This is a genomic window from Pleomorphomonas oryzae DSM 16300, from assembly GCF_000422965.1.
In the GTDB taxonomy this organism is placed as follows: domain Bacteria; phylum Pseudomonadota; class Alphaproteobacteria; order Rhizobiales; family Pleomorphomonadaceae; genus Pleomorphomonas; species Pleomorphomonas oryzae.
In genome coordinates, this window is sequence record NZ_AUHB01000009.1 from 115344 (window position 1) to 173014 (window position 57671).

Consider the following 57671-nt stretch of genomic DNA (forward strand, 5'->3'; position numbering starts at 1 on the left):
GACTCAGGCCAGACGAGACCGATCCCGCGCACAAGCCGGCCGTCAAACCTGCCTGGACGGCGCTCCGTCGAGGATGAGCTCACTTCCGTAAAAAGCCGAAGCCAGCTCTGGACAAGCCCCGGCCACCTCGCCATAGTCCGCGCAACTACGTGGATGGCGAGCTCCAATGCGCGCCGGTGCGATGGGTTCGAGGATCATGACCTTCAAGGAACTGCTGACCGAAATCTTCACCTGGTGGAATGGGCAGACCCTGGGCACCCGCTTCTACACATGGAGAATGGGCCAGCGCGTCGGCGAGGACGAGTTCGGCAACGTCTACTACCAGACCAAGGATGGCGTGCGCCGCTGGGTGATCTATAAGGGCGAGGCGGACGCTTCGAAGATCACGCCGGACTGGCATGGCTGGATCCATCACCGCACCGACACGCCGCCCACCATCGAGAGTTATCGTCGACGCGATTGGCAGAAGCCGCATCAGCCCAACATGACCGGTACGGTCGCCGCCTATCGTCCCAAGGGGTCACTCGCTTCAGCCAAAGGGCGCCCGGCCGTCACGGGCGACTACGATGCCTGGACGCCCGGTTCCTGACTTAAGGCGCCCCAACAGAACGTACACCGACAGACGACGGGACGGATCGCACCGTCCCGTTTTTCGTTGGCGGCGAAAAAGCCGAGAGGCGCGGTTTGCAGCGTTGGACTCGCTTTAGGGAAGCGGATAAGGTCACGATTCAAATAGGTTAGAATATCCGCCCACAACTATGGGGCGGCGAAGGAGGAATTGTTCCGATGTCTCCACGTTCGATCATCATCGACACAGATCCCGGTCAGGACGACGCCGTCGCCTTCATGCTGGCGCTCGCCTTTCCGGAGGCGATCGACGTGCTGGGTATTACTACGGTGGCCGGCAACGTCGGCCTGTCCAAGACATCGACCAACGCGCTGAAGCTTCTGGAGCTCGTCGGCCGTACCGACGTTCCGGTGTTTGCCGGTGCGTCGGCGCCCTTCGCCGTCAAGCTGGAGACTGCCGAATACGTCCATGGCGAAACCGGCCTCAACGGCTGGACCTTCCCGGACCCGGTAACGCCGCTTCGCCCCGAGTTCGCACCAGACTTCATCGTCGAGACGATCATGAGCCGGCCGGAGAAGTCGGTCACGCTGGTGCCGCTCGGCCCGCTCACCAACGTCGCCATGGCGATCGCGCGGGAGCCGCGTATCGCCACGCGACTCGACAAGATCGTGCTGATGGGCGGCGCCAACATCGAAGGCGGCAATTCCACGCCGGCCGCCGAGTTCAATATCTGGGTCGACCCGCACGCCGCTCAGCGCGTGTTCCGGTCCGGCGCCGAAATCGTGGTGATGTCGCTCGACGCGACCCACCAGGCCCTGATCCGCAAATCGTGGCTGGCCGATCTCGCCGCGCTGAAGCGGAAGGCGTCCGAGGCTTTCGTGGGACTTCTCTCCTTCTACGAGCGCTTCGACGAGCAGAAATACGGCTCGGACGGCGGCCCGCTGCATGACCCGACCACCATCGCCTATCTCCTGAAGCCCGAACTGTTCGAGGGCAAGTTCGTCAACGTCGAGATCGAAACCACTCCCGGTCTTTGCTTCGGTCAGACGGTGGTCGATCGCTGGTCGGTGACAGGGCGTGAGAAGAACGCCACTTGGATCACCAAAATCGACGCCGACGGCTTCTTCGCGTTAATTCTGGAAGCATTCCGACGGCTGCCCTGATAAGGGGATGCCAAGAGCTCGCCGCATTTAGCGTGTTGGGTGCCCAAAAGGTATCCGGCGCGCCGCGTCGGGCCAAGAGCCACGCCGGTCAGACGCACTCCATGACGTTCAAGTTTCTCATCCCGCTTGTTGCCCTCGGCCTGACGACCGCGCTCGCCGGACCGGCTGCGGCCGAAAAAATCGCCAATAAGGTGGCCGTCTTCACTGGGCTCGACAAGATCACCGGACGCACCATCGACTTCGATGTCTACGTCGATGAGACGGTGCGCTTCGGATCGCTGCGTGTCACGCCCAAGGTCTGCTACAGCCGGCCGACCACCGAGGCGGCGGAGACGGATGGGTTTGTCGATGTGGAAGAAATCACCCTCGACAAAGAGATCAAGCGCATCTTCTCCGGCTGGATGTTTGCCGCAAGTCCCGGTCTCAATGCCGTGGAGCACCCGGTCTACGACGTCTGGCTGATTGGTTGCCGCATGGACAGCGACGTTCCGCCGCCGGTCGCCAGCAGCACGGAGGTGCGCGTCGCGGTCTCGAACCAAGCTGACCGTGGGGCCGGCAGCGTCGATGACGGCGCGCCGATCCTTCTGACCTTTGTTGGGGGCATCCCTCTTCCTCCCGACAAGCCTGCCGTACCCAGCATGATGATGGAAGACGCGCCGGCAACGGAAGCCCCGGCCGAAGCTCCAGCCGCGGAAGGTACCAACGGCCAGATTCTGGACTGATCCACAATCTTAGCAGAACTGCTTTTCAATCATAAGCATCAACTTCTTATGGCGCCTTTCAAAAGCGCCACATGAGGTTTGCTTCTCTACGCTTGTTCACCGGGCTCCTGCTCCGGTAGCCAGCGAAGCGCTTCTGCGCCCGTGACCGACGAAGGCAACGCACCGAAATCCCCTTGAAGGGTGAGCGCCGCTGCAAGCCGCTGTCCATAGATGCGTTTCGGTATTTCGATCGTTCCGAAATGGGCGAGATGATCAGTGACGAACTGGGTATCGAGCAGCCGATAGCCACCAGCCCTGAGGCGCGCCACAAGGTGCACCAGAGCCACTTTGGAGGCGTCGGTCACGGTCGAGAACATGCTTTCGCCGAAGAAGGCGCCCCCAATCGAAACGCCATAAAGGCCTCCAACCAGTTGCCCATCCTTCCAGCTTTCGACGGTATGGCAATGCCCGCGTCGGAACAGTTCGCCATAGAGCTTGCGGATGGTGGCGTTGATCCAGGTTTTCTCGCGTCCCGGAGCCGGAGCAGCGCAACCGTCGACAACGCCATGGAAGTCGCTGTCGATTCGCATCTCGAACCCGTCCTTGCGCACCGTACGTGCGAGGCGACGGGAAATACGGAAACCATCGAGCGGAATGATGCCGCGCCATTCCGGCTCAATCCAGAACAGGTTGGGATCGTCGGCACTCTCAGCCATCGGGAACATGCCAACCGCATAGGCCTTGAGCAAAATGTCCGCCGTGAGCGTGGGAACGCTCGAGGTCCGATCCGCCATGTCCGCGTTTTCCTCCATCGGCCAAACCGGCCGCACAGTCGCAAGTTTTACCGAGCGCGTTTATAAACCGTTTGGTCAGTTGTATAACTTAGTCTATCGCCTAGGTGCATGGGCGGCACAGCGGGGGCGAGATGGGCGGCTTGTCAGGATACGAGATCGCAGTTGTCTCCGATACCTCTACCATCCCTGCCCTCCTCGCCACTCCAGGCTTCGAGCGAACTCCCTTCCAGTCGCCAAGCTGGTTCGATGCCTGGTTCGCGGTTATGCAACCGTCGGGCATGGACTGCTTCGTTGGCGTGATCCGCAAATCGGACAGCGGCCAGCCGCTGTTCCTATTGCCGCTCGTTCGCGAACGGTGCCATGGCATGACCGTGCTGACCCTGCCCGATCGAGGCGTTAGCGACTATCATGCGGCCCTCGTCAGTCCCGAATTTGCCCCGGACGCGGAGACGATGGACCGCCTCTGGGGCGCTCTTGTGGCAATGCTGCCACCTGCCGACATCCTGTCGATCGAGCGTGTTCCGCCTGAGACGGCGGCGCGCATGCACCTTGCGCACCGAATGCGCCCGTCAAACTTTTCCGCCCATCAGCTACCGATCGATGCCGATTTTGCCACGATCCGCGAGCGCCGGTTCGATCCCTCCAACGCCCGCCGGCTTGCCAAGAACCGCCGCAAGCTCGAGCACAAGGGAAATCTGACGTTCGACATCGTCAGCGGCCCGGAGGCTCTTGCCGACCTCGAACACCTGCTCGATTGGCGGCAGCAGCGTTTTCAGGATGCAATGAGTGACCGGGACGCGGCCATACAACGCAGCTTTTACCGGCGGTTGGTCGAAGAAGGATCGTTGGCCAGAGTTGGGCGGCTACGCCTCGACGACAGCTTGATCGGAGGCTGCCTCGGCCTTGCCGAGGGTGGGCGTATCCTGATCCTGATGATTGCCTACAGCAAAAGCTTCGCCAACTGGGCGCCGGGTCTCCTGACGTTCGAAAGCTGCATGGCCACCGCCGCCGGATTGGGGTTCACTGTCTTCGATCTGACGATCGGTGATGAGTCCTACAAGCAGTTCTTCGGAACCGATTGCGTCGGGCTTTTGGAGCTTCGCCAGCCGTTGACGCTGCGCGGCCGGGCTGTTCTCGCCGCACTCGACCTCAAGCCAAAGATCCGGTGCGTGCTTGAAAGGTTGGGCCTTCTGGACTTTGTCCAGCGCCTTCGGGGAAGGCGCCCGCCAAAAACTGAAAAGCGTCCGAAAGAAACCGAGACACAATAACAAAGACTTGAGGATAAACGCCGATCAGATTGGCGAGCTTTTGCTCTAGGCTTCGGTCGGCGGGACGCGAGTCGCACCCGCCGAGACAGCAGAGCGGGAAGCGAGTCATGGTGTCGCAGCGACCGAGAATTGCCATCTACTATGCGAGCCACGATGGGCAGACCCGCAAGATCGTAGACCGTCTCGGCGAGTTTCTGGGCATGCGCGGTGTGGGCGCGACTATAACCGACCTCTCGGCGAGTTCTTCGCCCATCGTCGACACCGAAGCCGATTTCGTGCTGCTAGCCGCCGCCATTCGCTATGGCTTCCACCTGCCGGCCGCGCGGCGCTTTCTAACCCGTCTGCGGGCGGTGGTTCCCGAGGAGCGCATCGCCTTGGTCTCGATCAACCTCACCGCCCGTAAAGCCGGACGGCAGACCGCCGAAGGCAATGTTTATTTGCGCAATTGGCTGAAGCGGACCGGTATCCGACCGGCCCTGGCCGTAGCGGTTGCCGGCCGGCTCGACTACCCTGCCTATCGGTGGTTCGACCGGATGATGATCCAGGCGATCATGAGCATTTCAGGCGGCCCTACCGACCCCACCACCGTGGTTGAGTATACCAATTGGTCGGAAGTTGAGAATTTGTCGCAAAAGCTGACGAATCTCGTCACGAGCACGCCGTAAAGACTTTCCTTACCATAACTTGCGATCCTGACCTCGGAACGGAGCTTTTCGCCCGCTGGCGCCCTGATGGGGAGCCAACGCTGTGGGCTTCGTGTGTAGGCGTTGAGTGAGTTTTGGCATGGCGACGTTGGCAGCGTATTCGAGCGGTTACGAGCCGGTTTCCTTCAGAGCAGCAGTTCGTTTTTCGGGTCTCCCGGCTGCCTCCGCCATCGTGACGGTGACCGCCGCGGCGACCCTATGGATTGGGCTCAGCCTTACTGCCGTCGGTACCGTCAGCGAAAATCTGTCGGCCGCCCGTCAGTCGGTTTATGACTCCGGCCTGTCTGTCCGGCCATTGCAGGCAACGCTGGCGCCAGCCAAGAAGCTGACCAAGTTCGACAAGCTGCCTTCGATCACCCAACCGGCAACGGACAGGCTTTCGGCGAACGCCATCTTGTTGTCGCGCCAGAACAAAGCGACCGCCGCTGTCGCCATGCACTTGGCCGAAGTGGCCGCGGGGCTGAGACAGCAACAGTTCGAGGCGCGGTTCCAGTCGAACCTGTCGCTGGCCAAACGCGCCGCCTTGGCGGTCGGGCATGACCCGCTCGCCGGTCCCGACGCAGGGGTGCGGCCGCCCGTCGCAGTGGCGGAAGCCCCCGTGCCGGTACCGCGTCCCGCCCTCCCGGCCAAGCCTGTCGAGATCGCCCCCGAGGTACCCAAGGTCGCAGCCGTCGCGCCGCCGGCGATCGCCCCCGCTCCGCCCGCGGTGGCCGTCGCGCCGCAGGCCGTGCCGCAAAAGCAGGACAAGCCGGCCGCCGCGATTATCGTCGACCCCAAGCCCAGAACGGACGTCGCCGTTGTCGAGCCGTTCCGGCGGCCCGGTGTTGCCATCTACGACATCACGGCCGGCGTCGTTCACATGCCCAACGGCGAGAAGCTCGAGGCCCACTCCGGCCTCGGCAACATGATGGACGACACACGCTACATCCACGTCAAGATGCGGGGCCCCACCCCGCCCGGAACCTACAAGCTCACCATGCGCGAGAGCCTGTTCCACGGCGTCGAAGCGATCCGCCTCACTCCGGTCGACGGCAAGAAGCCGTTCGGTCGCGATGGCCTGCTCGCCCACACCTACATGCTGCGCAGGCCCGGTGAATCCAACGGCTGCGTTTCGTTCCGCGACTATGGTCGCTTCCTTGCCGCCTTCAAGCGAGGCGAAGTCAGGCAGATGGTGGTGGTCTCGCGCCTCGGCAGCAAGAGCGAACCCAAGGTCGCCTCGCTGTTCTCCTGGTTCAAGAGCTGACTGGAGCGAGGGCCTATATCCGAGGAACGAACACCTTGATGGCGCCACGGCGCAGGCTAAAGACCGCCGGGGTCTGGGTGACAATCTCGCCGTCGGCGTTGACCGGCATCGGCCGGCGGGTGCGAATTTCAAAGCGGCTGCCGCTCATGGTTCGCACCTCGTCTCTGAGGCCATGGCGTCCCTGCCGAAACGCCAGCGCCATGAAGGGCAGCTTCCAGACGTCTCGGAATTCCAGTGAATAGAGATCAAGGCGACCGTCGTCGATCTCGGCGGTTTCCTCGACGATCATGCCACCCCCATAATGGCGGCCGTTGCCGACGGCGATCTGCAGCGAGCGAACGGGGGTGTCCTTGCCGTCATCGGAACGAATGACGGCTCCAAACCGGCGCGCTTCGATCAGCACCTCTGTTGCGGTCAGCGCATAGGCGAGCCGCCCCCAGCGACGTTTCGTCTCCCGGTTTAGCCGGTCGGCCAGCTTGGCACTCATGCCAAGGCTGGCCACGTTGAAGAAGGGCTTGCCGTTGACCTCGCCGACGTCAATCGCTTTGATCTGCCCGTCGGCGATGATACGTGCCGCGCCGACCATGTCGAGCGGCAGGGCAAGGGTACGAGCAAGATCGTTGGCAGTACCGCCCGGCAGGACGCCGAGTGGCAGGCCACTCTCGATCAACGCCGGGGCGGCTGCGTTGAGGCTGCCATCGCCGCCGGCGATCACCACAAGCTCGACCTTGCCGGCATGCCGTTCGATGGCAGCGGCGAGCGACTCGCCTTCACGCCAGGCCGGGCGCAACACATCGATGCCGGCCTTGTGCAGTTCGACCACAGCAGCATCGACCCCGGCACCGGCCGAACGACTATGAGGATTTGCGAGGATGAGGGCGCGTTGGTTCATTTGATATCAGCCAAGAAGGCCGCCGAAATAGGCTACGATATTGGCGCCGGCAAAGACCAGAACGCCCGTCCAGATGAACGTTGCCAGCGTCAGAACGAGACCGAGCATCAGGGCAAGCCCGTCGCGAGCCACCAGCGACAGACCGATGACCAGCAGGCTCGCCACCGGACCAATGTTGCCGAAGGGGATCGGCAACGCCAGCACCACGGCAAGCACCAACACGGGGAAGCCCACCAGAATGTGGCTCCATCGACCGGTCAGGGATCGCCATCGTCCCTCACGGACGATGGCCTCGAGCCTGTTCACCCAAGGGAGTGCCCGGGTGATGACCACCTTTACCCCAGCAGCCGTCACATGACGATCGGCGAGGAACTGCGGTAAGGCAAGGCGGCGGCAGCCGATCAGCATCTGGCAGGCGATCAGCACCAGGCAACTGCCCGTTATCATGCCGAATGGGCCAGGAATGGGAATCATTGCCGGCAACGCCAGCGCGATCAGGGCCAGGCCAAACCCGCTTTGCCCAAGACGCTGGATGAGATCACCGAGCGTTACCCGCTCCCGATCTGAGATATCGGCGGCTATGCCGTGAAGCACCGACGACGCGTAACCGCGGGCCTCACTGCCAGCCGTCATGGGGAAACTCTCCTGTCGATACACTTGCCGGCTCCGATCGGGACGGACGCCGCTCTCTGCAATATTTGGGGTAGTGATACGTATATTCAATTACGGCCCGCTGGATGGTCGTCCCGAATATGGGAAGCCGTACGCAGGCAGGCAGTTCTCCTCACGGGTAAAAACCCGAGGGTTTCCGAATGAGACTTTTGGAGCGGCCTGCGAGAAATCTTGCGAAATCGGGGGAGCCCAAACCCTTCTAGTTATTTCTCCGAGCTTTCTTGACCGCCCGGTCAAGATAATAGCGAGGGCTCCTGGGCTGAGACCCACTTTCCCCGGCACCAAGCCGCGGACAAGCAAGAATCATATCTCTGGGGGCTGGATTGAACTTCGTGAAAAAGAAAAGCATCGCCGATCTGATGGCGCAGGCGGGCGGTAAGGTCCTGCCGCGCACGCTCGGCGCCTTCGATCTGTTCCTGATGGGCATTGGCGTCATCATCGGTACCGGCATCTTCGTGATGACCGGCGTCGCCGCCGCGACCTACGCGGGACCAGGTATCATTCTGTCCTTCGCCTTTTCGGCAGTGGCCTGCGCCTTCATCTGCCTGGCCTATTCGGAACTCGCCGCCGCGCTTCCCGCCGCTGGCAGTTCCTATGCCTACAGCTACGCCGCCGCGGGCGAGTTCGTGGCCTGGCTGGTCGGCTGGAACCTGATCCTCGAATATACGGTGGGCGCCTCGGCGGTTGCCGCCGGCTGGTCGGCTTATTTCGTCGGTATCCTGAAGTCGGGCGGCATCGAACTGCCGCACGCACTGACCGCCGTGCCGCATGATGGAGGCATCGTCAATCTGCCGGCCGTGTTGATCATCGCCTTCCTGACGCTGCTGCTGGTGCTTGGGGTAAGGGAGAGCATGCGCCTGTCCCGCATCCTCGTGTTCATCAAGCTCGGCGCCATCTTCCTGTTCCTGCTGCTGGCGACGCCTCATGTCACCCCGCAAAACTGGGTGCCGTTCCTGCCCTTCGGCATGCAGGGCATCACTGCCGGCGCGGCGATCATCTTCCTCGCCTACATCGGCTTCGACTCGCTGGCGACAGCGGCCGAGGAGACGAGGAACCCGCAGCGCAACATGCCGATCGGCATCATCGGCTCGCTGGTCGCCTGCACGGTGCTGTACATGGCGGTATCCGCCGTGCTGACCGGCGTAGCGCCCTATACCGAGCTCAACAACGCCGAGCCGGTGACCTACGCGCTGCGCAAGATCGGCTACAACTTCGGTTCGGCCATTGTCGGCGTCGGCGCCATCGCCGGCCTCACCACGGTCTGCCTGGTGCTGATCTACGCCCAGACACGCGCCTTCTTCGCCATGGCCCGTGACGGGCTGATTCCTGAAGGCATCTGCAAGGTGCATCGCAGGTTCGGCACGCCGCATATCGCGACGATCTTCGTCGGAACGATGATTGCGCTGATCTCGGGCTTCACGCCGATCGGCATCGTCGCCGAGATGTGCAACATCGGAACGCTGTTCGCCTTCATCGTCACGTCGGCCTGCGTGCTGATCCTGCGCAAGACCCATCCGGATCTGAAGCGGCCGTTCCGCTGCCCGGCCGCCTGGGTGATCGCGCCGCTGGCCATCATCTGCAGCCTGATCATCATGTTCAGCCTGCCGGGCGCCACCTGGATCCGCTTCGTCGTGTGGAGCGTTCTCGGCGCAGTGATCTATCTGGCCTACGGTGCTCGCCACAGCAAGCTGACGACGGCGGAAACCGTCCCGGTGCCTGCTGAATAAGATGCACAATCAGCTACCGCCGGTCGTCGCTCGCGCGATTGTCATCGGCGGTGGCAACTCCATCTCTTGATGCGATTGAGAGGCGACGGCACATAGGAGGATCATCGCACGGAGACCTCCATGCCGCCGCTTTCCATCCTAGAGCTCGCCCGCGTTACCGAAGACACCGATGCAAAGGGCGCGCTCGACAACGCCCGCGACCTCGCCCGCCACGCCGAGGGCCTCGGTTACAAGCGCATTTGGGTCGCCGAACATCACAATATGCGCGGCATCGCCAGCGCGGCCACCTCGATCGTCATTGCCCACATCGCTGCGGGGACGTCGACCATCCGCGTGGGCGCCGGCGGCATCATGCTGCCCAACCATGCTCCCTATATCATCGCCGAGCAGTTTGGCACGCTCGCCCGCCTCTACGGCGACCGGATCGATCTTGGCCTCGGCCGAGCGCCCGGCACCGATCAGTTGACGCTCAGGGCCATTCGGCGCCCACCGGAGGCGGCCGATCATTTCCCGGAAGATGTTATTGAGCTACAGGCCTATTTCGAGCCTGTGGCCGAGGGCCAAAGACTGGAAGCGGTGCCGGCCGCCGGCACGCGCGTGCCACTCTGGATCCTGGGATCGAGCCATTTCGGCGCTCTGTTGGCGGCAGAACTCGGCCTGCCCTACGCTTTCGCCTCGCACTTTGCGCCGGATCTGTTGCTGCCGGCGCTCGACATCTACCGCAGCCGCTTCAAGCCGTCGGAGACACTGGGGCGGCCCTATGCCATGGTCGGCGCCAATGTGATCGCGGCCGACACCGACGAAGAGGCGCGGCGACTTTTCACCACGCAGCAGATGGCGTTCGCCAGCCTCCGGCGCGGTGCACGCGGTTTGTCGAAGCCGCCCATCGACGATATCGACAGCTTTTGGACGCCGGAAGAGAAGGCCGACGCCGGCCGCATGCTGTCCCGTTCGATCGTTGGATCGCGGGAGACCGTGCGGCGCGGCCTTGAGGATCTCGCCGGCGAGACTGGCGCCGACGAGATCATGCTGGTTTCCGATGTCTACGACCACGCGAAGCGGCTGAAATCGATCTCGCTCATTGCCGAGGCGGCCGGCATGACGGCGGATGCAGTGGTCGCTGTTCTTTGAGACGGGGCGGTTTTCTCAGCTGAACCCCGCCACAGCGTGCGGAATGTAAGGCCCTTCGAGCGCGGCAATTTCCTCGGGCGTCAGGCGCAGATCGAGGGCGGCAACGGCGTCGTCGATCTGGCCGGGTTTCGAGGCTCCGACGATGGGCGCCGACACTTCCGCCTTCTGCAGTACCCAGGCGAGCGCTACCTGCGCACGCGGCAATCCTCGCGCCGTGGCGATCGCCGCCACCGCCTCGACGATCTGCCGGTCGGAGTCCTCGGTGCCGTTGTAGAGCGTCTTGCCGAAGGCATCGAGCTCCTGCCGGCGGGAGACGCTGTCCCAGTCGCGGGTCAGGCGACCACGCGCCAGCGGGCTCCAGGGAATGACGCCGATGCCCTCGTCACGGCAGAGCGGCAGCATCTCGCGCTCTTCCTCGCGATAGAGCAGGTTCAGGTGGTTCTGCATGGTGACGAAGCGCGTCCAGCCATTCCTCTCGGCGACGTGCAGCGCCTTGGCAAACTGCCAGGCGAACATTGAGGACGCACCGATATAGCGGGCCTTGCCGGCCTTCACCACGTCGTGCAGCGCTTCCATGGTCTCCTCGATCGGCGTGCCATAGTCCCAACGATGGATCTGGTAGAGATCGACATAATCGGTACCGAGCCGGCGGAGGCTGGCATCGATGCCGGCGAAAATCGCCTTGCGGGAAAGGCCGGAGGAATTCGGCACCTTCTTGGCGTCGCTGAAAGCCAAGGGGAAATAAATCTTGGTGGCCAGCACGATCTCGTCGCGGCGGGCGAAATCCTTGAGCGCCCGACCGACGATTTCCTCCGACGTGCCGTCGGAATAGCTGTTCGCCGTGTCGAAGAAGTTGATGCCCGCCTCGACTGCCTGTTTGATTAGCGGCCGGCTCTGCTCTTCCGGCAACGTCCAGGGATGGGCACCACGCTCCGGCACGCCGTAGGTCATGCATCCCAGGCAGATGCGCGAGACGTCGAGGCCGGTGCGGCCAAGCTTGGTGTAGTCCATGGGAATCCCCTCAATCTTGCGACTTTGACCTGAGCCTAGCAGGTCCGGTAGGCGGCGCAAAAGCGCCCTTCAGCAGCCCAGCCGTGCGCCTGGGGCTGATCGATGGCGGAGACCGAAGTCATCGGCAATGGCGATTTGTCGGCAGGCTTGCATCGCGATAAAACTTGTCGCTCACAGCAAGCGAGGGCGCCATGCAGAGCTTCACCTACTGGAACACCACCCGCATCCATTTCGGCAAGGGACAGATCGCTCGCATCGCCGAGGAAGTACCGGCCAACGCCCACGTCCTGATCACCTATGGCGGTGGTTCGGTGCTGAAGAACGGCGTCATGGATCAGGTGCGGGCCGCTCTCGTCGGTCGCACGGTGTTCGAGTTCGGCGGAATCGAAGCCAATCCGCATTTCGAGACGCTGGTGAAGGTCGCCGACCTGGCACGCGCCGAAAAGATCGACTTCCTGCTTGCCGTGGGCGGCGGTTCGGTGGCCGACGGCACCAAGTTCGTGGCCGCTGCGGCGCTGTTCGAGGGCGACCCGTGGGACATTCTCGTCGAGCGTGGCACCAACGTCCGGGCTGCCCTACCGGTTGGCTGTGTCATGACGCTGCCGGCCACCGGCTCGGAGATGAACCGCAACGCCGTCATCACCCGCGCCAGCACGCAGGACAAGCTACCGATGAATTCGGTGCATGTGATGCCGCGCTTCTCGGTGCTCGATCCGGAGACCACTTTCTCGCTGCCGCAGCGCCAGACCGCCAACGGCGTGGTCGACAGCTTCATGCACGTGTTGGAGCAGTATCTCACCTATCCCGTCGGCGCCAAGGTACAGGACCGCTTTGCCGAAGGCCTTCTGCTGACCATCCTGGAGGAAGGCCCCAAGGCACTCAGCGAGCCGACCAATTATGCCGTTCGCGCCAATCTGATGTGGGCGGCCACCATGGCGCTCAACGACCTTCTGTCGCGAGGCGTCCCAGGCGATTGGGCCACCCACCGCATCGGCCACGAGCTGACCGGCCTCTACGGGCTCGATCACGCGGCGACGCTGGCCGTGGTACTGCCGTCGCTCCTGAAGGTGAAGCGGGTCCAGAAGCGGGAGAAGCTGCTGCAATATGCCGAGCGGGTGTTCGGCATCACGACGGGCAGCGACGACGATCGCATCGACGCCGCCATCGAGCGGACGCGCGCCTTCTTCGAGGCGATGGGCGTCAAGACCAGGCTGTCCGACTACGGCCTCAATGCTCGCATCATTCCAGAAGTGGCGGACAAGCTGCGCGAGCACTGGCAGGTGCCGCTTGGCGAACACCGCGACGTCACCCCGGAAGTCGCCTCGGAGATTCTCGAGCTGGCGCTCTGACGAACGCAGCTCAGACAGGGGCTAACCGGCTCGGACAGAAAGGGCGGCCGCCGCGCCGCCCTTCCCTCCCCCGATTACTGCAGCGGGCCGATCACCTCGACATGGCCAGCGTCGGTGCGGGCCTGCCGTTCCGGCCGATACATGTCCAAGAGCGTCGCGGCCGGCAAGTTGAAGCTGCCGGGCGCAACGGCGCGGGCCATGTAGGCGAACTGGAACTCGTTGGTGTCCTTCAGATCGAAGGCCACGGTAAAGCGGTCGGTCTGATATTCGGTATGCGCGGCATTATCGAGCGGCGCCAGCCAATCGAGCGCCGCCACGTCACCGGCCCGGACCAGCGACGGATTGTCGATGGCAAAGCCAGCCGGCAGCGGATCGTTCAGCACGAGGCGCGCCCAGCCGGACTGCGTCGAGGTAACGGAAAGGACCACCACCATGCGGTCGCCCAGCTTGACCGCCGCCGGGTCGATCTCCTTGCCGTCGAGATCGTAGTAGGCGCGCGTCAACGCATAACCGTTGCCGCCGGCTGGTTCCGGCGTCGTGGGAACGCCGGTGATGGTCATCCGGGCGTCGACCTGTGACTTGCCGACATTCTTCACGACAAGTCCCTTTGCCACATCGCCAGCCTCGTACTTCGCCGTGAAGACGCCCTCATGCGACGTGCCATCCACATCGAGCTCAGGCTTCATGCCGTCCTTCAGCATGGCGTGGGCGGCCAGCAGCAGCCAGGCCTGCTCCTGTGTCGAGGTATAGCTGCTCGCCTTGTAGAGCTTGCCCACCTCTCGGCTCAGGCCTTCGTAATCGAAGGCGGACAGCTTCGATTCCGAGGCAAGCGCCAGGATGGCGGCACCATCGCGAAGATCGGAGCCGTAATCGGCCCGCCAGACGCGCGCCTTGTCCTTCTCCTCATCCAGAAGATCGAGCGACGAACGGAACACGCCGGACGCCTTCTGGCTATCGCCATAAAGGGCCAGCGCCGCTCCGAGCTGGGCGCGGGCGAGCGGCGTGGCGAAGGAGTCCAGCTTGGTCTCGGCGTAGAAGCGCAGATCGCCGATCGACGCGCGGCCGTTGCGGGCCAGCACATAGAGGCCGTAGGCCACGTCCTCGCCACCGTCGGTGAAGTCGGAGGCATAGGCGACGCGGTTCTTGAGGTTGGTCACCGCCATGTCATAGGCCACCGGCGGTATCGTGTAGCCCTTCTCCTTGGCGCGGGTCAGGAAGTCGGTGACGTAGGCATTGAGCCAGAGATCTTCCGATCCCGGACCCCAGAGGCCGAAGGAACCATCCGAACCCTGGTTGACCAGGAGGGCGTCGATCGCCTTCTGCACACGCTCGCGCACCGGCGCCTCACCGGCAAGGCCAGCCGCCAGGATGACATCATCCAGATAAACGAGCGGCAGTGCCCGACTGGTGAGCTGCTCCGAACATCCATAGGGGTATTTGTCGAGCGCGTGGACGAGACCCGGCAGGTCGATGCCGGCCACCGTGCCAACGGTCAGCGTCGCCACCCCGGTTGCCGGCTTGAGATCGGCAAACACGTCGGACGTCAGCTTCAACTCGCCGCTTGCCGGCTTCAGCGAGAAGTCGCTGACGCGCGTGACCGCGGGTTCGTTGTCGCGTACGCCGAGCGTCAGCGTCTTGGTGAGCACAGAACCATCGGGCGATTTCAGCGCGGCGGTGATCGTTTCATCGCCGACAGCCTTGCCGGTGATCGGGATCAGCACGCGCGCCTTGCCCTTGTCGGCGAGGGAAACAGTCGTCTTCGAGAGCTTATCGTCGACGCCGACAAGATCGCCGGCCGCCGTCACCTCCAGAGAGAAGTCGCCCGTGGCACCCTCTATGTGCGTGAAGTCGAGCGCGAGACGCGAACGATCGCCGGGCGCCAGGAAGTTCGGCAGCGATGCCTGGATCACCACCGGGTCGCGCACCAACACGTCACGCGAAGCGTGGCCAATACCTGTCTTCGACCAGGCGACCGCCATGATCTTCACCGTGCCGTTGAAGTCCGGCATCTTGAAGGAGGCGTGGGCCAAGCCGTCAGGGCCGACCTTGGTCACCCCCTGGAAGAAAGCGACCAGCCGTTCGGTGGGTGGCGGTCCCATCAGCTTGGAAATGCCGCCGCCATCGCCGCCGGTCCGAACCTCGCCGAGCGCGCCGAGCGTGGTGTCGATCAGCTGGCCATAGATGTCCCGGAACTCGATACCGAGCTGGCGCTGGGCAAAATACCAGTCCTCCGGCGCCGGCGCCTTGAATTCCGTCAGGTTGAGAATGCCGACGTCGACGGCGGCGATGGTGACATAGGCGTCCTCGCCGGCCTTTCCGCCGTCGACCTTGACGGCGACATTGAGGTCGGTCTGCGGCCGCATATCCATCGGCGCGTCGACGGCGACCTTTAGCTGCCGCTCGCCGGGATCGACGCCGGCCCAGGCGACGCCGAGGGCGCGCGAAGGCATCCGCTTCTCGGCAAGGTCGAGCGGCCGGATCAGCGACGCCGTCACATAGGCGCCGGGGCCCCACTCGGCGGTGACGGGCAGCTCGATGGTCGAGCCACCGGCCGGCACCTCCACGGTCTTCATGGTGATCAGGCGATCATCGACCACGGACACCACGGCGACGCCGGCATAGCGCGGCTCGATGTGGGCCTTGACCGTGTCGCCGATGCTGTAGCGCGGCTTGTCCAAGGTGATCTTCAGAAGATCGGGAGTTTCCTCGGATTTGACGGGCACATACCAACCGGCTTCGAAGGTCGTGGAGACCGGAATGACCTTGCCGTCGCCACTGGTGACGGTGAGCTGATATTCGCCCCACTCGACACGTGCCTCGATGCGCGCCGGCTTCTCGGGATCGACGTCGAGCGTGCCGTTGGCGACGCGGGTGGTCGACTTGATGGCGTGATAGTCCCAGGAACCGTCGCTCTGGTACCACTGATAGTTCGTCTGGACGCGCGACAGGGTCCAGCTGAGATCCTTGGCGCCGACCTTGGCATAGTCGGCATCGAGCACGGCCACGTCAAAGGCGGCGCTGCCGCCCTCTTCCACCGTATCCTCGAACAGCGGCTTGACGCCGATCCGCTCATGACCGGTGGAGACCGGCAACGTCATGCGGCGTTCGACCGGGCGGCCATTGGTATCAAGCACACGGACGTGCACGGCCGCCTGCAGCGGCCGGGTCGTGTCGGCCACCTCGGGCGTCACCAGCGTCACGGTGGCGTCGCCCTTCTCGTCGGTGCCGTCAGACTGGACGTCCTGGACAGCCGAGGTGAAATCGTCGTCGATCAGGCCGAAGCGATAGCCGGGCGCCGAGGGGATATCGGCCGCCGGCGTCACGTAGACCTCGCCCTCGATGGCAAGGCCCGCCGCCGGGGCGCCGTAGAGCCAATCGGCATGCAGGTTCGCCTCGACCGTGTCCCCTGCGTGCAGCAGCTTGGTGTCGGTCTTCACCGCGAAGTCGATGCGTTCGGGCTGGAAGTCCTCCACCTTGAAGGTGACTTCCTGCAGCGAACCAGCCTTCGGATCGGTATAGGCGGCGGCGCGCCAGGTGCCGCGCTGCGCCTCGCCGGGCAGATCGAAGGAGAGATCGCGACCGCCAGCACCTTCGTCGGCGGCGAGACGGCGGATGAACTCGTTGCCGTCGGGACGGCTGACCACCAGCGTCAGCGGCACGTCCGGCACGGCCGTCGCGGTGGGATCACGGGCGAGCACTGTGAGGTTCACCGTTTCGCCGGGCCGATAGACGCCACGCTCCGTAGTCATGAACACGTCGACCGGCTTGGGCGGTTCGCGCCCTTCGACGCCTCGATCGCTCAGATCGAAGGCGGCCTTCTGCAGGTTCAGGAAGGCAAAATCGCCATCCTTGGTCGCCAGGAGAAGCTGCGGCGCCGAGCCGCCGGTTCCCTTGACGAGGCCAGCGTCGAAGTGGGCATAGCCCTGATCGTCCGTCTTGGCCGATCCCAGCACTTCGTTGTCGGCGGCGATCAGCTTCAACTCGACGCCGGCAACCGCCTTGGCGTCGCTCAACGCATGGATCACCACGTTGAGACCGTCGTTGCCGGTCATGGTAGCGAGGCCGAGGTCGGAGACGACGAACCACTGCGTGGCATCGGCCGACCACTCGTCCTTCTTGTTGACGTCGCGGACCACCAGCGCGTAGACGCCGGGCTCCAGCGCCTTCACCAGTTCGCTGACCGGAACGGCGGTGGTCACCTCATGGTTGGTGTCGCGCTTGATGGCAATCTTACCCGACCAGACCTCGCGGCCCTCGCGATCAGCGACGGCATCGGCGCTCCACTTGTCGAGCTGGCTGAGGAAACGGTCCTCGCCGACGGCGTTGACGAGGTTGCGGTCGCCGATCTTCAGGACGCGGGCGTCGAGCGTATCGACGTTGACCGACACCACGGGAATGGTGGAATTGGGCGTCTTCGGCAACACATAGGCCTTGCCGACGAAGCGCACCGACGGATCACGATCGCGAACATAGATGTCGAGCTCGACGGTCTTGTTCAGCGTCTCCTCGCCGTCCTTGGCAGGCAGGCCCTTGCGAACGGTGACGTGATAGCGATTTCCATATTCGACGCCGGTGGCGCAGATCTGGTTGTCTTCCGCCTCGATCTCCAGCTTGTCGCCACCATCGACGGCAACATAGCCGGTGATCGACGGGTCGTTGCGAGCGATCGGATCGGAGAAGGTGACGCAGATGCGCGGCGTCGACGACTGCGTATCCACCGAATTGTCAGTGATGCGGAAGCCATGCTGGGCGATCCAGTCATTGAAGGCCGAACGCCAATCGGGGTCATCCTGCAAAGCGAGGCGGCGGCGCAGCGCCTTGATGCCGAGGTTCCAGTCCTCGCGCGTCACGAAGGAGTTGGCGAGCGAGTTGAGGGCGGCCACCTGCTGGTCCACGTCGGTCGAGCGGAGATAGGCATTGACGGCAGCAGCGGTCGATTCCTGAACGTAGGTATCGTGGTGCTCGTTGTCGTCGGGAACCAGGATCGCCTCATCGGAATAGCGCCACCAGAGGTCGTTGCGCTCCGGATCGAGGCGGATCGCCTTGCGCAGATTCTCGGCCGCCTTGAGGTGGTCGCCGGCGTCGATCGCCTTGTCGCTGTCGGCGAGCAGCTTGTCGAGTTTGCCCTCCGCCGGCTCATCGGCAATGGCGCCTTCGAGCTTGTGGGCCTCGTCGATGAAGCTCTGGCCAATAAAGGCGAGTTCATCGCGGCGGGTTGCCGCGATGGAGGGATCTTTTGCTTCGGACGTGACAATCCGTCCGGCAACCGCCCCGGCAAAGGTGCGAAGATCGCCGACCGTGGCCTTCTTGAAGCACCACTTGGCCTTGGTGTTGTACGTGAAGGCGACACAACGATTGTCGCCGACGCAGGCTGCTTCGCAGTCGCTGAGCTCGACGCCCTTCAGCGTGTCGATGTCCTCGCCGAAATAGTCGGCGCCCTCGGTAATTACCGCCCGCCGCTCGGCCGCCTCGCTCGGTACGGCAAGGGCGAACCCCACCGACGAAAGACATACGAGCGCGAAAAGTCGCGCAAAACGCCGAACGGACACCATGGATATCCCCCTCGGAAACCGGCAGTCGGCCGGACAATGACATGAATCAAAGGCAACTGAATGAAAACACCTACCCAGCAATAGCCGCAGGAGCGGCGGCGGGCAACTCGGCCAAAGGCGATATTGCTGCCGGGGAAAGATCAGGGACGAGCGTTGGCCGGGTCGGCAGCGTCGACGACCCGGATATTGACGCGCGGCGCGCCCTGCCACCAGTCGAGATCGACATGGCCGGCGATATGGATCGCGGCGCCCCGGTGCGCTGTCAGAAAGTCGCCGAGCGGCTGCCCCGCCGCGCGGAAAGCCATGGCCTTGACCTTGGTGCCGGCCGAGGATGCCAGCGTCAGGCGAAGGTGATTGCGGCCGGCGACATCGAGGTAGAGCAGCCGATGGGCGGGAAAGACGAACAGCGGCTCCGGCTGGGCCGAGCCGAAGGGACCGACCCTGCCGATCGCTTCGATGAGGTCGGGCGTCGCACCGTCGGCGGTCAGCGCCGCATCGATTTCCAGCGCTTCGGCGGCGCGGGCCACCGCCACGCCGTCGGCGACAGCGGCCGATACGAAGGCCCGGAAAGCGTCGACACCTTCGGCCGGCAGCGAAATGCCGGCCGCCATGGCATGTCCGCCCCCCTTGGTAACCAGACCGCGTTCAACGGCGTGACGCACCACGGCGCCAAGATCGACACCGGCGATCGATCGGCCGGAGCCTACGGCTCCGCCCTCGCCATCCAGGGCGATGGCAAAGGTCGGGCAGCGATAACGATCCTTGAGACGGGAAGCGACAAGGCCGACGATGCCGGGATGCCAGTCGGCCGATGCCTCGACGATCACCGGCGGCGCCACACCTCCGAGCCGGGTGGCCACCATGATCTCGGCAGCATCCAGCGCTTCCGCCTCCAGCGTCTGCCGCTCGCGATTGAGCCGATCGAGCTCGACGGCAATACGGCCGGCCGCCACGTGATCGTCGGAGGTGAGCAGACGCGCGCCGAGGCCGCTATCGCCGATACGGCCACCGGCGTTGATGCGCGGCCCTAGCATGAACGCGAGATTGTAGGGCGTCGGCGGCCCGGCCAGCTTGACCACGTCGGCAAGCGCCGCGAGACCGCGGTTGCCGCGCGAACGCAGAACGGAAAGCCCCTTCACGACAAAGGCGCGGTTGATGCCGATGAGTGGCACCACGTCGCAGATGGTGCCAAGCGCCACCAGGTCGAGCAGCGCCAGGAGATCGGGTGGCGGCGTACCTTGCCGCTCGAACCAGCCGCGCCGCCTGAGTTCGCGATTGACGGCGACCAGTGTGACGAAGGTGACGCCGACGGCGGCGAGATGGCCGTGGCCGGAAAGATCGTCCTGCCGATTGGGGTTGACCAGCGCCAGCGCCGGCGGCAGATCGACGCCGGCCTGATGATGATCAAGGGTGACCACGTCAAGTCCGCGCCGCCGCGCCTCGTCGAAGGCTTCGAAGCTGGACGTGCCGCAGTCGAGCGTCACCAGCAGCGTGGCGCCACTATCGGCCAACTCGCCAACGGCGCGCGGGTTGGGGCCGTAACCATCGACGATACGATCGGGAATATAGACGGCAGGGTCGAGCCCCTGGCCGCGCAGATAGCGAACAAAGACGGCGACCGAGGTGGCGCCATCGACGTCGTAATCGCCGAAGACGGCAACCTTTTCGCTGTGCACGATGGCATCGGCGATACGGCTGGCGGCGGCGTCCATGTCGGTGAAGAGCGACGGATCGGGCAGCAACGTGCGGATCTGCGGATTGAGATAGGCTTCGGCAGCTTCCGCCGGCACATCACGGGCGGCGAGCAAGCGCGACACCACGTCCGGCAGGCCGACTTCCTGGGCGATCTGGCGGGCAAGCGCGCCGCCGCGCATATCGAGCCGATCACGCCAGGGACGGTTCGTGGCGGAGCGCGTCACGCCGAGGACAGCGCGGCGCTCGGCCGGAAGGATCGGCGGAACGGATTCGGCAGGAGAGGTCATGGCCTCTCAATAGAGCAAGCGGCGCGGCCACGCAAAGCCTTGGGGTATTGCATGGCCGCGGACAGTTCAGGCAGCGCGATGCTCGGCGGAGATCATCGCCGTGAGCTGACCGATCAGCGGGTGATCGGGCCAGATCAACCCAAGCAGGCCGGTGGCGAAACTGGCCGGAGCCGTGCCCGGCGCGGTTACCAGTCCGCTATCGATCACGGCGCGCGGCGAATCCACATAGAGCGCGCCGTCATAGTCGGTAACGTGCTCGCGCAGATAGTCGGCGGCGTTGCTGGTGTGGCGCCGCTCTCGCAGAACGCCGGCTCGTCCGGCAGCCAAGGTGCCGCCGCAGATGGCGCCAACGGGCCGCCCCGCCACCAGTGCCGAGCGCATGAGAGGTCCGACGTCCGGTGCATTGGGCGCCTCCCATCCGGACGATCCGATCACCGCCAGTGCGTCGAATTGATCCGTCGTCAGCGTCTCCAGCGCCGCTTCGGGCGTAACATTCAGCCCGCCCATCGACCGAACGACCTGCCCACCGGGGGTGTAGTGGTCGACACGAGCGCCGAGCCAAGCCCGGGCAGCCGCAGCGAACAATCCATGTTCCCAGTCGGCGAATTCGTCGAGCAGCACAACGGCGATGCGCTTGTCTGTCATGATCGGTCCTTTCACGCTATGGGCGGAAATAACTCTCGCACCTGTCGCGACAGATTTCCGTCAGCAGAAGGCTAAGCCACCGTTTGCCGCATCCGAGGCAAACGGTGGCTGCCCACAAGAGGGTATCAAGTCGTTCAATAGGAAGTCACCCGTTGAGATGAAGTGGACGATCGTATGCGCCGGTCTGATCGAAACCCAGGGATCAGCGGCATCTGCCGACCGGCTCGCTCCGGCAGGTCGTCATGGCAACAAGACGATTCAGACAACGGACTCCGCTTCAGGAGGTTTAATTTACCGATTTATACCTAGTTAAATTTTACATCTACGCTCATATTCGCGCAGTTAGTTACGACACCTAATATAATACTACGTAATATCCTCTTGTAATTATTATTATTTAAGTTTTTCGTGCGACATACCGAGTTCTGTGCGAAATAGGAACCGAGCATGAATAGAACTACGCTAGCGGGGTATGCGCTTATTCTGGTTGGCGGCATCGCTATATCCATGTTCCTGCTTCAGAAAGAGCGAAGCGATCTGGCTGTCGCCAAAACGTCCTATCGCACTGCGGTTCAAGCCAATGCCGAACCCTTCCAGGAGCGAATTGGCGAACATATCGGCGAAATCTACCGCAATCTGAGGACCATCAGCTTTCTGCCCAGTGTCCGGCATTTGACCCCAAGCGGCGCGGCAGTCAGCGACGATGCCCTGGCGTCGATCCAGCAGATCTACAACAACCTTGCCAGTAGCATCGCCGTTTCGGAGGTCTATCTCATCCCAGGACCGTTCAATCCGGACAGCATCGACCCGGCGACAGGCAAAAAACAGGTTCCGGCCCTGATGCTGGACGAACTTATCGCCGACGGTAGCCAGAAGGCCGAGGCTCAGACGACGACCTCCACCGCTGTTGCCGGCGTGCCGGAGGAAGAGGACGAAGAATACGCCCTGATCGTCAAGCAGATCCAGACGTTCGAAACGCTTCATCCGGATCTGGCAGCCATTTCCGATATGGCGGTGCCATTGCAGGCCGGTCCCGAGGTCATCACCTGCGACAATTCGCAAATGACCTCGGCGAGCGACGACAAGGGGCGGTCGGGACTGGTGTTTTCCGTACCAATCTATGGCAAGGACATGAAAGCCAAGGGCGCCGTGTCGACGGTGATCCTCTCCAATGTCATCCGGGCGATGCTGCCTGATGCTCATTTCGCCCTGGTCAATCCAAGCTATGGCTATGTCGCCCTGTCGAAGACACCTGGACAGGCCGAAGCGTCGCTCGCCTTTGTCAAGAAAGGTGTCGCCGATCCGTCGCTGATCGCCTCCTTCGCCCTGCCGGTGTCCACCGCCGACATTGAGCATCCTTGGGTTTTGTGGGTCGGTATTCCCGACGCCGAATTCGATGCCAGCACTGAAGTCGGCAACATCAAGAGCAAGCTGTGGTTCGGCCTCACCGCGAACGTCGTCGGCATGTTGGTGGTTGGCATCATCTGGACGCTGATCCGCCGCAATCGGGCTCGTGCCGAGGCAAGCGAACACGATCTTCGGCGTCGACTTGAGGAGCAGGCCAACGAGCTTTCCGAAATCGAACGCCATCGCAGCGAGGAGAGACTCAGCGAAGCGACCCAGAAGCGGGCTATCCTGCGCAAGATGGCCGCAGAGGTAGAACTGTCGACCGGTTCCGGCCTCGACCGCATCATCGGCGGGACGGAAACGCTGCACGCGCGCACCGCGGGCATGACACAAGTGATCGGCGACGTCCGAGTTGCCTCGCAACAGATCGCCAGTGCGGCACAGCGCTCGCGGACCCTCAACGAGAATGCGGCCAGCCTGTCGGATCAGGTTATCATCGCCATCAACGGCATATCCGACGACGTGCACCGGAGCGCCGATGTCGGCCGATCGGCACTGTCGTCGATGAAGGCCGCCCGGTCGGCGGTTGACGATTTATCGCGGGCTGCTGCTGACATCGACCAGATCGCCGCGACAATCGCAACGATTGCCAAGCAGACCAATCTTCTTGCCCTCAATGCCACCATCGAGTCGGCACGCGCCGGTGAACTTGGACGAGGTTTTGCTGTCGTCGCTGGCGAGGTGAAAATTTTGGCGTCGCAGACGGAAAAATCCACCCTCGAGGTTACGACCAAGATCACGGAAATCCAGGACACCAGTCGCCGCGTTGCCGAGGCACTACGCGACGCCGGCGAGACGGTGGAGACGCTGGGCGACACAACCAACAGCATGCGGGAGCGCGTTGACCAACAACGGGCGACCGTTGCCGATTTCTCGGCAACGCTACGCGAAGCACAAATGGCTGTCGCCGACGTCGGAAACCGGATCGGTGCCATCAACACCGCCGTCGAAAGCACCTATGCGCTATCGGCGGATGTTGCCAAGGTAACCGAGACGATCGAGCACTCGTCCCATTCACTACGAAACGACGTGCCCAAGATCATCAACGACGCCATGGAAAAGGCCGATCCGCTCGCCACAACGGCCGCCTAATACCGGCCAGCGCTTGAATGCTGATTGAGGACATACAAAAAGGCCTGGATTGCTCCAGGCCTTTTCTCATATTCGCGAGGCCCTTCGGCCAAGCACGATGTTCATCCAAAATGTCTGAGACATTCCGGCATCATGCTTTTTCGATCAGGCGCCCTTGACGACGCTGCGGCCGGCGTACTTGGCCTGGCTGCCCAGCTCTTCCTCGATGCGGATAAGCTGGTTGTACTTGGCGATTCTGTCCGAACGGGCCAGCGAGCCGGTCTTGATCTGACCGCAGTTGGTGGCAACCGCGAGGTCGGCGATCGTCGAGTCTTCCGTTTCGCCAGAGCGGTGGCTCATGACGGCGGTGTAACCGGCCTTGTGGGCGGTCTCGACGGCGTCGAGGGTCTCGGACAGCGAGCCGATCTGGTTGACCTTGACCAGGATCGAGTTGGCCGTACCGGCCTTGATGCCCTGGACGAGGCGCTTGGTGTTGGTGACGAACAGGTCGTCGCCAACCAGCTGAACCTTGCTGCCGATCTTGTCGGTCAGCTTCTTCCAGCCGGCCCAGTCGTCTTCCGACATGCCGTCTTCGATGGTGATGATCGGGTAGTCGGCGGCCAGCTTGGCGAGATACTCGACCTGCTCGTCGATCGAGCGGACCTTGCCTTCGCCTTCGTAGTGGTACTTGCCGTCCTTGAAGAACTCGGTCGAGGCGCAGTCGAGGCCGAGGTAGACGTCCTTGCCAGCCTTGAAGCCGGCCTTCTCGATCGAGGCGACGATGAAGTCCAGAGCCTCAACAGCCGAGCCGAGGTTCGGAGCGAAGCCGCCCTCGTCACCGACGTTGGTGTTGTGGCCGGCCTTCTTGAGGCCCGACTTCAGGGTGTGGAACACCTCGGTGCCGATACGAACGGCATCGGCGATGGAGTCGGCGCCGACCGGCAGGATCATGAATTCCTGGAAGTCGATCGGGTTGTCGGCATGAACGCCGCCGTTGACGATGTTCATCATCGGAACCGGCAGGATGTGGGCGTTCGGGCCACCGACGTAGCGGTAGAGCGGCAGGCCGGCGGCCTCAGCGGCGGCCTTGGCAACGGCGAGCGACACGCCGAGGATGGCGTTGGCGCCGAGGCGAGCCTTGTTCGGGGTGCCGTCGAGCTCGATCATGGCCTTGTCGACGGCCAGGAGATCTTCGGCATCCATGCCGGCGATCGCCTTGTAGATCTCGTCGTTGACGGCGGCGACGGCCTTGGTCACGCCCTTGCCGAGATAACGGGAGCCGCCATCACGCAGCTCGACCGCCTCGTGGGCACCGGTGGAGGCGCCCGACGGAACGGCGGCGCGGCCGAAGGAGCCGTCTTCCAGAACGACGTCGACTTCGACGGTGGGGTTGCCGCGGCTGTCGAAAATCTGGCGACCGACGATATCGATGATGGCTGTCATTGTGCGATGCACTCCCAGTTGGATTGGGGTCGAATTCCTTAGAGAACCCGAGCGTTCTATAGACCGTCAGTGTGACGCTGCAAAGATGCGAACTGGCACGGATGTCAAGATTGTAATTGGTTTAGGTGAACCGTTTATCGGCGGTTCGAATCGACTTGTCCGAGCATGGGCAGAAGACGCTTTTCGCAGCGCGAAGAAAAGAGGAAACTGCCGGAAATTCGGGAGAAGAGCCCCACGAAACGGCGGAACTGACGTCAGTCGTCCGTCGAACGAACAGAGGCTCGGGGGTCGCGCTAAGACTTTGGTCTCGACCATGCGTGCCAAATATCGTTTCACTGAGCTATTCAGCGGTCTTTCGCCGGTTTTCAGCCGAACTTACAATAGGTTGAAGGCGATGTTTCTTGACCTCGAAGTGCCGCTCGCCATGCTGGGACTCTCGTGGCAGTGCCGGGAGATCATCGTCACCGGAAATTGGAGCCCTTCATGGCCAACCATCGTGTCGTCGTCGTCGGAGCCGGGTTTGCGGGACTGCAACTGGCGCTCGATCTCAAAGGTGCGCCGGTCGACATCACGCTGATCGATCGACGGAATCATCACTTGTTCCAGCCCCTCCTTTATCAGGTGGCGACGACGCTGTTGGCCACCTCGGAAATCGCCTGGCCGATCCGTCGGCTGTTTCGCGACCGGCCGGAGGTGAAGACGATGCTCGGTCACGTTACGGGCGTCGATCGCGCGGCCAAGACCGTGCTGCTGCGGGACGGCAGCGCCATTCCCTATGACACGCTGGTGTTGGCCACCGGTGCCCGCCATGCCTATTTCGGCCACGACGAGTGGGAGGCCTTTGCGCCCGGCCTCAAGACGCTGGAGGACGCGACCACCATCCGTCGCCGCGTGCTCTTGGCCTTCGAGCGGGCCGAACTGGAGACCGATCCCGAGAAGCGGCAAGCGCTGCTCACCTTCGCCATCATCGGTGGCGGGCCGACCGGCGTGGAACTGGCCGGCATCATCGCCGAACTCGCTCACAGGACGCTGGTCGATGAGTTCCGATCGATTGACACGCGCAGCGCCCGTATCCTGCTGATCGAGGCGGGGCCGCGCATCCTGCCGGTGTTCACGCCGGACATGTCGGACTACGGCGCAAAGGCCCTCGGCGAGCTCGGCGTCACCGTACGCACCGGCGTGCCGGTGACCGACATTTCGGCCGAAGGCGTTCGCATCGGCGAGGAATTCGTGCCGGCAAAGACGGTGCTCTGGGCGGCCGGGGTGCAGGCATCACGCGCCGCCGAATGGCTGGGTGCGCCGGCCGACCGTGCCGGCCGGGCCATCGTCGAGCCCGACCTTAGCGTACCCGGCGCGCCGGACATCTTCGTCATCGGTGACACGGCTTCGGTGACGACGCAGGAAGGAAAGCCGGTTCCCGGCGTCGCACCGGCTGCCAAACAGCAGGGCGCGCATGTTGCCAAAGTCATTCGCAGTCGCCTGAGCGGCAGACCATCACCGGGACCGTTCGTCTATCGCCACCAGGGCAATCTCGCCACCATCGGCCGCAGCCGCGCCGTGGTCGACTTTGGCTGGATCAAGCTCAAGGGCGCCATCGCCTGGTGGATGTGGGGCATTGCCCACATCTACTTCCTGATCGGCACCCGCAGCCGCTTTGCCGTGGCCTGGAGCTGGCTGTGGATCTTCATGTCCGGCCAGCACTCGGCCCGCCTGATCACCCAGAAGGAAACGCTGAAGGACGAAAACGGCCGCTGAGCCGCCGGTCGTCGTCTCCACCAAAAGAGAAAGGCGCCCCTCTCGGAGCGCCTTTGCTTCATTCAGTCCCTGCGAGGCTTACTCGCCGGCGATCGCCCACTCCACGGGCTCGCGCCCATCGCGCGTCTTCTTGACGCGCTCGGCAACGAGGAAGGCCAGCTCCAGCGCCTGATCGGCGTTGAGGCGCGGATCGCAGTGGCTGTGGTAGCGATCCGACAGTTGCTCACCGGAAATGGCGACGGCGCCACCGGTGCACTCGGTGACATCGCGGCCGGTCATCTCGACGTGGATGCCGCCGGGATGGGTACCTTCAGCGGCGTGCACGTCGAAGAAGGCGCCGACCTCCTTCAGGATACGGTCGAACGGCCGCGTCTTGTAGGAGTTGAGCGTGATGGTGTTGCCGTGCATCGGGTCGCAGGACCAGACCACCGACCGCCCCTCGCGCTGCACCGCGCGGACGAGCGCCGGCAGGTAGTCGCCCACCTTGTCGGCACCGTAGCGGGTGATCAGCGTCAGCCGGCCCGGCTCGTTGTCCGGGTTCAGCGTATCGATCAGGCGGATCAGCTCATCCGGCACCAGCGACGGGCCGCACTTGAGGCCGATCGGGTTCTTGATGCCCCGGCAGTATTCGATATGCGCATGGCCCGGCTGGCGGGTGCGGTCGCCAACCCAGATCATGTGGCCAGACGTGGCGTACCAGTCGCCCGTGGTCGAATCGACGCGGGTCAGCGCCTGCTCGTAGCCGAGCAGCAGCGCCTCATGGCTGGTGTAGAAATCGGTCGTCCGCATCTCCGAGACGCTTTCGGGATGAATGCCGCAGGCCCGCATGAAGGCGAGGCTCTCGGTGATGCGATCGGCATATTCCTGATAGCGCGACGATTGCGTGCCCTTGACGAAGCCGAGCGTCCACTTGTGGACGTTGTCGAGGTTGGCGTAACCGCCGCTGGCGAAGGCGCGCAGCAGGTTCAGCGTCGCCGCCGACTGGCGATAAGCCATCTCCTGGCGCTGCGGATCGGGAATACGCGATTCCGATGTGAAATCCATGCCGTTGATGATGTCGCCCCGGTAGGACGGCAGCTCGACACCATCGATGGTCTCGGTCGACTTGGAGCGCGGCTTGGCGAACTGGCCGGCGATACGGCCGACCTTCACCACCGGCTGGGCGGCGCCATAGGTCAGCACCACCGCCATCTGCAGGAAGACGCGGAAGAAGTCGCGGATATTGTCGGCGCCATGCTCGGCGAAGCTCTCGGCACAATCGCCGCCTTGCAGTAGAAAGGCTTCACCGGCGGCCACCTTGGCGAGCGACTTCTTGAGCTTGCGCGCCTCACCGGCAAAAACCAGCGGCGGATAGCTCGCGAGACGTGCCTCGACGGCGGCGAGCGCCGCCATGTCGGGATAGTCGGGCACCTGCTCGATGGGCAGGGCACGCCAGGAGTCGGGCTTCCAGGTGGTGGGCATGACGCGGCTCTTCTTCTTCGATGCGTCGCCCCGCGGAAACCGCCGCGGAGCAGTCCGTATTTGGCGCCTTGTACATGAGGCGCCGGTGAGACACCACCACCAATGCGCGACGCGCAACGGGACGGTGCGGAAGGCGGCGGTTCCGTTTCACCAGGTCCGGCACCAGGGCCGGAGGCGGGCGGCCACGGAGCCGCAAATGCAAAAACCCCGCCTTTCGGCGGGGCTCGTTCTCGCGCTGGGCCTGTCAGTCAGACAGCTGCGGAACCGGCCACGCCGAAGCGGCATGCCACGCATAAAAGCCCATAAAGCCGTAAAAAGCCGGAACCGCGGCCCGCGAAAGCGGGGCGATCAAGGATGTCCGAATGTGCTGAGCGCGCAACATGGATATCGTCCGACGGGGCGCTTCCGCAGAAACTGCCGAAGCAAGGTTGGCGGACAAAAACCATCGCCCGCCGATCACGTCAAGTAAAATCACGCAGAGCCCTACCAAGGGAGCGTCAAATCAGCGCCAGTTCTCTCAGCGCTCGCCGCATGCCCTCGGGAATATCGCCATCAATCTCGGACTGGCGGATGTCCGCCGGTGCTTCCTTGGCGGGGAGATAACGCCAGCCCTGGAAGGCGCGGCAGGGCTTGTATTCGGTGCGGTGGAGCTCCGGATCGAGCACGATGCCGCAGCGTTCGATGCCGTCGCTTCCCCGGATGGGGCGCAGTTCGAGAATGGACTGCCGCACCTGCACGATGCCCTTGATCACCCAATAGAGCGAACCGCCGTCGAGGACTTCGTCGACCCGCTTGGGGAACATCCGGGTGACATGGATACGCTCATATGACTGGCCACGGGCAGCATGAACAAGCACCTCCTCGCGATACCATTGGTCGAGTTCCTCGACTGTCTCGACACCGACGCAGAGCTTGATGATGTGAAGCGGCATTGCTGATTTCCAAAGACCCGGATCCGTTCCGCCTATCATGGTGCGCCGTCCCAAGCGATACAAGTCATCGCGAGCGAGGCAAACCCAGGCGACCGACAGATGTTCGACAGGTTGGCTGAAGCAAGCTGCCGATGGGCGAATCTGTCACCTCCCTTGGTTTCGCCCGTTTGGAGGTATCGTATGAACGTCTCTTCCGTGAGCTACCGGCCGACGCCGGCTCTCGTCACGCCTCGGTCGAACGAGGCAGCCGAGGCACCCGGCCCCGACCGCGATGGTGATGCGGACGATATCGGGGCGGCGGCCGCCCCGGCAAAAGCATCTGTTGCTGCCGGTGTCGGCCAGAGTCTCGACATGCTTGCGTAACGGGTCGCTGTCCACGTCCCGGATTGATGCGCGCCCAGCTTTTGCGGGCGCGCATTTTTTGTGCGCGCTCCACGACTATTGGAGTAACTGAAAAAAGCGTGGTGCAGCCCGATTTCGCGAGTGCGTTAACCCGGCCTTTGCGTATTCGACAAGCCATTGATGTTTTTCTATTTTTCCCGCTTAACGCCGTTCGCGGGGCGCGTCATACTTGCAAGTGGCAGTCTACAGAGGACTAACTGCCAGCTGTGCTAGGAGGCCAACAATGAACATTGGCAGCGCCACCCAGAGCAACCCGATCTCCACCGCCCTGCGCCCCGCCGCCAGCGTGGAGACCAAGCCGTCCGAACGCGAGCCCGACGGCGACCGCGACGACAAGGCGATGAATCTCCAACCCGCCGCGGCAAAACCGCTACCGGCCGCCGTCGGCAAAGGCCTCGGCCTGCTGGTGGACGTCAGCGTGTAGGGCTTTCTGGCGCCGGACCGAAAGGTCCCGGTCGCACGAGGTCGACAAAGGCGGCCGCAGCCCGGCCGAAATAGCGCTCGCGATGTCTGAGCGCGTGAAAACTGCGGCCGGGCAGCGGCGTTTCCACTTGCACCAGCGAGCCGGCGACCAGCGCGGGGCCAGCGACCATGCGCGATAGAACGGTCATGCCCGCCCCCGCCTCAACGGCGGTGCGAACCGTCTCGTTCGAGGGTAATTCCAGCGCCACATCGACATCGGCGGCCGACAGATCGTAGTGGGCGAGCACCTGCTCGAGCGCAACGCGCGTACCCGATCCCTTTTCCCGCAGAACCCAGCGTGCGGCCTTGAGCCGTTCCGCCATACTGCCGCCGGCACCGAGCCACGGATCGGCAGGCGCCGTCACCAGCATCAGCTCGTCATCGAACAGGCGGTCGATGGCAAGGCTCGGCTCGTCTACCGGGCCCTCGACGAAACCGACGAGTGCCGCGCCGTCGCGCAGCCGATCGGCGACGAACTCCGTATTGCCGAGTTCCAGGGTTACGTGGATGCCTGGGTAACTGGCTTTAAAGGCCTGGACGACACGCGGGATCCAATAGGTACCGATGGTCTGGCTGGCAGCGATCGCCAATTCGCCACGGCGGAAATCGGCGAGGTCCGACAGCACCGCCTCGCCGTCAGTAGCCCGAATGAGAATCGCCCTCGCCTCTTCCAGAAAGGTACGGCCGGCATCGGTCAGCGCAATGCGGCGGCCGATGCGATCGAACAGCTTGATTGCATAGCGGCCTTCGAGAGCAGTGATCGCCGAGCTGACCGCCGACTGCGTCAGATGCAGGTCGTGGGCGGCCTGGGTGACGTGTTCGCGATCGGCGACGGCGATGAAAATGCGAAGCTGTTCGAGGGTCATGACTGCAGGAGCCCGAGGGATCAGGTCAGCCTTATCAACATCAGGCTCAGGCTGGCAATGAAAAGGCTGGCCAGCGCACCGGTGAGCGCTGGTTTCAGACCTTTTGCCTTGAGTTTGGCAATGCTGGTCTCCAGCCCCATAGCGGCGAGCGCCATGGTCAGAAGGAAGGTGCTGACCACGCTGGTGTCCGCCTTGAACGCGCTGGGAATGCTGACGATGCTGTTGACGGCGACGAGCGCGATGAAGCCGAGCACAAACCAGGGCAGCGGCGCCTTCGGCCGCTCCGAGCTCGTTTCGCCGAGCGACGGCAGGAAAGCGGCCATGGCGAAGACCATCGGCGCCAGCGTCATGACGCGGGTCAGCTTGGCGACGGTGCCAAAGTCGCCAGCTTCGCGACCAACCGCGAACGTCGCCGCCACCACCTGAGCGATTTCATGGATCGACGAGCCCGCCCAGAGACCGTAGTCGCGCGGCGCCAGATCGAGGACGCCCTGCAACAGCGGATAGGCGAACATGGCGATGGAGCCGAACACGGTGACGCAGGCGACCGCGTAGGCAACGTCCTCGTCGTGAGCATCGACCACCGAATTGGCGGCGGCAACCGCCGAGGCGCCGCAAATCGACGTTCCCGCTGCAATGAGGCGGGTGAGGCGCGGATCTGCCCCGATGAGCCGGCCGATGGCCAGCGTGAACAGGAAGGTGGCTCCGACAGCGGCGAGGATGATGGCAACGCCGCGCACGCCGGTCTCAGCCACCTGCCCAAAGGTCAGCTGCACGCCGAGCAAAATGATCGCCAGCCGCAGCAGCCGGCGCATCGAAAAGCCGATGCCGGCCGTGAGCGCCCCATGCGTTCCGACGGTGTTGCGGATCAGGATACCCAAGGCGATGGCGATGATCATCGGGCTGAAATCGTGCACGCCGGGCAGCGTGCGGAAACCGTAGGCGAGACCGGCGATCGCGGCGCAGGCACCGATACCTGGCAGCGCACGGGCAGCAGCGCCTCGCAAATTGAGAATGAGAATTGGTTTCGACGTCTCGAGAGATTGTTGGAACATTTTGCTCTGACATAGGCATCCAATGTGATGGATTTCCTATGGCTCAAGCGTTCAGTGCAAACCAACGCATTGTCTTGCACGAACCGTTCGCTTCGATCGAACGGTTTCGAAAACGGTCGTTCCGTGTTGATACTCTTTCATACAGATTGCGACCGCTTCCGTTGAATCCTCGGACTTCGCCGGACCTATGCTGGCTCCGTCAGACGAATGGGGGATTTCAATCATGAAGGGTTTTCTCGCAGGCATCGCAGTCACGATCCTGATGCTGGCTGCGTTTCCATCACTCGGCCACTGGGCGATGGCGATGCCATATAGGGCATTCGCAACGTTTGGCCCGGCAACAAGCGCCGTCCCCGCAGGTTGGCAAGGCATCGGTCGTGGCGGGCGAACAGCCTATGGCTGCCCCCGCGCCATGGCCGCCAGCTATGGCGAGTGACGTCAAACAGGCTGGTCGGCCCGCTCGGTCTTGCTGCCAGGGCCGAGAATGCCGAGGTCGTCCTCCGCCTTGACGCGGGCCAGCCGCGCCTCCGCCTCGTCGGCCTCGCGCTGACGCGCCCACATGGTGGCGTAGAGGCCGCCCTTGTCGATCAGCTCGGCATGCGAGCCACGCTCGGCAATGCGCCCCTTCTCAAGAACGATGATCTCGTCGGCATTGACCACCGTCGACAGCCGGTGAGCGATCACCATGGTGGTGCGCCCCTCGGCGACGCGGTCGAGCTCGGCTTGGATCTCGCGCTCGGTATTGGTATCGAGCGCCGAGGTCGCCTCGTCCAGGATCAGGATCGGCGGCGATTTCAGGATCGTGCGGGCGATGGCGACACGCTGCTTCTCGCCACCGGAAAGTTTGAGGCCACGCTCGCCGACCGGCGTCTCGTAACCGTTCGGCAGCCCCTCGACGAATTGGGCGATGCGCGCCTGCCGCGCCGCCTCACGCACCTCATCGGCGGAGGCCTCCGGCCGGCCATAGCGGATGTTATAGAAGATGCTGTCGTTGAACAGCACGGTGTCCTGCGGCACCATGCCGATAGCCGCCCGCAAGGACTCCTGGGTGACGTCGCGAATGTCCTGGCCGTCGATGGTGACGCGGCCGGAGGTGACGTCGTAGAAGCGGAACAGCAGGCGCGACAGCGTCGACTTGCCGGCACCCGAGGGGCCGACCACGGCTACGGTCTTGCCGGCCGGGATCTCGAAGGTGATGCCCTTGAGGATCTGGCGGTCGGGATCATAGGAAAAGTGCACATCCTCGAAGCGCACCGAACCGCCCTGCACGCTCAGCAAGCTGGCGTTCGGCGCATCGACGATCTCCGCCGGCTGGGACAGGAGATCGAACATCTGCTCGAGGTCAGTGACGCCCTGACGGATCTCGCGATACATGAAGCCGATGAAATTGAGCGGAATACCAAGCTGCATCAGCAGCGTATTGAGCAGCACGAAGTCGCCGAGCGTCTGGGTACCTGCCACCACTTCATGCGCCGACATCACCATGCACAAGGCAACGCCGACGGTGAAGATCACCGCCTGCCCCATGTTGAGCCAGGATAGCGAGTACCAGGTCTCGTTGGCGGCTGCCTCGTAGCGCTCCATGGCGACATCGAAGCGAGCCGCTTCCATCTTCTCGTTGCCGAAATACTTGACCGTCTCGAAATTCAGGAGACTGTCGACCGACTTGGTATTGGCGTCATTGTCGCTGTCGTTCATGCGGCGGCGGATGGCGATGCGCTTGTCCGAATAGCGGATCGAGAACCAGACGTAGAGCCAGATGGTGATGCCGATCACCAGCAGGTAGCTCACACCGAAATTCACCACGATGACGACGGCCGACAGAGCAAATTCCAGCACCGTCGGCATGGCGTTGAGAATGGTGAAGCGAACGATCGACTCGATGCCTTTGACGCCGCGGTCAATGACGCGCGTCAGACCGCCGGTGCGCCGCTGCAAATGAAAGCGCAGCGACAGGCGGTGCATGTGAGTGAAGGTGAGATTGGCGAGACGGCGGACGGCGTACTGGCTGACGTCGGAGAACAGGGCGTCGCGCAGATTATTGAAGCCGTTGAGTAAAATGCGGCCGACGTTATAGGCGACCACCATGGCCACCGGGAAGCTGAGCCACATCAGCGTCGGCTCGGGCACATTCGTCTTGGGGGCCAGCGCGTCGGTGGCGAAAGCGTAGAGGTACGGCACCAGGACGGTGATCACCTTGGCCAGCACCAAGGCCGCCATGGACAGTACGACGCGCATCCGGAGATCGGGGCGCCCCTCCGGCCACATGAAGGGCCAGAGCTGGATAAGTGTCGTCCACAGCGACTTGTCGCCGCGGATTTGGGCCTTACCACTAGCGTGGGGATCGACTTGGCTCATGGTCCACCGGAAAAACGTTGCTCAAAAAACCGCCCGACGCGAACGCGCCGGGCGGCTTGCCGTCATTCAGATAGTCTCTTTTTCCACCGTGTGCCATGGTCGGCGCCCACGATGGCGGTAATGTTACTGTCCCACAGGCTTCCAGGCGGAGTCGCCCTCGGGGACCACGAACACCTGACCGGGGTAAATCAGGTCCGGATTGCGGATCTGATCGGTGTTGGCCTGATAGATCGTCGAGTAGCGGATGCCTTTGCCGTAAAGACGCTTGGCGATCATCCAGAGATTGTCGCCGCGATGAATGATCAGCGTCGTCGGTTCAGCGGGCTTGGCTTCGCCGGCCGAGCCGGCACCGGCCTGGGCAGACCCCACGCCGGACGCGAGCGTCGGGGCCGACAGGCCATCCTCGGCAATTTCGAAGGGAACCTCGGCGCGGGCCAGAACGGTGCCGTTGGCGCCAATCTGGTCAATGCGCACCAGGTGCTTGCCCGGCGCGAGCTGGACATCGCCCTGATAGAGCCAGCGCCCCTTATCGGCCTTGGTATCGCCAACTTCCTTGTCATCGACGTAGAGGCGGACAACAGCGCCATTCTGGGCAGAGCCGGCAGCATAGAAGTGCTTACCGTTCTCAAGCTCGACGGCGTCGATGGTAACGGTCGGCGCCGGCGCGGCGGCCGGCTCGGCCTTAGGCGCGGCAGAAGAATCTGCAGCGGGGGCTGCCGGAGTTGCCTGGGCCGGGGTCGCTTGAGCCGGGGTGGGTTGAGCAGGGGTGGCGGTTGCAGGAGCCGGAGCGGCCGGCGTTTCAGCCACCGGCGCGGCAGGCTTTTCGGCAACTGGCGCCGGCGCGGCTTGCGCGGTCGGCGCCAGAGCGGGTGTCGCGGCCGCTGCGGCTTGCATATCGGCCGGCGGAGCAGGAATGGCAACGGTGGCCGGAACGGCGGCAGCCGGCGAAGCAGCAGGTTCGGTCGTCATCGCAGCTTGCGCAGGCTCGGCAGTTGTCGCCGGTGTCGTCGCGTTGCCGGCGATCGCCGTCGCAGTGGCACTAGCGGATACCGGCGGCTCGGGTGTGACCGCAGGTGCAGGGGCTGCCTTGGACGCCGCAGGAACGACGGCCGGCGTGGCCTCGGCGACCTGAGCGGGGTCGACACCAGCATCGGCCAGCTTGGCCTGTGCCTCTTGGAGGCCTGGAACCTGCAAAACGGTCGACGGCGAGCCAGGCTGATTCAGCACCACCAGGACATCGCCATTCCCGCCCTCCGGCACCGACACGGCAACCGATTGTTCGGAGGTCGCGACCTTGCCATCCTTGCCGGTGGCGCGCACCGACAGGTCATGGGCACCGGGCTTCAGCGGATCGGCAAGAACAATGGCCCAGGAGCCGGTGTCGTTGGCCTTGCCGCCAGCGACGACATCCTTACCGGAGAGGATTTCGACCTTGGCGTCCGGGGCGCTGCGCCCGGCGATGACGGCGTCGCCTGTCGGCTCGACGCGGACGAGATCGAAAATCGGGACGACCGTCTCGGCGGCGGGGACAGCCTGAGCGGCATCGGTCTTGACGGGAGCCGGCGTCGCCACGACATCCGTCGAGGCGACCTTGTCGGCGACAGACGCCGGGTGACCTGCGACATGGACATTGAGCTGACGCAGCACGCTGTCGAGCGCACCGGAGAACAAGCCAGCCAGAAGAACGACGATCACGCCGACAGTGCCGATCAGAATTGTACGAAGTCTCTTATTCATCACCCGTCCACGCCCCCGTCGGATTCGCCGACAAAAGAGTCGCATCGACAAATTCGCCGAATGCCGCCTACCGGTCGATCCGTCACCATCGACAGTCACACCAGGATGATCCACCGAGTCGCAACTGATCGAACACAATGATTTGAGCCACCATTAAGGCGTCTCTTCTGCAAGGGTCATGCCGGATCGTCCCCTCGCGGTGTTATTCATGCTGTATACACAAATGGTTAGGCTCACAAGTGCGGCTCTTTACAGGTTCCAGACCGCAAAAAGGCTAAAGCAGATTTCAGAGGAACCGATGCAAGAAAGCCGCACTTTCCAGCAGTTTCGGCGGTTGTCGGTTGCACGTGGCCGTCCCTATCGACGGGATCTTCTCTGATGCCGGCCGCTTGACGGCCGAGACGCGGCGATGCGACAACGCGAGCATGACCAAAATCAACAGCATTTGTGTTTTCTGTGGCTCGGCAAATGGCCGCAATCCCGAATATGTGGCTGCTGCGGAGCGGCTCGGCACCGACATGGCCGCGCATGGCATCCGTCTCGTCTACGGCGGTGGCAACGTTGGCCTGATGGGCACCACCGCCCGCGCCGTCATGGCCGCCGGTGGCAAGGTGACCGGCATCATTCCTGAATTTCTGGTGAGCCGGGAGCGGATGCTCGACGGTGTCGACGAACTCCACGTCGTGCCCGACATGCATACGCGCAAGCGCATGATGTTTGAGGCGGCCGACGCTTTTGTGACATTGCCCGGCGGCATCGGCACGCTGGAGGAAGTGGTCGAGCAGCTGACCTGGGCCCAGCTCGGCCGGCACAAGAAGCCAATCGTGCTGGCCGACATCGGCGGTTTCTGGCAGCCGCTCGTAGAAGTGATCCATCACATGAACCGCGAAGCCTTCATCCGCGAAGGCTTCGAGGTGCGTTACCAGGTGGCTCGAACCGCGGCTGACATTTTGCCGACCGTTCTTGCTGCCGCAGGGGAAAATGGCGAGATCGCGGGCGACGTGGAGACCATCGCCAAAATGTAGTTCTCAAGAACCGGCGTGGCCGTTCTTGAGAAGCTTGTAGGTGATGGAGTCGTCGAGAGCTTCGAACGATGCCTCGACGATATTGGCCGAGACGCCCACCGTCGACCAGCGGCGACCAGTCGCCCGATCGAGGCTTTCGATCAGCACGCGCGTCACGGCGCCGGTGCCGCCGTTGAGGATGCGCACCTTATAGTCCACCAGCTCCAGGGCGGCGATCTCGGCCTGGTACTTGCCGATGTCCTTGCGCAGCGCCTGGTCGAGAGCGTTGACCGGGCCGTTGCCCTCGGCGACCGACATCAGGATCTCGTCGTCGACCTTCACCTTCACCACCGCCTCGGTGACGACCACGCGCTCGCCGAGGGCGTTGACGCGGCTCTCCACCATGGTGCGGTAGGAGATGACGTCATAGAAATGCGGCACGCCGCCGAGGTGGCGCAGCGCCAGCAATTCAAAAGACGCATCGGCGGCTTCGTAGGAATAGCCGCGCGCCTCACGCTCCTTGAGCTCGGAAAGTAGGCCGGTGAGCCGACGATCGTCCTTTGCATAGATGACGCCGAGCCGGTCGAGCTCGGCGAACAGGTTCGAACGACCAGCCTGATCCGACACCAGCAGGCGCCGCCGGTTGCCGACGCTGTCGGGGCTGACATGCTCGTAAGTGCGCGGATCTTTCAGGATGGCCGAGGCATGGATACCGGCCTTGGTAGCAAAGGCCGACAGGCCGACATAGGGTGCATGGCGATTGGGAGCACGGTTGATGATTTCATCAAAGGCTCTCGACACTTGCGTCAAGGTCTTCAACTGCCCGGGCGTCACGCCGGTATCATAAAGGCCAGCAAATTCGTCCTTCAGTACCAGCGTCGGCAGGATGGTGGCGAGGTTGGCGTTGCCGCAACGCTCGCCGATGCCGTTGAGCGTACCCTGCACCTGACGAACGCCGGCGCGGATGGCCGCAAGCGAGTTGGCCACAGCCTGCCCGGTGTCGTCATGAGCATGGATGCCCAACTGGTCGCCCGGCACCACCTTGGCAACGGCCGATACGATCTCTGTCACCTCGTGCGGCATGGAGCCGCCGTTGGTGTCGCACAGCACCACCCAGCGGGCACCTGCATCGAAGGCGGTCTTCGCGCAGGCGAGCGCATACTGGGGATTGGCCTTGTAGCCGTCGAAGAAATGCTCACAGTCGACGATGGCTTCGCGACCTGCCTTCACCGCCGCCTCGACCGACTGACGAATGCAGTCGAGATTATCTTCGAGCGTCGTCTTCAAGGCGACATCGACATGATAGTCCCAGGATTTGGCGACGAACGTTACCGCATCGACCGGGGCCGCGAGCAGCGCGGCGACGCCGGGATCGTTGGAGAGCGACACGCCGGGGCGCTTGGTCATGCCAAAGGCGGCAAAACGCGCCTTCTTCGTGCGCTTCTCGGCAAAGAAGGCATCGTCGGTCGGGTTGGCACCGGGATAGCCGCCCTCGATGTAGGAAAAGCCCAGCTCCTCAATGAGCTGCGCGACGATGATCTTCTCCTCGACAGAGAAGTCGATTCCCGAAGTCTGGGCGCCGTCACGCAACGTCGTATCGTAGAGATAGAGGCGGGCCTTGTCCGTCATGGTCGGAAACTCGTTTGGGAATTGGCGAGCGGCAACCGCTCGCCTTCAAGTCTGGTCAATTCACTCCGCGAAGCGGTCGGTCGCCGAGATCAACTCGTGCAGCAATCCTGGCTCGACCAGCGAATGCCCCGCCCCTTCGACGATGCGAAGGTCTGCCTCGGGCCAAGCCTTGTGGAGGTCCCAGGCATTCTGCAGCGGCGTACACATATCGTAGCGGCCATGGACGATGACACCCGGAATTGCCTTCAGTCGACCGGCGTCCTCGAACAACTGGCCGGGCCGCATCCATCCTTCATGCACGAAATAGTGGTTCTCGATCCGGGCGAAGGCCAAGGCAAACTCGTCGTCGACAAAGCCGGAGGTCACTTCGTCGTTGGGAAATAGAGTCAGCGTCGAGCCTTCCCACAACGACCAGACACGGGCGGCGGCAAGCCTGGTCGCCCTGTCATCGGAGATCAGCCGGCGGCGATAGGCGGCGATCAGATCGCCTCGCTCAGCCTCGGGAATATGCTCGCGGAACGGCTCGAATTTCTCGGGATGGATCAACGAAGCGCCATACTGATAGAACCACTTCAGCTCGAAATCGCGCAGGCCGAAAATGCCGCGCAGCACCAGCTCGGTGACGCGTTCGGGATGCGTCTCGGCATAGGCAAGCGCCAGCGTCGAGCCCCAGGATCCGCCAAATACCAACCACTTGTCGACGCCGATCATCTTGCGCAGGCGCTCGATGTCCTCGACCAGATGCCAGGTGGTGTTGGCTTCGATCGACGCATGCGGCGTCGAACGTCCGCAGCCGCGTTGGTCGAACAGGATAACGTCGTATTTCGCGGGGTCGAAGCAGCGCCGCTGATTGGGCGAGCAGCCGCCGCCCGGGCCGCCATGCAGGAAGATAGCCGGCTTGCCGCCCTTTCGGCCGACCCGCTCCCAGTAAATCTGATGACCATCGCCGACGTCGAGCATGCCGGTCTCAAACGGCTCGATCTCGGGATAGTAGCTGCGCAATTCGGTCATCGTTCAGGCTTTCGGCAGCGGCCAGACGGAGGTGTCATGGTCGGGATGTTGGTAGGAAACCACGTCGTTCAAGAACTCGGCGCCTTCGAAGCCTTCGTCGGTCCGGACGCGCTTCAACGACGGCAGATCTGCCACAAAGGGGAGTTCGGCCTCGACTCCATATTGAACAGTCGGCGGCAGCACGACGGGATTGTCGAAAGAGCCGGCGGCAATCGACGGCTCGTAGCCATCGGCCTCGTAGGTTAGCGGCGTACCGCAATCAGCGCAGAAGGCGCGCGAGACATGGTTGGACGAGCGATAGAGCTTGCGACTCCCTCGCGTCCAACTGACGCCTCCCGCATTGAAGGCGACGAAGGGGGCGAAATAGTTGCCGACGGCCTTCTGGCACATCCGGCAATGACAGATCGAGACGGACGAGACTTTGTCGCCATCGCAGGCAAAGCGGATGGCCCCGCACTGGCAACCGCCGGTCAGAATGGTCATGGCGATTCCTCCCGAAGCTTTGGGTGACCTATCTCTTCACTTCCCAGCTGGTTTCGATTTCGCCGGTTTCCTTGTTCTTCGTATCTTTCAGCACCACCCCCATGGCGGCGAGCTCGTCGCGGATACGATCGCTCTCGGCGAAGTTCCTTGCCTTACGCGCGTCGAGACGGGCGGCGATCAGCGCCTTCACCTTGCTCTCATCGATATCAGCCGCCGGGCGACGCGACGCCCAAGCCGATGCGCTCTCGCCCAGGAAGCCGAGGAGCCTCAGCGATGCCGACAGGGTCGCCGCATCGCCCTTGACGGCATGCAGCTCGGCGATCGCCTTGGCCGTGTTGAGATCATCGCTGAGGGCTTCGATCACTCCCTCGGAAGGTTGGCCGGGCGCCACGTCGGCGGCGATGGCGTACCACTCGTCGAGCGTTTTCCAGCCGTCCTCGAGACCCTTCAGGGTGAAGTCGATCGGCTGGCGGTAGTGCGTCTTCAGCATGTTGAAGCGCAGCACCTCGCCGGGCCAATCGTCCAGCAGTTCGCGGATGGTGAAGAAGTTGCCGAGCGATTTGGACATCTTCTCGCCTTCGACTTGCAGGAAGCCGTTGTGCATGAAGATGTTGGCCATCACGTCCTTGTGGAAGGCGCAGCGAGACTGGGCAACTTCGTTTTCATGATGCGGGAAAACCAGATCGATGCCGCCGCCATGGATGTCGAAGGTCTCGCCGAGGTGCTTCCAGCTCATCGCCGAGCACTCGATGTGCCAGCCGGGGCGCCCCCTGCCCCATGGGCTGTCCCAGCCCGGCTCGTTGTCCGAGGATGGCTTCCACAGAACGAAGTCCATCGGATCGCGCTTGTAGGGCGCAACCTCGACGCGGGCACCGGCCATCATGTCGTCGAGCGACCGTCGCGCGAGCTTGCCGTAGTCGGGCATGGCCGGCACGTTGAACAGCGCGTGTCCCTCGGCAACATAGGCGAAACCACCGGCGATCAGCCGCTCGATGATGGCGATCATCTCGGCGATATGCTCGGTGGCGCGCGGCGTCACCGTCGGCTTGAGGCAGCCGAGTTCGGTCACGTCCTGCTCGAACTGGGCGTAGGTCTTCTCGGTCAGGTCGCGGATCGCCTCAACGGGCGGCACGCCGGGATAGTCGCGGACGGCACGAGCGTTGATCTTGTCATCGACGTCGGTGATGTTGCGCACGTAGGTGACGTGCGCCTCGCCATAGAAATGGCGCAGCAAGCGGAAGAGCACGTCGAAGACGATCACCGGCCGGGCGTTGCCGATATGGGCGAAGTCGTAGACGGTGGGTCCGCAAACGTACATGCGGACGTTGCCGGCATCGATGGGAACGAAATCGTCCTTGCCACGCGTCAGCGTGTTGTAGAGCCTGAGTGCCAAAAGCCCGTCTCCCCTCGCCATGGAACGCAAAATACGTCATCGCCGGGCCGACCGGGGAAACCCATCATCCGTTCTGGTCTTCGGAAAGATCGTGACGGGGACGTCCGCGGCCGGCGTGAAGCTCAGCCACAAATAATGCTAGCGGTAATGGTGATGCGCGCGTCCCGGAACATGGCCGCCGATATGCCGTGAAACGCCGTTCGCCGTCAAGGGAAGCCATAAAAAAACGCCGCCCGCGGGTGACGGACGGCGGCTCTTTGCATGGGCGTTTGCCTTGGCTTACTTCAGCCAATCGCCGCACTTCAATGCCGGCGCATTCCCCCAGGGCATGATGGGCACGGTGGAGGTCGAATTCTTTGGGCTGCCTTCGATCAGCTTGTCGGAATAGACGAGATAGACAAGCACGTTACGCTTCGCATCGCAGCCGCGAACGATCTGCATCTTCTTGAAGAACAGCGAACGGCTCTGGCGATACATATCCTCGCCCTGCTCGAACTTGTCCTTGAAGCTGATCGGACCGACCTGTCGGCAGGCGAGCGAGATATCGGACGTTTCCTCGGCAAGGCCGAGCATGCCCGAGACGCCGCCTTTCTCCGGCAACGTAAAATGACAGGCGACACCCTCCACCACCGGGTCGTCAATGGCATAGACGGCCAGCTTGTGATCGGGCGTCAGGAAATGCCAGACCGTCGATCGCTTGAAGATCAGGTCCGGATCGTCGGACGCTGAGGCTATCGAAGGGGCGAGGACGGCTAGACCCAGGGCCATCAGGCCGAAGAGCGACTTCACGACATCACGCATTTCAGGACACCCCCGGCTTTGGCAGGCCGAGATCAGTGCCGGCCGCATGCCGGACATATAGGCGTACATTGTCCCGGGCCAAGGTCTCTTACTGGAACAGATTTTTGCCGAGGGTGTGAATTGTCGCTTGCCGGAGAATCCGGGCGAGTTCCACGTAGCCCTTTGTCGAGAAATGGAGATTGTCCTCGACGTAGTTGTCGCAGGACAGGCGCTGGCCATCGGCACTCGGCCGCTTGCCATACTGGCCGCACGTGAAGGCATCGTCGTCAATGGAGACGGCGTGTACGCCATCGATGCGATCGGCCAACGCGCCAATGCCACGGTTTACCTCCAGCCTGCCAGCGTCGAGGACATGGAAATCGGCGCCTCGCGGCGGAATGGTCAGCACGAATATCCTTGCTTCAGGCCATAGGCTGCGCAACCGTCCAACGATGTTTTCAATGCCGATCGTCACCGCACAGGCCGGCGTGCCGCCCGCAAGATCGTTGGTACCGATCAGCAACACGGCGGCCTCCGGCCGAAGATGCGACAGATCGGTCTTTTCGAGCCGCCAGAGGACGTTCGGCACCCGGTCGCCGCCCACGGCAAAGTCGTAGATGGCAGTCGCCGGAAATGCCGCCGGCAGATCGGTGCTCCAACCGGCCAACAGGGAGTCGCCGAGCATGACTACGTCGGCTCGCGCCGGACGAGCCGCCTGCACGCTCAGCGTTTCCTTGAGGCTCGGGTAATTGGGCGTCCGTTGCGGCGTCAGTGTGAGATCGATGGCGAGCGGGTCACAGGAAGCCTGTTCAGCCCGCCCTTCACCCGCCCCAACCAGGCCCACCAGGAGAGCGACGGCAACGGCGAAACCAGTCCACAGTCGCATCACCCCTCCTGATGAGTTGGTTTCAGCGCCCCACCGCGGCGGAAAGGCGCTCGCGCACCGCCTTGGCGCCGATCAGCGGCAACAACGGCGCCAATTCCGGCCCATGATCGAGGCCGGTCAGCGCCTTGCGCAGCGGCAAGAACAGATCGCGGCCCTTGCGGCCGGTCTTGGCTTTCAGCGCCGACGTCCATTCGCGGAAACTGTCGTCGGTCCAAGGCTCTGGCGGCAGAACATCGCGTGCCGCTTCCAGGAAATCGCGGTCTGCCTCATCAACCAACGGCGTCACCGGGCCGGTAATCAACTTCCACCAGTCGGCCGCATCGGCAATGCGCATGCAATTGCCCTTCACCGCCTGCCAGAACGCCGGATGGGCGGGGATGCCGAGATCGGTCAGACGCTTCCGCACGGTCGAGAAGTCGAGACCGTGGACGATATGAGCGTTCAAGGTCTTCAGTTCGTTGGGGTCGAACTTGGCTGACGAGCGAGAAACGGCCGCGAGATCGAAATCATTGGCGAGTTCTGCCAGCGAGCCGACCTTTTCGACGGCGTGCGACGTGCCGACATTGACGGCGAGCGACGCCACTGCCTCCGGCTCGTAGCCCTCGGCGCGCAGATTGCGCAACGACAGCGATCCCGTCCGCTTGGAGAAACCTTCGCCGGTGGCATCGGTCAGAAGGTTGTGGTGGGCGAAGATCGGAACAGCGCCACCCAGCGCCTCGAACAGGGCGATCTGCACGCCCGTGTTGGTGATGTGGTCACCGCCCCGGATGATGTGGGTGACGGAGGTGTCGATGTCGTCGACCACCGAGGTCAGCGTGTAGAGGTAAGTGCCATCTTCGCGGATCAGCACCGGATCGGACAGCGATGCGAGATCGACCGTCTCCTCGCCGCGGCAGAGGTCCTGCCAATGCACGAGGTGGCGGCTCGGCGACAGCGGATCGCTGTCGAAATTGGGCAGCAGGAAGCGCCAGTGTGGCTGCCGCCCCTCCGCCTCAAGGCGGGCACGGTCGTCGGCGGTCAGCTTCAGCGCGGCCCGGTCGTAGATCGGCGGCAGATGGCGCGCCAACCGGCGCTTGCGCCCATATTCCAATTCTTCCGCCGTTTCATAGCAAGGGTAGAGGCGCCCTTTGGCGATGAGATCGTCCCTGGCAGCGGCGTAGCGGTCGAGCCGGTCCGACTGACGGAACGAGGTATGCGGCCGGATGCCGAGCCAGGCGAGGTCGGCGACGATATTCGCCGCGAACTCCTCGGTGGATCGGGCACGGTCCGTGTCGTCAAAGCGAAGAATGAACTGGCCGCCCGTCTTGAGCGCGAACAGCCAGTTGAACAATGCCGGGCGGGCATTGCCGATGTGGATATTGCCGGTAGGGGACGGCGCGAAGCGGACGACGGTATTCATAATCGTGGTTCTAACCGAGACCGGGCGGGAATGTCAGAGGAGTTTTTCGGAGAGACCATGGATGCAAGGCGCAATCGGTCCCGCTTCATGCTTTGCGTGTCCACCGTCCCTCACCGTCCTGTTGCCAGTAAGTGACCTCGAGCTCGCGGCCTTTCAACGTTTTCCAGGCAGCGCGGGCTTCCGCGAGAGCCGCATCGTCGGTGCCATCGAAGATCAGCACCAGACGCTCGTACCGTTCGGCGTCCTCCGGCAGCGGAGCCCGGTCAACCAGAAAGCGGACGGTTGCGCCGTTGGGTACCTCCGGACCGGCCGCCAGATAAACCGGCTGCAGAGCGGCATGGCCATCGGCCGCAGTGCCGTGCGGCAGGAAGGCGGCGTCGTCAAAAGTCCAGAGATGGCTATCAAGGGCGGCGAGTCGCTCAGGCGTTCCCGCCTCCACCACCACGCGCCAGCCGCGTTCCACCGACTTCTGCAGCAACACCGGCAGAACCCGTTCGAGCGGTTGGCCGTCGAGATGATAAAACAGCGCTTCGGTCATCGATCAGGCCGCCCAATAAATAGTGATGGTCGGCGCCAGCGAGCGCCGACCATGTTACCTATCAGCTTTCGAAGCGGTTGCGCACCAGGCGGTCCAGCAGGCGCACGCCAAAGCCCGAGGCCCAGGCCTTGTTGATGTCGGTCTCAGGGCTCGACATGGCGGTGCCGGCGATATCGAGATGAGCCCAGGGCGTCTCACCGACAAAGCGCTTCAGGAACTGCGCCGCGGTGATCGAACCAGCGTTGCGGCCGCCGGAGTTCTTCATGTCGGCGAAGCGGCTGTCGATCAACTTATCGTATTCAGGCCCCATCGGCATGCGCCACAGGCGTTCACCGGTGTCCTCACCGGCTTTGACGAGATCCCCGGCCAGTTGGTCATCATTGGAGAACAAGCCGGCGATCTGGGCACCGAGCGCCACCACGATGGCGCCGGTCAGCGTGGCGAGATTGATCATGAAGGCCGGCTTGAAGCGATCGGCGGCATAGGTCAGCACGTCGGCAAGGACGAGGCGTCCCTCGGCATCGGTGTTGACCACCTCGATGGTCTGACCCGACAGCGAGGTCAGGATGTCGCCGGGACGGTAGGAGCCGCCGTCGGGCATGTTCTCGACGATGCCGAGGATACCGATGGCGTTGACCTTGGCCTTGCGGCCGGCCAAAGCCCGGAACAGGCCGGTGACGGCGGCGGCGCCGCCCATGTCGGCCTTCATATCTTCCATGCCGGCGGCCGGTTTGATGGAAATGCCACCCGAATCAAAGACGAGGCCTTTGCCGATGAATACGGCAGGACGCTCGTCACTCTTGCCGCCGTTCCACTTCATGACGACGACGCGCGGCGGACGGACGGATCCCTGGGCTACGGCGAGCAGCGCGCCCATGCCGATCTTCCGGAGATCCTTCTCGCCGAGCACTTCCACGTCAACGCCGAGCTTCTTCAGTTTCTCGGCCTCGGCGGCGAATTCCTGCGGACCGAGCGCATTGGGGGCTTCGTGAACGAGGTCGCGGGCAATCACCACACCCTCGGCCACCGCTTCGGTCTCGGCCCATGCCTTCTTGAGCTTGCCGGCGTGCTCGGCCACGATCGTGACGGCCACAGGCCCCGGAGCATCGTCCTTCTTTACGGTCTTGTATTTGTCGAACTCATAGGCGCGCAGGCGCAGGCCCAGCAGGAACTCGGCGCCCAGTTCGGGCGTGAATGTCCCGGCGGCCATCTCGAGAATCACAGTGGCCGCCTTGGCCTTGATCTCTTTGAGCTTGCCATAGACCTGGCCACCGAGCTTCAGCGCCGCCTTGTCGTCAAACTCAACGGCCGCGCCGGTGCCAACCAGAATCAGCCGGCCAACCGTTAGTCCGGCTGGGGCAAGAACATCGAGGAAAGAACCGGCCTTCCCTGAAAAGCCAGTGGCCGCCACAGCGCGGTCGAGACCGCCGGTCAACTGATCGAGCACCGTGCTCCCCATGACGCCGGCCTTGTTGTCCGGGTCGACGAGTACCACCAGCACCGGGGCATCGGCCTCGAGCGTCTTGGAAAAAGAAAGAGTTGGAGCAGCCGCCATGATTTCTTCCTGATTGCCGGGCACCCCTAAGCGGGCGCTGTCCGGATCTGCCGGCCGAATGTGGCGCTTGACGAGGGAGAGAGCAAGGCTGGAGTTGCATTCCAGCATGGCCGCCGCCGGCGGATGTTGGCCGGCTTCTGGAAGAGCCCGAAAATTTACCCTTTTCGGGAAGGAAGGATTCACTATAGGTCTGCTAGCCTCCCCTTTCCGACCCTCGGCGGGTTCGACACAGGTTCACAATGCGGCGTTTCGGTAGCTATCTCTTTTTGCGAACGCTCTACGCCTTCATCGGCGTAATGCTGACGCTCGCCGGTATCGCCTGGGTGACGCAGGCACTCCGCCGCTTCGACCTGGTGACGGCCAAGGGGCAGGCGATCGCGGTCTATCTCGGCCTCACCCTGCTGTCGATGCCGCGCGTTCTCGGCGTGGTGGCGCCGTTCGCGCTGGTGGTGGCTTTAGTCCTGGTCTTGCAGCGCCTCCAGGCGGAAAGCGGCATCGTGGCCATCACGGCTGCCGGCGTTTCACAGCGTCGCCTTGCCCTGCCCTTCATCACCTCGGCGTTAGTCGTATCGGCTTTCGTCACCGCACTGGCCTTCTGGTTCAACCCGATTGCATCGCGCTCCGTCATGGACATGATGCAGACAGTGAGAGCCGATGTGGTCGCCAACGTCATCCAGCCAGGTCGGTTCACTCAGGTTGATACGGGCCTGACTTTCCATATCCGCAATCGCGACGGCGACGGGTCTCTGCTTGATCTGTTCATTCTGGACGAACGAAACCCGGAATATTCCTATACCTACTCGGCCAAACGCGGCCGCGTTGCCGAGGTGACGGGGCGTTCGATGATCGTCATGGAACAGGGAACCATCGAAAGAAAAGCGAAGGCAACCGGGGCCAACACGTTCGTCACGTTCGGCTCATATGCCTTCGATCTCAGCCAGTTGGCGGGAAAGCCGGGCGCCGCGAATTACGGTCTCTCGGAGCGGACGATCGGCGAACTCTTGGGCCTGCGCAAGACTGAGGACACTCCTGAAATCGCCCCGGAAATCATGAACCGTCTTGCCGAGCCCATCTATCCGCTGGCCCAGACGCTTGCCGTTTTTCTGTTCCTCGGCTTTCCGACGACCAACCGCCGTGGTCAGACTCTGCCGGTGACAATGGCAATCATCGTCGGCTCGATCGTTCGCGTGCTTGGCTTTGTTGTCATGGGGATATCAAAGGGAGCGCCCGAAATATCCTTCATGGCGGTTGCCGCGCCGACGCTCCTGACGATTGTCTTCGCCATTATGATCATCGTCGGGATCCATCCGACGGTCTCTACCGGTTTCGTGGACAATCTGATCGACCGCCTGCGGCGAGCGATCATGGGTCGGCAGGAGGCAGCCCGATGATTGGCCGGTCGCTTGCCACCTATTTCACACTCCGTTTTGCGGTGTGGATCCTGGGAATGTTCGTCGGCATCTTCATGCTGGTCTTCCTCATCGATTCGATCGAGTTATTACGCTCATCGGGAGGGCGCGACGATATTTCGGTGGCGTTGGTCATCGCCGCGTCGGCCTTGCGTGTGCCGGCTCTGATGGAGCAGGTGTTGCCTTTCGCCGTGCTGCTTGGTTCGATCGCCGCTTTTGTGACGCTGTCACGCGGATCCGAGCTGATGATCGTGCGGGCGGCCGGTCTCTCCGTCTGGCAATTTACCCTGCCCGCCCTCGTCTTCGCGCTGGTGCTCGGCATTGCTACCTCGACGATTTACAATCCGCTGGCGACCTGGGCCCGCAATATATCGAGCGACATTATGGTGGGCTCTCGCGCCAGCGTTATGACCGCTCTGCTGTCGGGATCAGCGACGCCGAGTTGGACACGGCAGCGCACCGGCGATGGCAACGCGGTGCTGCATACCGAAGGCGTCACGGATGGAGGCAACACCATTCTTCAGCCAGTGTTTTGGGTGTTTGGCGCCGACGGCATGCTGGCCGAACGCGTGGAGGCCGAGATCGGTCGACTGGAACCCGGACAATGGCGCCTCTCCGACGCAACAGTGACCCAAAGCAGCGGCGTCCCCGAGCATCGCGACAGCTTTTTTGTCCCGACGGCGCTGACAGCCGAGCAGGTCGCCGGCGGCCTCGGTTCGCCCGATAGCATCTCCTTCTGGCAGTTGCCTGACGCGATCGCTCAGGCGCGCGCCTCGTCGCTGCCGGCAAACAGATTCAGCCTTCAGTATCAATCGCTCCTGGCCCGTCCGCTGCTGCTCGCTTCGATGGTTCTCATTGCTGCAACAGTGTCTCTGGGATTTGCGCGATATGGCGGTGGCGAGAAGATGATTCTCGGTGGCGTCGTCGCTGGCTTCGTGCTTTATGTCGTCATCGAGGTTGCCCGTTCGCTGGGCAGCGAGGGGCTGGTTTCACCAATCCTCGCCGCGTGGGCGCCCTCGATCGTGGCGATCCTGTTGGGTTCCACGGTTCTGTTGTTCCGCGAGGATGGGTGAGCGTGCGTAGATCTATCGTATCGCAGGCATCGGAGCCGAGAACCGCCGCGCGCCTTCTGTGCGGCGTGGCGGCTACGATTCTCATCTTCCTGCCGTCTGGCGCCCTTGCCCAGTTCGTCAAAGACACGTCGCTGACCGGCATGATCAGCTCGGCCAAGCCGCCGAGCCCCGACGAGAAGCTGATGATCGAGGCGGACACGGTCGCCTACGACATGGATGCTGATTCGGTCACCGCGACCGGGCGCGTCGTCATCTATTATCTCAACCACGTGGTGGTGGCTGACGAAGTGATCGTCAACCGCAAGACCAATCGCGTGACGGCGGTCGGACACGTCGAAATCACCGATCCTGACGGCAACGTTGTTCACAGCGACAAGGTCGACCTCGATAACGATCTCGCCAACGGCGTCATGGAAGGCCTCGAACTGGTCACGTCCGATCGGGTTGCGTTCACGGCCCGCCATGCCGAGCGAAGCAACGGCGATCTGACGGTTCTCAATGACGGCACCTATCTTCCCTGCGTCGACTGCAATGGCGTGAAGGGCAAAAAGCCAATTTGGCAGATCAAGGCGAATCGCATTCTGCACAAGCAGAAAGATCAGACGATCGTCTTCGAAAATGCCACGTTCGAGTTTCTGGGTGTGCCGCTCGCCTGGGTGCCGGTGCTGTCCCAGCCGGACCCGTCGGTCAAGAACAAGACCGGCCTGTTGATGCCGAGCGCCAAGAGCAGCAGAATGCTCGGCTATTCGGTCAGGGTCCCCTATTACATCTCGCTCGATCCGAGCTACGGCTTGACGCTGACGCCCTCGGTTTATACGCGCCAAGGCCTGCTGTTCTCCGGCGAATGGCGCCAGAAGCTGGAAGGTGGTCAGTACTCGATTACGCTCTCCGGCATCCATCAGAATGATCCTGAGGCTTTTGGGAAGTATTCGTCCGGCAATGAGCTTTGGCGCGGCTCCGTGGAATCCTCGGGCAACTTCACGATCAACGAAAATTGGTCGTGGGGCTGGAATTTCGCTGTGGCGAGCGACAAGACTTTCATGAAGAACTACGACCTCAAGTCCGGCAACTCGGACGCGGCGGTCAATGAGATCTATCTGAGAGGCGCTCGCGATCGTAACCGTTTCGACTTGGAGGCCTACGGCTTCTTTGTGCAGCAGGAAGATTCTCAGACGTCGACGCTGGCGCAGGATCATGATCTGCAGGAGAAGCAGCCTTACGTTTACCCGGCGATCGACTCCAAGGTTTATGCCAAGGATCCGGTGTTCGGCGGTGAAGCATCGCTGGCCACCAATTTCACCAGTCTCACCCGGACCAAGGACGACATCTACCAGATCGATAGCAACGGCAACGGCGTCTTCGATCCGGGCGAGAAAACCCGCGTTCGGGCCGCGGCCGGCACCTTTGACCGCCTCAGTATAGACGCTATGTGGCGCCGCCGAATGGTCGACCAGACCGGTGGTGTGTTGACGCCATTCCTCTATTTCCGCGGCGACGCCATTTTCTCAGACCCGCACAACAGTTCGGTTCTTCCGGATACATCGAGCGGGCTTATCGGGCGGGCCATGCCGGCGGCCGGCCTCGAATACAGCTATCCGGTGGCGATCACCTCATCGGTTGGAAACCAGATCATCGAGCCGATCGCGCAGTTGATCGTTCGTCCCGACGAGATGGAGGCGACCCACATTTCGAACGAGGACTCTCAGAGCCTCGTATTCGACGCCAACAGCTTGTTCGATTATGACAAATTCTCGGGCTACGATCGTGTCGAGGGTGGAACGCGCGCCAATGTCGGCCTTCGTTATTCCGGCTCCTTCAGCCATGGGTTCGGTGTGAGCGGCACCTTCGGCCAGTCGTTCCAGCTCGCTGGCGTCAATTCCTTTGCCGAAGCAACCCGATATGACACCGGCCTTTATTCGGGTCTGGAGTCCGACGTCTCGGACTATGTGGCAGGCCTCAGCCTCAGTACCAAGACCGGGTTCCTTGCCAGTACCGGGGTGCGCCTCGATCACGAGGATTTTGCGGTCAATCGCTTTGACGGTCAGATTCTCGGTATCGGCGGCCCCCTGACGGCGGCGCTGACATATGCCTACATTCGCTCGCAGCCCGCTCTCGGCATTGACGAGGACCGCTCCGAACTCCAGGCTGCCACAAGCCTCAGGCTGACCGAAAATTGGCGCGCCTTCGCCTCGAGTCGCTACGATCTCATCAATGATCAGTTCGTTCGGCATGCGCTGGGGCTTGCCTATGATACGGAAGAGTTCTCGCTGTCCTTCTCCTATTCGAAGGATCTGACGACGACCCCCGATAACCAGACCTTCTATGTTCGGGCGGGCTTCAAGACGCTCGGCGAGGTTGGCACCTCCTTCGGCCTGGGCAAGTAAGGTTTCTGATCGTCGTAGGTTCGGCATTCCGGACCATCGACTTGACAAATTTCATCGTTAATTGCCTCAGGGATTCGGACAGAACGGGCGGAGAGGGGTAAAGATGCAACATATCGTGACGGTCGCGAGGAATATGCGGGGCGCGCTCTTGGCTGCGACCATTGCCGCGGTGGCCTCGCTGTCGCTGACCGGTCCTGTTCTCATCACCCCCGCTCAGGCGGAAAACAACATTAAGGTCGTGGTCAACGATCAGGCCATCACGACGATGGATGTCCAGTCGCGTGCGCGCTTGCTGCAGCTCGCCATGCACCTTGCCCCCGGCGCCGCGGCCAAGGCTGCTGTGGACGAACTGGTCGACGAGCAGTTGCGGCTTCAAGAAGGAGCGCGGCGCGGCGTCGTGGTCACCGAGGATGCCGTGGTTGCCGCGCTGACTACCATTGCCTCCCGGTCCAAATTGACTGTGCCGCAGTTCGAGCAGGCGCTCGCCCACGGGGGCGTGCCGATCAAGACCTTCAAGGATCGCATTCGCGCCCAGATGGTCTGGGGGCGCATCATTCGCGCTAAGATCCAGCAGGACATCAAGACCGAGTCGGCCGATCTCATTCAACAGATGCGCAACCGTGAAAAGAACGCCAATAGCGTCACGGCTAGCGACTACATGCTCCAGCGCGTGGTGTTCGCCGTCCAGCGGAGCGCCTCACCGGCCGACGTCAACCGCCGCAAGGCCGAAGCCGAGGCGATGCGGGGCAAGTTCCGCACTTGTAACGAAGGTCTGGCCATGGCCAAGGGCCTCCGGGAAGTGGCGGTCATCAACATCGGCCGCAAACTGGCGAGCGAAGTGCCGCCGGGCCTGAAGGACGAGCTGGAGAAGACGCCGGAGGGTCACCTCACGGCCCCGCAGCGCTCCGATCTCGGTTTTGAGATGTATGCGGTGTGCAGCAAGATCGAAGTCACCGGCGAGGCCGCTGTTGCGGCTGGCCTTGATGCCGAAGCGCTCGACAAGCGTGGCGAAGAGACTTCGAAAAAGCTCACCCAGGAACTGAAGCAAAAAGCCAACATCATCTATCGCTGATCATGCCGGACATGTCAGCCGTCAAGCCGGCAGCCCCTCTCGCAGTATCGGTTGGCGAGCCCGCCGGTATCGGCGCGGAAATCATTGCCAAGGCTTGGCTTATGAGGCGAGAAAAAGCGCTGCCGCCCTTCTATGTGGTTGCGTGTCCCGCCTTCGTTGAAAGCCGCCTTGCTCGCCTCGGTCTCAAGGTACCTGTCGCCGTAGTCACCCCCGACTCGGCGGCGGCGACCTTTTCGGACGCATTGCCCGTATTCGATCTCGGGCGCCCAGTGGAAGATCGTCCCGGAGAACTGTCGGAAGCAACGGCGGCGGCCACCATCGCCGCCATTGAGACGGCAGTCCGTCACATCCGCGACGGGCAGGCGAGCGGCATCGTCACAGCACCCATCCAGAAATCCAATCTCTATGCGGCCGGATTCAAATTTCCCGGCCACACAGAGTTTTTGGGCGAGCTTGCTCGCCGGCTCTGGCCCGATGCGCCGCACGAGCCGGTGATGATGCTGGCCGGGCCGGAACTGGCCACCGTACCCGTCACCGTGCACATTGCGTTGCGGAACGTACCCGACGTGCTGACCGGCGACATGATCCTGGCAACCGCTCGCATCGTCGACCGAGAAATGAAGGCGAAGTTCGGCCTTGCCCGACCGCGTCTTGCCGTCGCCGGCCTCAACCCACATGCCGGCGAAGAGGGAGCCATGGGGCGCGAGGATATGAAAATCGTCGCACCGGCCGTCGCGCAGCTCCGGGCGGAGGGAATCGATGCGCGGGGACCGTTGCCGTCCGATACGCTTTTCCACGCCGCCGCTCGCAAAACCTACGACGTCGTGCTGGCCATGTACCACGATCAGGCGCTGATCCCGGTCAAGACCATCGCCTTCGATGAAACGGTCAACGTGACGCTCGGCTTGCCATTCGTCCGGACATCGCCCGATCACGGCACTGCGCTGGATATCGCCGCCAAGGGCGTCGCCGATCCATCCAGCCTGGTCGCCGCCCTCAAAATGTCGGGGCGCATGGCTTCGGGTGGCACACGGACATGAGCCAGATCGACGATCTGCCGCCTCTGCGCGATGTCATTGAACGGCATGGCCTATCGGCCCTGAAAAGCCTGGGGCAGAACTTCCTTCTCGACCTCAACCTCACAGCCCGCATCGCCCGCGCCGCCGGTAACCTTGCCGGCCGGACCGTAGTGGAGGTTGGCCCGGGCCCCGGCGGGCTGACGCGCGCCATTCTTGCCGCCGGTGCGGCCAAGGTCCACGTCATCGAACGGGACCGTCGAGCCATTGCGGCGCTCGAGGAAATCGGCAGTTACTATCCCGGCCGGTTGCATATCATCGAAGGCGACGCGCTCGAAGTGGATAGCGCCGCCCTCGGCGATGAACCGCCGGTCATCATGGCCAACCTGCCCTACAATATCGCGACGCCACTTCTCACCGGCTGGCTCTCGCCGGCAAGCTGGCCGCCGCGCTGGACGGCCATGGTGCTGATGTTTCAGAAGGAAGTCGCCGATCGCATCACAGCCGCGGCTGGCGACGATGCCTATGGTCGCCTCGGCGTCCTTTGTGGCTGGCGGAGCTATGCCACCGAGATGTTCGACATCTCACCCAAGGCCTTCGTGCCACCGCCCAAGGTGACATCGACGGTCGTGCATTTCGCGCCGCGCCCCGAGCCCCTGCCCTGCGATCAGGCGGATCTCGAAGCCGTCACCGCCGCCGCCTTCGGCCAACGCCGCAAGATGCTGCGGCAAAGCCTGAAGGCGCTGGGCGTTGATCCGGCCGCCCTGTGCGCCGCTGCCGGCGTCGAACCGACGGCCCGCGCCGAGACGATCCCGGTGAAGGGCTTTGTCGACATTGCCAACGCCTGGAAGGCGATGCGCTGACCTAGACCGTTTCCGGCGAACAGATTCACCGAAACCGCTCTATCCCATTGTTAAGACGCAATTTCGGACGCAAAACCGGTTTCCACTTTTGCTGAAATTGCTTCACGTCAGCAGCGTTGCGACGAACCCTTCGATTCCCTCGGCTGCCCGCGACCGTCGGCTGCGTTCGGCGCGCAGAATGGCGGTGAGATCGGCGAAGGCGGCATCGAGGTCGTCGTTGACGACGACATAATCGAAGTTCGACCATTCGGCGATTTCGCGCCGGGCGTTGACCAGCCGCTTCTCGATCACTTCCGGGGCGTCTTCGGCCCGGCGCGTGAGGCGCGAGCGCAGCTCGGCCATCGACGGCGGCAGAATGAACACCGACACGACATCGGCCGACATCTTGTCGCGCAGCTGCGCCGCGCCTTGCCAGTCGATATCGAACAGTACGTCACGGCCGGAGGCCAGTGCTTCCTCGACCGGCGCTTGCGGCGTTCCGTAGTAGTTGCCGTGCACTTCCGCCCATTCCAGAAGCTCGCCGCCATCGCGCATCGAGATGAAGCGCTGCTGTGAAATGAAATGGTAATGCACGCCGTTGATCTCGCTCGGGCGGCGATCGCGCGTCGTCACCGAGATGGACAGCGTCATGTCGCGGTCGGTGTCGAGAATATTGCGCGACAGCGTACCCTTGCCGGCACCGGACGGCGACGAAATGACGAACATCAGTCCACGGCGGGGAAAGCGGATATGCCTTTGATCTGCGGCGACCATGAGATTCACTCGACGTTCTGGACCTGCTCCTTGAACTGATCGACCACCGCCTTGAGAGCGAGGCCAATCCGTGTCAAGGCCGTGTCGTTGGACTTGGAACAGAGGGTATTGGATTCCCGGTTGAACTCCTGCGCCAGGAAGTCCAGCCGGCGACCGACAGCGGCCTCGCTGGCCATGAGCTCGCGGGCCTGGGCGATATGCGCCTTGAGGCGATCGATTTCTTCGCGCACGTCGGCGCGGGTGGCGATGAGCGCGGCCTCGACGTGCAGGCGCTGCGGATCGATATCTTCGCGGGCCAGCAGCACGGCGAGCTGCTCCTCAAGCCGGTCACGGATCGCTTCGGGGGTGCGGGCCGGCAGCGCCTCGGCTTCGGCAACCAGGCGAGCGACTTCGCTGACCTGATCTCCGAGGATGCGGGAGAGCGCCACGCCTTCACCGGCGCGCGACGCCTGAAAGTCGGCCAGCACCTTGTCGAAAGCGGTGATCAGTTCGGCTTCGAAGGCCTTGGCGCTCTCTTCGTCCGGCGCCGCCTCGACGACTTCGACGACGCCTCGCACCGCGAGCAAGCCGTCGAGCGATGCCTCGCGGATACCGGGCGTGCCCGCATAACGGCGAGCCGTATCGATGAGAGCTGACAGCAGGCTTTCATCGATGCGGAAGGTCTGCGCCGAGGTTTCGCGGGTCACCGTCAGGTTGATTGTCACGTTGCCGCGCGACAGCGCCTCGGACGCCTTGCGGCGCACGGCGATTTCCACGGCATCAAAACCAGGTGGCAGGCGCAAGCGCAGGTCCAGCCCGCGCCCGTTGACGGAGCGCAGCTCCCAGGCAAAGCGATTGCCAGCCGCCGAGCCGTCAAAGCGGGCAAATCCAGTCATACTCTTGAGCGGCATGGTCTCACCTCCAGTGCAAGCCGGCTTTTACACCAGCGGGGCGAAGCGCCAAGCAAAAAATGAGTATGCGGACAATGGCCGTTTGGCTTCGGCTTCACAGCCCTTTGGGCGTGACATAGACTCGCCCCAACGACAAAGGGAGAAAGCCAATGGAATACCGTCTGCTCGGACGTTCTGGCCTCAAGGTTTCGACGCTCACCATGGGCACCATGACCTTTGGTGGCAAGGGTGCTTTCGCCAAGGTGGGTGCCGTGGGCCTGACCGAGGCGGCGCGTCTCGTCGATCTCTGCCTTGATGCCGGCGTCAACCTGATCGACACCGCCGATGTCTATTCTGAAGGCCTTTCCGAAGAGATCGTCGGCGATCTCATGCAGACGCGGAAGGGCAAGGGCGTGCTTCTTGCCACCAAGGTCCGCTTTCCCATGGGCGCCGGGCCGAACGACCGCGGCCTCAGCCGTCACCATATCATCGCTGGCTGCGAAGCCAGCCTGCGCCGTCTGAAGACCGAAACCATCGATCTCTACCAGGTGCACCAGTGGGACGGACTGACGCCGGTCGAGGAGTTCATGGAGGCGCTCGACAGTCTGGTGCGGGCCGGCAAGGTTCGCTACATCGGCTGCTCCAACTTCTCCGGCTGGCACATCATGAAGGCGCTCGGAGCCGCCACAGCCGAGCATCGCCAGCGCTTCGTCTCGCAACAGATCCACTACACGCTGGAGGCTCGCGAGGCCGAATACGAACTGGTGCCGATCTCACTCGACCAGGGCCTCGGCATTCTGGTCTGGAGCCCGCTTGCCGGTGGCCTTCTGTCGGGCAAACATCGCCGCAACGCCGCTCCCGAGGGGACGCGCCAGCTGGCCGGCTGGACAGAGCCGCCGATCCGCGACGAAAACCGTCTCTGGGCTATCGTCGACACGCTGGTGGAGATCGGCAACGCGCGCGGCGCCAGCGCGGCCCAGGTCGCGCTCGCCTGGCTGCTCGGTCGGCCGGGCGTCACCTCGGTGGTGATCGGCGGTCGCACCGAAGCGCAATTTGCCGACAACCTCAAGGCTGCCGATCTCCAGCTTTCAGGCGATGAACGAAAGCGGCTCGACGACGTCAGCGCGCTGCCGATCCTCTACCCCTATTGGCATCAGATACAGACTGCCAGAGATCGGCTGGGGCCAGCCGATCTCAGCCTGT

General features: G+C 63.1%; 47 protein-coding genes and 1 pseudogene (2 of these 48 cut by a window edge). 23 read left to right on the top strand and 25 right to left on the bottom strand.

The features are described 5' to 3' along the window. The 4 genes and pseudogenes from G522_RS29055 to G522_RS30695 all read left to right on the top strand — a co-directional run. On the top strand, window positions 1-77 hold the final stretch of the coding sequence (locus G522_RS29055) for a response regulator (protein WP_051228686.1). 646 nt of this gene lie to the left of the window's left edge; the window shows 77 of its 723 coding nt (coding positions 647-723); the start codon falls outside the window, past its left edge; the stop codon is at window positions 75-77. Window positions 78-196: 119 nt separating this feature from the next. After that, window positions 197-589 carry an NADH:ubiquinone oxidoreductase subunit NDUFA12 gene (locus G522_RS0115620; protein WP_026791849.1) on the top strand — a complete coding sequence of 131 codons (393 nt, stop codon included), beginning with the start codon at window positions 197-199 and terminating at the stop codon, window positions 587-589. A gap of 197 nt (window positions 590-786) precedes the next feature. Then, window positions 787-1731: a nucleoside hydrolase gene (locus G522_RS0115625; RefSeq protein WP_036839593.1), complete on the top strand. Its 945-nt coding sequence runs from the start codon at window positions 787-789 to the stop codon at window positions 1729-1731. 101 nt (window positions 1732-1832) lie between these two features. Then, window positions 1833-2240: pseudogene (locus G522_RS30695) on the top strand (DUF2155 domain-containing protein); the annotation flags it as partial. A 299-nt stretch (window positions 2241-2539) separates the two neighbouring features. Here G522_RS30695 and aat read toward each other — a convergent pair. Further along, a complete protein-coding gene (gene aat / locus G522_RS0115635) occupies window positions 2540-3226 on the bottom strand; it encodes a leucyl/phenylalanyl-tRNA--protein transferase (protein ID WP_026791851.1) in 687 nt (228 codons plus the stop codon). A 131-nt stretch (window positions 3227-3357) separates the two neighbouring features. Between aat and G522_RS0115640 the strand changes: the two genes are divergently transcribed. From G522_RS0115640 to G522_RS29060, 3 genes are all read left to right on the top strand, one after another. Then, entirely contained in the window at window positions 3358-4494 is a 1137-nt protein-coding gene (locus G522_RS0115640) for a GNAT family N-acetyltransferase (RefSeq protein ID WP_084633214.1), read from the top strand. A 107-nt stretch (window positions 4495-4601) separates the two neighbouring features. After that, window positions 4602-5159: a menaquinone-dependent protoporphyrinogen IX dehydrogenase gene (gene hemG / locus G522_RS0115645; protein ID WP_026791853.1), complete on the top strand. Its 558-nt coding sequence runs from the start codon at window positions 4602-4604 to the stop codon at window positions 5157-5159. 118 nt (window positions 5160-5277) lie between these two features. Continuing rightward, a complete protein-coding gene (locus tag G522_RS29060) occupies window positions 5278-6441 on the top strand; it encodes a tlde1 domain-containing protein (protein WP_051228687.1) in 1164 nt (387 codons plus the stop codon). 13 nt (window positions 6442-6454) lie between these two features. On the opposite strand, the gene G522_RS0115655 is transcribed toward G522_RS29060, so the two are convergent. Together G522_RS0115655 and G522_RS0115660 are read right to left on the bottom strand one after the other, a co-directional pair. Then, complete coding sequence (locus G522_RS0115655; RefSeq protein WP_026791854.1) at window positions 6455-7333, bottom strand: lipid kinase; 879 nt, start codon at window positions 7331-7333, stop codon at window positions 6455-6457. A gap of 6 nt (window positions 7334-7339) precedes the next feature. After that, on the bottom strand, window positions 7340-7966 hold the full coding sequence (locus G522_RS0115660) for an exopolysaccharide biosynthesis protein (protein ID WP_026791855.1): 627 nt from the start codon (window positions 7964-7966) through the stop codon (window positions 7340-7342). 371 nt (window positions 7967-8337) lie between these two features. On the opposite strand from G522_RS0115660, the gene G522_RS0115665 reads away from it, so the two are divergent. After that, complete coding sequence (locus tag G522_RS0115665; RefSeq protein ID WP_245586675.1) at window positions 8338-9732, top strand: amino acid permease; 1395 nt, start codon at window positions 8338-8340, stop codon at window positions 9730-9732. Window positions 9733-9852: 120 nt separating this feature from the next. After that, the gene (locus tag G522_RS0115670; RefSeq protein WP_026791857.1) at window positions 9853-10863 is read left to right on the top strand and encodes an LLM class flavin-dependent oxidoreductase; all 1011 of its coding nucleotides are present in this window, start codon (window positions 9853-9855) and stop codon (window positions 10861-10863) included. Between the two features lie 15 nt (window positions 10864-10878). Here the strand turns inward: G522_RS0115670 and G522_RS0115675 are convergent, their stop codons facing one another. Then, a complete protein-coding gene (locus tag G522_RS0115675) occupies window positions 10879-11874 on the bottom strand; it encodes an aldo/keto reductase (protein WP_026791858.1) in 996 nt (331 codons plus the stop codon). A 191-nt stretch (window positions 11875-12065) separates the two neighbouring features. On the opposite strand from G522_RS0115675, the gene G522_RS0115680 reads away from it, so the two are divergent. After that, a complete protein-coding gene (locus tag G522_RS0115680; protein ID WP_026791859.1) occupies window positions 12066-13223 on the top strand; it encodes an iron-containing alcohol dehydrogenase in 1158 nt (385 codons plus the stop codon). 74 nt (window positions 13224-13297) lie between these two features. Here the strand turns inward: G522_RS0115680 and G522_RS0115685 are convergent, their stop codons facing one another. The 3 genes from G522_RS0115685 to G522_RS0115695 all read right to left on the bottom strand — a co-directional run bounded on the left by G522_RS0115685 (window position 13298) and on the right by G522_RS0115695 (window position 21402). After that, window positions 13298-18775 carry an alpha-2-macroglobulin family protein gene (locus G522_RS0115685; protein WP_026791860.1) on the bottom strand — a complete coding sequence of 1826 codons (5478 nt, stop codon included), beginning with the start codon at window positions 18773-18775 and terminating at the stop codon, window positions 13298-13300. Window positions 18776-18915: 140 nt separating this feature from the next. After that, the gene (recJ, locus tag G522_RS0115690; protein WP_036839596.1) at window positions 18916-20757 is read right to left on the bottom strand and encodes a single-stranded-DNA-specific exonuclease RecJ; all 1842 of its coding nucleotides are present in this window, start codon (window positions 20755-20757) and stop codon (window positions 18916-18918) included. A 66-nt stretch (window positions 20758-20823) separates the two neighbouring features. Beyond that, window positions 20824-21402, bottom strand: coding sequence for a DJ-1/PfpI family protein (locus G522_RS0115695; RefSeq protein WP_026791862.1), 579 nt, complete (start codon window positions 21400-21402; stop codon window positions 20824-20826). 447 nt (window positions 21403-21849) lie between these two features. Between G522_RS0115695 and G522_RS0115700 the strand changes: the two genes are divergently transcribed. Beyond that, on the top strand, window positions 21850-23901 hold the full coding sequence (locus G522_RS0115700; protein WP_084633215.1) for a methyl-accepting chemotaxis protein: 2052 nt from the start codon (window positions 21850-21852) through the stop codon (window positions 23899-23901). Window positions 23902-24045: 144 nt separating this feature from the next. Here the strand turns inward: G522_RS0115700 and eno are convergent, their stop codons facing one another. Continuing rightward, window positions 24046-25323: a phosphopyruvate hydratase gene (gene eno / locus G522_RS0115705; RefSeq protein ID WP_026791864.1), complete on the bottom strand. Its 1278-nt coding sequence runs from the start codon at window positions 25321-25323 to the stop codon at window positions 24046-24048. 483 nt (window positions 25324-25806) lie between these two features. Between eno and G522_RS0115710 the strand changes: the two genes are divergently transcribed. Beyond that, on the top strand, window positions 25807-27078 hold the full coding sequence (locus G522_RS0115710; protein WP_026791865.1) for an NAD(P)/FAD-dependent oxidoreductase: 1272 nt from the start codon (window positions 25807-25809) through the stop codon (window positions 27076-27078). 78 nt (window positions 27079-27156) lie between these two features. Here G522_RS0115710 and G522_RS0115715 read toward each other — a convergent pair whose 3' ends face one another. Both G522_RS0115715 and G522_RS0115720 read right to left on the bottom strand, forming a co-directional pair. Then, window positions 27157-28539, bottom strand: a complete 1383-nt coding sequence (locus G522_RS0115715; RefSeq protein ID WP_026791866.1) for a class II 3-deoxy-7-phosphoheptulonate synthase — start codon at window positions 28537-28539, stop codon at window positions 27157-27159. Window positions 28540-29036: 497 nt separating this feature from the next. Further along, the gene (locus G522_RS0115720) at window positions 29037-29471 is read right to left on the bottom strand and encodes a DUF1489 family protein (protein WP_026791867.1); all 435 of its coding nucleotides are present in this window, start codon (window positions 29469-29471) and stop codon (window positions 29037-29039) included. 180 nt (window positions 29472-29651) lie between these two features. Between G522_RS0115720 and G522_RS0115725 the strand changes: the two genes are divergently transcribed. Together G522_RS0115725 and G522_RS0115730 are read left to right on the top strand one after the other, a co-directional pair. Then, entirely contained in the window at window positions 29652-29834 is a 183-nt protein-coding gene (locus G522_RS0115725; RefSeq protein WP_026791868.1) for a hypothetical protein, read from the top strand. A gap of 262 nt (window positions 29835-30096) precedes the next feature. Continuing rightward, complete coding sequence (locus G522_RS0115730; protein WP_026791869.1) at window positions 30097-30297, top strand: hypothetical protein; 201 nt, start codon at window positions 30097-30099, stop codon at window positions 30295-30297. On the opposite strand, the gene G522_RS0115735 is transcribed toward G522_RS0115730, so the two are convergent. Together G522_RS0115735 and G522_RS0115740 are read right to left on the bottom strand one after the other, a co-directional pair. Further along, the gene (locus tag G522_RS0115735; protein ID WP_026791870.1) at window positions 30287-31201 is read right to left on the bottom strand and encodes a LysR family transcriptional regulator; all 915 of its coding nucleotides are present in this window, start codon (window positions 31199-31201) and stop codon (window positions 30287-30289) included. The genes G522_RS0115730 and G522_RS0115735 overlap by 11 nt on opposite strands. 20 nt (window positions 31202-31221) lie before the next feature. Continuing rightward, complete coding sequence (locus G522_RS0115740; RefSeq protein WP_036839599.1) at window positions 31222-32256, bottom strand: YeiH family protein; 1035 nt, start codon at window positions 32254-32256, stop codon at window positions 31222-31224. A gap of 223 nt (window positions 32257-32479) precedes the next feature. Between G522_RS0115740 and G522_RS27140 the strand changes: the two genes are divergently transcribed. Next, the gene (locus G522_RS27140) at window positions 32480-32692 is read left to right on the top strand and encodes a hypothetical protein (RefSeq protein ID WP_156886952.1); all 213 of its coding nucleotides are present in this window, start codon (window positions 32480-32482) and stop codon (window positions 32690-32692) included. A 2-nt stretch (window positions 32693-32694) separates the two neighbouring features. Here G522_RS27140 and G522_RS0115745 read toward each other — a convergent pair whose 3' ends face one another. Then, window positions 32695-34614, bottom strand: a complete 1920-nt coding sequence (locus tag G522_RS0115745) for an ABCB family ABC transporter ATP-binding protein/permease (RefSeq protein ID WP_051228688.1) — start codon at window positions 34612-34614, stop codon at window positions 32695-32697. Window positions 34615-34737: 123 nt separating this feature from the next. Next, entirely contained in the window at window positions 34738-36351 is a 1614-nt protein-coding gene (locus G522_RS29065) for a LysM peptidoglycan-binding domain-containing protein (protein WP_051228689.1), read from the bottom strand. Window positions 36352-36776: 425 nt separating this feature from the next. Between G522_RS29065 and G522_RS27150 the strand changes: the two genes are divergently transcribed. Then, entirely contained in the window at window positions 36777-37376 is a 600-nt protein-coding gene (locus tag G522_RS27150) for an LOG family protein (RefSeq protein WP_036839658.1), read from the top strand. Between the two features lie 3 nt (window positions 37377-37379). On the opposite strand, the gene cimA is transcribed toward G522_RS27150, so the two are convergent. The 9 genes from cimA to G522_RS0115800 form a co-directional block, all read right to left on the bottom strand. Then, on the bottom strand, window positions 37380-38984 hold the full coding sequence (gene cimA, locus G522_RS0115760) for a citramalate synthase (protein WP_026791873.1): 1605 nt from the start codon (window positions 38982-38984) through the stop codon (window positions 37380-37382). A 60-nt stretch (window positions 38985-39044) separates the two neighbouring features. After that, the gene (pip, locus tag G522_RS0115765; protein WP_026791874.1) at window positions 39045-39995 is read right to left on the bottom strand and encodes a prolyl aminopeptidase; all 951 of its coding nucleotides are present in this window, start codon (window positions 39993-39995) and stop codon (window positions 39045-39047) included. Window positions 39996-39998: 3 nt separating this feature from the next. Further along, the gene (locus G522_RS0115770; RefSeq protein WP_026791875.1) at window positions 39999-40478 is read right to left on the bottom strand and encodes a GFA family protein; all 480 of its coding nucleotides are present in this window, start codon (window positions 40476-40478) and stop codon (window positions 39999-40001) included. 28 nt (window positions 40479-40506) lie between these two features. Further along, window positions 40507-41871, bottom strand: a complete 1365-nt coding sequence (gene cysS, locus G522_RS0115775; RefSeq protein WP_026791876.1) for a cysteine--tRNA ligase — start codon at window positions 41869-41871, stop codon at window positions 40507-40509. Window positions 41872-42150: 279 nt separating this feature from the next. Next, window positions 42151-42672 carry a CreA family protein gene (locus G522_RS0115780; RefSeq protein ID WP_026791877.1) on the bottom strand — a complete coding sequence of 174 codons (522 nt, stop codon included), beginning with the start codon at window positions 42670-42672 and terminating at the stop codon, window positions 42151-42153. Window positions 42673-42760: 88 nt separating this feature from the next. Beyond that, window positions 42761-43537 (bottom strand): GDSL-type esterase/lipase family protein, encoded by a 777-nt coding sequence (locus G522_RS29070; protein ID WP_051228690.1) that lies wholly within the window; start codon window positions 43535-43537, stop codon window positions 42761-42763. A 22-nt stretch (window positions 43538-43559) separates the two neighbouring features. Next, window positions 43560-44936, bottom strand: a complete 1377-nt coding sequence (gltX, locus tag G522_RS0115790; protein ID WP_026791878.1) for a glutamate--tRNA ligase — start codon at window positions 44934-44936, stop codon at window positions 43560-43562. 85 nt (window positions 44937-45021) lie between these two features. Continuing rightward, window positions 45022-45474 (bottom strand): DNA polymerase III subunit chi, encoded by a 453-nt coding sequence (locus tag G522_RS0115795; protein WP_026791879.1) that lies wholly within the window; start codon window positions 45472-45474, stop codon window positions 45022-45024. Between the two features lie 61 nt (window positions 45475-45535). Next, window positions 45536-47029, bottom strand: coding sequence for a leucyl aminopeptidase (locus G522_RS0115800; RefSeq protein WP_026791880.1), 1494 nt, complete (start codon window positions 47027-47029; stop codon window positions 45536-45538). A gap of 239 nt (window positions 47030-47268) precedes the next feature. Here G522_RS0115800 and G522_RS0115805 point away from each other — a divergent pair, with 239 nt between their 5' ends. The 6 genes from G522_RS0115805 to rsmA all read left to right on the top strand — a co-directional run bounded on the left by G522_RS0115805 (window position 47269) and on the right by rsmA (window position 54846). Further along, window positions 47269-48420 carry an LptF/LptG family permease gene (locus G522_RS0115805; RefSeq protein ID WP_026791881.1) on the top strand — a complete coding sequence of 384 codons (1152 nt, stop codon included), beginning with the start codon at window positions 47269-47271 and terminating at the stop codon, window positions 48418-48420. Beyond that, a complete protein-coding gene (gene lptG, locus G522_RS0115810) occupies window positions 48417-49511 on the top strand; it encodes an LPS export ABC transporter permease LptG (RefSeq protein ID WP_026791882.1) in 1095 nt (364 codons plus the stop codon). The genes G522_RS0115805 and lptG overlap by 4 nt, the downstream gene beginning before the upstream one ends. A gap of 2 nt (window positions 49512-49513) precedes the next feature. After that, window positions 49514-51895, top strand: coding sequence for an LPS-assembly protein LptD (locus G522_RS0115815; RefSeq protein ID WP_156886953.1), 2382 nt, complete (start codon window positions 49514-49516; stop codon window positions 51893-51895). Between the two features lie 103 nt (window positions 51896-51998). Beyond that, window positions 51999-52967 (top strand): peptidylprolyl isomerase, encoded by a 969-nt coding sequence (locus G522_RS0115820; RefSeq protein ID WP_026791884.1) that lies wholly within the window; start codon window positions 51999-52001, stop codon window positions 52965-52967. An 11-nt stretch (window positions 52968-52978) separates the two neighbouring features. Then, complete coding sequence (gene pdxA, locus G522_RS0115825; RefSeq protein WP_026791885.1) at window positions 52979-54007, top strand: 4-hydroxythreonine-4-phosphate dehydrogenase PdxA; 1029 nt, start codon at window positions 52979-52981, stop codon at window positions 54005-54007. Next, on the top strand, window positions 54004-54846 hold the full coding sequence (rsmA, locus tag G522_RS0115830) for a 16S rRNA (adenine(1518)-N(6)/adenine(1519)-N(6))-dimethyltransferase RsmA (protein WP_026791886.1): 843 nt from the start codon (window positions 54004-54006) through the stop codon (window positions 54844-54846). The genes pdxA and rsmA overlap by 4 nt, the downstream gene beginning before the upstream one ends. 102 nt (window positions 54847-54948) lie before the next feature. On the opposite strand, the gene gmk is transcribed toward rsmA, so the two are convergent. Further along, a complete protein-coding gene (gene gmk / locus G522_RS0115835; protein ID WP_026791887.1) occupies window positions 54949-55599 on the bottom strand; it encodes a guanylate kinase in 651 nt (216 codons plus the stop codon). A gap of 5 nt (window positions 55600-55604) precedes the next feature. Beyond that, a complete protein-coding gene (locus G522_RS0115840; RefSeq protein ID WP_026791888.1) occupies window positions 55605-56489 on the bottom strand; it encodes a YicC/YloC family endoribonuclease in 885 nt (294 codons plus the stop codon). A gap of 149 nt (window positions 56490-56638) precedes the next feature. Here G522_RS0115840 and G522_RS0115845 point away from each other — a divergent pair, with 149 nt between their 5' ends. After that, window positions 56639-57671 carry the 5' portion of an aldo/keto reductase gene (locus G522_RS0115845; RefSeq protein WP_026791889.1) on the top strand. It continues 17 nt past the right edge of the window, so only the first 1033 of its 1050 coding nucleotides appear in the window; the start codon lies at window positions 56639-56641; its stop codon lies off the right edge, out of view.

What these genes read in the sequence shown, in the direction of transcription:
- G522_RS0115620 (WP_026791849.1), top strand. Translation starts at nt 197, where the DNA reads ATGACCTTCAAGGAACTGCTGACCGAAATCTTCACCTGGTGGAATGGG.
- G522_RS0115625 (WP_036839593.1), top strand. Translation starts at nt 787, where the DNA reads ATGTCTCCACGTTCGATCATCATCGACACAGATCCCGGTCAGGACGAC.
- aat (WP_026791851.1), bottom strand. Translation starts at nt 3,226, where the DNA reads ATGGCGGATCGGACCTCGAGCGTTCCCACGCTCACGGCGGACATTTTG.
- G522_RS0115640 (WP_084633214.1), top strand. Translation starts at nt 3,358, where the DNA reads ATGGGCGGCTTGTCAGGATACGAGATCGCAGTTGTCTCCGATACCTCT.
- hemG (WP_026791853.1), top strand. Translation starts at nt 4,602, where the DNA reads ATGGTGTCGCAGCGACCGAGAATTGCCATCTACTATGCGAGCCACGAT.
- G522_RS29060 (WP_051228687.1), top strand. Translation starts at nt 5,278, where the DNA reads ATGGCGACGTTGGCAGCGTATTCGAGCGGTTACGAGCCGGTTTCCTTC.
- G522_RS0115655 (WP_026791854.1), bottom strand. Translation starts at nt 7,333, where the DNA reads ATGAACCAACGCGCCCTCATCCTCGCAAATCCTCATAGTCGTTCGGCC.
- G522_RS0115660 (WP_026791855.1), bottom strand. Translation starts at nt 7,966, where the DNA reads ATGACGGCTGGCAGTGAGGCCCGCGGTTACGCGTCGTCGGTGCTTCAC.
- G522_RS0115670 (WP_026791857.1), top strand. Translation starts at nt 9,853, where the DNA reads ATGCCGCCGCTTTCCATCCTAGAGCTCGCCCGCGTTACCGAAGACACC.
- G522_RS0115675 (WP_026791858.1), bottom strand. Translation starts at nt 11,874, where the DNA reads ATGGACTACACCAAGCTTGGCCGCACCGGCCTCGACGTCTCGCGCATC.
- G522_RS0115680 (WP_026791859.1), top strand. Translation starts at nt 12,066, where the DNA reads ATGCAGAGCTTCACCTACTGGAACACCACCCGCATCCATTTCGGCAAG.
- G522_RS0115685 (WP_026791860.1), bottom strand. Translation starts at nt 18,775, where the DNA reads ATGGTGTCCGTTCGGCGTTTTGCGCGACTTTTCGCGCTCGTATGTCTT.
- recJ (WP_036839596.1), bottom strand. Translation starts at nt 20,757, where the DNA reads ATGACCTCTCCTGCCGAATCCGTTCCGCCGATCCTTCCGGCCGAGCGC.
- G522_RS0115695 (WP_026791862.1), bottom strand. Translation starts at nt 21,402, where the DNA reads ATGACAGACAAGCGCATCGCCGTTGTGCTGCTCGACGAATTCGCCGAC.
- G522_RS0115700 (WP_084633215.1), top strand. Translation starts at nt 21,850, where the DNA reads ATGAATAGAACTACGCTAGCGGGGTATGCGCTTATTCTGGTTGGCGGC.
- eno (WP_026791864.1), bottom strand. Translation starts at nt 25,323, where the DNA reads ATGACAGCCATCATCGATATCGTCGGTCGCCAGATTTTCGACAGCCGC.
- G522_RS0115710 (WP_026791865.1), top strand. Translation starts at nt 25,807, where the DNA reads ATGGCCAACCATCGTGTCGTCGTCGTCGGAGCCGGGTTTGCGGGACTG.
- G522_RS0115715 (WP_026791866.1), bottom strand. Translation starts at nt 28,539, where the DNA reads ATGCCCACCACCTGGAAGCCCGACTCCTGGCGTGCCCTGCCCATCGAG.
- G522_RS0115720 (WP_026791867.1), bottom strand. Translation starts at nt 29,471, where the DNA reads ATGCCGCTTCACATCATCAAGCTCTGCGTCGGTGTCGAGACAGTCGAG.
- G522_RS0115725 (WP_026791868.1), top strand. Translation starts at nt 29,652, where the DNA reads ATGAACGTCTCTTCCGTGAGCTACCGGCCGACGCCGGCTCTCGTCACG.
- G522_RS0115730 (WP_026791869.1), top strand. Translation starts at nt 30,097, where the DNA reads ATGAACATTGGCAGCGCCACCCAGAGCAACCCGATCTCCACCGCCCTG.
- G522_RS0115735 (WP_026791870.1), bottom strand. Translation starts at nt 31,201, where the DNA reads ATGACCCTCGAACAGCTTCGCATTTTCATCGCCGTCGCCGATCGCGAA.
- G522_RS0115740 (WP_036839599.1), bottom strand. Translation starts at nt 32,256, where the DNA reads ATGTTCCAACAATCTCTCGAGACGTCGAAACCAATTCTCATTCTCAAT.
- G522_RS27140 (WP_156886952.1), top strand. Translation starts at nt 32,480, where the DNA reads ATGAAGGGTTTTCTCGCAGGCATCGCAGTCACGATCCTGATGCTGGCT.
- G522_RS0115745 (WP_051228688.1), bottom strand. Translation starts at nt 34,614, where the DNA reads ATGAGCCAAGTCGATCCCCACGCTAGTGGTAAGGCCCAAATCCGCGGC.
- G522_RS29065 (WP_051228689.1), bottom strand. Translation starts at nt 36,351, where the DNA reads ATGAATAAGAGACTTCGTACAATTCTGATCGGCACTGTCGGCGTGATC.
- G522_RS27150 (WP_036839658.1), top strand. Translation starts at nt 36,777, where the DNA reads ATGACCAAAATCAACAGCATTTGTGTTTTCTGTGGCTCGGCAAATGGC.
- cimA (WP_026791873.1), bottom strand. Translation starts at nt 38,984, where the DNA reads ATGACGGACAAGGCCCGCCTCTATCTCTACGATACGACGTTGCGTGAC.
- pip (WP_026791874.1), bottom strand. Translation starts at nt 39,995, where the DNA reads ATGACCGAATTGCGCAGCTACTATCCCGAGATCGAGCCGTTTGAGACC.
- G522_RS0115770 (WP_026791875.1), bottom strand. Translation starts at nt 40,478, where the DNA reads ATGACCATTCTGACCGGCGGTTGCCAGTGCGGGGCCATCCGCTTTGCC.
- G522_RS0115780 (WP_026791877.1), bottom strand. Translation starts at nt 42,672, where the DNA reads ATGCGTGATGTCGTGAAGTCGCTCTTCGGCCTGATGGCCCTGGGTCTA.
- G522_RS29070 (WP_051228690.1), bottom strand. Translation starts at nt 43,537, where the DNA reads ATGCGACTGTGGACTGGTTTCGCCGTTGCCGTCGCTCTCCTGGTGGGC.
- gltX (WP_026791878.1), bottom strand. Translation starts at nt 44,936, where the DNA reads ATGAATACCGTCGTCCGCTTCGCGCCGTCCCCTACCGGCAATATCCAC.
- G522_RS0115795 (WP_026791879.1), bottom strand. Translation starts at nt 45,474, where the DNA reads ATGACCGAAGCGCTGTTTTATCATCTCGACGGCCAACCGCTCGAACGG.
- G522_RS0115800 (WP_026791880.1), bottom strand. Translation starts at nt 47,029, where the DNA reads ATGGCGGCTGCTCCAACTCTTTCTTTTTCCAAGACGCTCGAGGCCGAT.
- G522_RS0115805 (WP_026791881.1), top strand. Translation starts at nt 47,269, where the DNA reads ATGCGGCGTTTCGGTAGCTATCTCTTTTTGCGAACGCTCTACGCCTTC.
- lptG (WP_026791882.1), top strand. Translation starts at nt 48,417, where the DNA reads ATGATTGGCCGGTCGCTTGCCACCTATTTCACACTCCGTTTTGCGGTG.
- G522_RS0115820 (WP_026791884.1), top strand. Translation starts at nt 51,999, where the DNA reads ATGCAACATATCGTGACGGTCGCGAGGAATATGCGGGGCGCGCTCTTG.
- pdxA (WP_026791885.1), top strand. Translation starts at nt 52,979, where the DNA reads ATGTCAGCCGTCAAGCCGGCAGCCCCTCTCGCAGTATCGGTTGGCGAG.
- rsmA (WP_026791886.1), top strand. Translation starts at nt 54,004, where the DNA reads ATGAGCCAGATCGACGATCTGCCGCCTCTGCGCGATGTCATTGAACGG.
- gmk (WP_026791887.1), bottom strand. Translation starts at nt 55,599, where the DNA reads ATGGTCGCCGCAGATCAAAGGCATATCCGCTTTCCCCGCCGTGGACTG.
- G522_RS0115840 (WP_026791888.1), bottom strand. Translation starts at nt 56,489, where the DNA reads ATGCCGCTCAAGAGTATGACTGGATTTGCCCGCTTTGACGGCTCGGCG.